Genomic DNA, 57,671 nt, shown 5'->3' on the forward strand with positions numbered 1-57,671 from the left:
GATGACGAGCCGGAGAGGTGGTCGCTGCCAGAAATGGAGTCGCCCCCTTGTTGCATCTCGCGCAAGCGGCGCGGGTAGTCACTCTTGAAGGACATCCCAGGAATATTCCGGACAGCAGTGAGCGAAAGCTGGGATCCAGTGACTGTAATCCCTTGAATGCAAAGACGCTGGATTCCAGCTTGACCGGCCCTTCGGCCGTTGAGAGCCGCTGGAATGGCAAGCCAGCAGCTGATGGTTCAGATCCTCACTTGGATACGTGGCGCGGGCACAAGAAATCCCGCCGCGCCCGCTACACTGCGCTGCATGCCGTTGCCGCCTCTGCGCCAATTTGACTGGCCGCCCGCCCGCGTGACGATCGAATCGCCGCGCGAGGCGGCGCTGCGGGCGATCGTCTACCGCAACCAGTTGCGCGAGAAGCCGCGCGAACGCGGGTTGCGCATCGCCGGTCTGATCGGCACGTTGCTGGTGCACCTGATCTTCCTGTTCGGTGCCATCCTCGGCCCGGCTTACCAACCCGATGCGTTGCCGTCCGAACCGCTGGGTGTGCTGCATGTGCACCTGATCGACAACAAACCCGAACCGCCGCCCCCGCCGCCGGTGCGTGGTACGCCGCCGAAGCGGCACGGGCCGGTCCATCACGGACACGTGGCGCAGGCGACGCCCGTGCACCGGGCCACGACCGTGCGCCGACAGAGTGCGATGACGGCGCCGTCGGCCCAGCCACTGCCCGCGGTGCCGGCGCCGCCGATCGACCGCCCGGTGATTGCCGTGAAACCGGTGCCGAGTGCGCCGGCGCCGAAAATCGTCGCCGCGCCCTTGCCGCCGGTAAGCGTGCCCAAGCCCGCGCCAGCCCCGGCGCCGCAGTTGCAGCCCATCGCGGTCAGTCCGCCGCCACCCGCTGTTACTTTGCAGGCACCGCCGGCGATCAAGCCGATCCCGCCGCGCTTCCAGCCCGAGCCGGTGCGCAAGGCGCAAGCCGAGGGCACGCGGGCGATGCCGCCACCGCCATCGCTGGCCATGCCTGCGCTGCCGGCACAATCGGCTCCGACCATCCAGGCGCCTGCCATCGCCATGGACAAGGTTGTGCCGACTATCGCCACGCCGCCGGCCGTGACGGCGGTGACCCACGCCGACGTATCCGCTGCGCCGCCGGCGCCGGAGATGGAAGCCGTGCCGTTGTCCGCGCCAGCCGCGCCCACGGTGAATCTGCAATCGACGCTGCAGGCGCCGAGTCCGGTCGTCGCACGCGAGCAGCCGCAGATCCAGTCGCCGACCATCCACGTGGCGCCGGCCCAGCTTGCCGCCGTGCCACTGCCGCCGACCGAAGCGGCCCCGGCTACGCCGCGCGTGCAGGCGCCTTCGGTCACCTTCCTGCCGTCGGTGGTGCCGCCGGCCCAGTTGGCGATCCAGCCGCCGGTGGCGAAGGTCGACATCACGCCGGCCAAGCTGCCGACGCCCGCAGCCGAGCTGGCGCCCGCGTCGAAGGCCGCCACCGAAGCTCCGTCCAAGTCGGCGCCGACACCTGCGACGACACCCGAGACGGCTGCTGCGCCAACCGCGCAGAAGACCTCGGAATCCTCATCGCCGGCTCCGGCGGGACAGGATGTCAGCAGCGCGCCCGATGCCACGCCGCAAGGCAGCGACACCGCCACGCCGGGTCAACCGCAGGGCACGACGCGGACGGTGCCGCCGTCCGCCACCACGCGGGCCGGCGATCTCGCCTCGACCACGGCGGGGCAGGGCCACGTGACCGGTTCGCAGGGCCACGGCATGCAAGGCAGTCCCGACGGCACCTACATCCAGTTGTTGCCGCATGGCGACACCAAGATCATGCATCACCGCACTACCGGCATCCATTACCAGGCCACCCGCTTCGACAAGTACTGGACGCCCGAAGGCGAGAGCTCGATCGACACTGCCTTGCGCCACGCGGTGGAGAAGACCACCGTCAGCCACACCTTCCACCTGCCGCGCGGTGTGCGCGTCAAATGCGTGGCGATGCCGCTATTGCCGGTGCTGATGCTCGGCTGCGGCAATCCCGATCCACCGGCGGCGCCGCTGAATTCGAAAATCTACAAGAAGCTCAACCAGCCCACGCTCAACAGTTCGATTCCGAAGATCGCGCCGCCCGCCAGCACCGTCGCGCCACCCGCACCGGTGCAGTTGAACAATCGCGTGCAGTGCGCCGAAGCGCGTGTCGCTGGTGGTCCGCTCCCGCCCGGCTGCGATACCGAGCTGACGCCGAAGCGGCCGGTGAGCCTGCCGGCAAGCTCCGGCAGTTCATGGGTGCCGGCCAGCGACCAGTTTCATTAGAGCCTGTTCGACATCTTTCCGTGGTGAGCGCATGCCCTTGCGTCGGAACGATTCCGATCACGATGCTTTGCGGGCTATTCGAATGCCGTGCTCAGGGCATCGCCTGCGAGCAGGCTATGCGCGAATGGCGGTTTCGAGGTCGTGCACCAACGCCGATTCTTTCGCACTTGGGGCGGCGCTGTGATCACATGGATTTATTCCGGACAGCGGTGGGTTTATGCCGGAATGAGTTGCCGCAGCCATGACCGCGCGAATTACAGCAAGCGCAGCAACTCCTTCATCAGCGGCAGCCGCCGTACGCGCACGGCGCTGACGCGGAATACCGCGTTGGCGAGGGCAGGGGCGGCGCTGGGCATGGCCAGGAAGCTGGCGCCGGTGGGTGGACGGTCGTTGCCGGGGACGGTGATGACTTCCACGTCGTCGGGCAGCTGCGCCATGCTGGCCAGCGGGTAGTCTTTCCAGTCGTGCTGCTGGGGCTGGCCGTTCTTGAAGGTGATGGCCAGGTTGAGCGCGGTGCCGAGTGCGTCGAGCGTGGCGCCGGCGACCTGGCCTTCCAGGCCCTTGGGATTGATGACGCGGCCCACGTCCACCGCGCACACGGCGCGTTCGATGCCCAGCGTGTTGCCCTTGAGCGAGACTTCGACCGCGTGCGCCACGTAGGCGCCGCCGATGTGCCAGCAGGCGATGCCGAGGCCGTTGACGCTGCGCAGCCAGTTCTGCTTCCAGTCGATGCGATCGGCGACCAGCGACAACACGTTGCGCAGCCGGCCGATGTCCAGCGTGCCGCCGCCTTGCAGCGGAACCTGCCGCGCTTCACCAAGCAGGCGCAGCTTGGTGTCCAGCGGGTTTTCGCGCAGCAGGTGGGCCAGTTCGTCGGTGAAGCTTTCCACCGCGAAGGCGTTGGTGAGTTGGGGCATGCCGCGGTGCGGGCCGCGCGGCAGCGCGCTGGCCAGGTTGTACCAGTCGCTGCGGTAGTTGGGGACGAGGCCGGCGGGAATCTGGTCGGCTTCCAGTTCGCTCGTCCACAGCCGGTCGTCCGGTACGCCGCGACCGGCGAGCGCGGAGGCGCTGGCGAGCTTCTGGTCCCAGGCGATGACGTGGCGATGGTGGTCGATGACGGCACTGATGCGGTGTGTGCTGGCCGGGCGATACCAGTCGTGCGACATGTCCTCGTCGCGCGTCCACAACAGGCGCACCGGCTTGTTGACGGACTTGGCCACGATCACCGCTTCGGCCACGTAGTCGTGGTCGAGCCGGCGGCCGTAACCACCGCCGACGCGCGGCACGTTGATCTCGATCTGGTCGGGTGTGAGGCCGGTGAGTGATTGCACCACGGCCCACGCGCGCTGCGGTGCCTGGGTGGGCACGATCAGGTGGGCGTGGTCCTTGTCGATGCGCGCCATGCAGCACATCGTCTCGGCGGTGGCGTGGGCCAGCCACGGCTGGTGATAGGTGGCTTCCAGCCGGCGCGCGGCATGCTTGCCGGCCTTGTCCACGTCGCCGTCGTCGCGTACGCGGGTAGTCGGCGGTGTCTTGTCGGCAGAGGCCTTGCTGTCGAGCAGGGCAGCGGCTTGTTGCTCCAGCGCGGCGCTGCTTTCGCTGCCGCTGGGGCCGGGCTGCCATTCGATCTTGAGTTGGCGGCGGCCTTGCAGCGCGGCCCAGGTGCTGTCGGCAACCACGGCCACGGCCGGGGCGATCGGCGTCTGGCCCGGTGGGCGTTTCGGATCGGGCTTGAGCTGCACCACCTTCTGCACGCCTTTCACGGCCAAGGTGGCGGTGGTGTCGATGCTCTTGAGTTGGCCGTCGCGCCAGGGGCAGTGCGCGAGCACCGCGACCACCGCATCGCCGAAGTGGTGGTCGAGCGTATACGGGGTCTGTCCGGCAACGATGCGGTGTGCGTCGACGTCGCCGGCGGGTTGGCCGATCAGGGTGTAGCGGTCGGGCGTCTTCGGTGCCGGCGGGTTTTTCGGTGGGCTGATCTGTGCAGCGGCGGTGGCCAGCGCGCCATAACCGACGCGGCGACCGTCCGGTGCGATCACCATGCCTTTCTCGCAGCGCAGCCGATCGGCGGACACGCCGAGCGTCTGGGCACCGGCTTGCAGCAGCAGCCAGCGCGCGAGCGCGCCGGCCTGGCGCAGGTCGTTCCAGGCGGCGGGAATCGAGCTGCCGGTACCGCCGAGTTGGTGGCCATAGGTCCAGCTCGGTGCGCCGTTGTTGTTGGTCACGCCGAGGCCGAGCGACACCACGCTGACGCGGCTCCAGTCGGCATCGAGTTCGTCGGCGATGATGCGCGGCAGCGAGGTGGCCACGCCGGTGCCGGTGTCGGGATCGCGTGCGCCGATCACCACGTTGCCATCGGTGTCGATGCGCACATAGGTGCCCATGCCGTACAGCGTGTCGCCCAGGAACCCCGGGGGAATCGGTGCGTCGGCCATGGCAGCGAACGGTACGCCCACCACCAGCGCGCCGGCAGCGCCGGCCAGCACCTTGAGGAAGCCGCGGCGCGAAAGTGCGATCTGCTCGCTCATGCCTTGGCTCCCTTCATCGCCGCGGCCGCACGCTTGATCGCACGGCGCACGCGCGTCTGGCAGCCGCAGCGGCACAGGTTGGGCAAGGTGTCGATATCGCTGTCGCTGGGGTCGCGATGGCGGTGCAGCAAGTCCATCGAGGCGATCAGCCAGCCGGAGGTGCAATAGCCGCAGCCGATCGCGTCCTCGTCGACAAAGGCTTGCTGCAGCGGATGCAGCGAACCATCGGCCTGGGCCAGGCCTTCCACCGTGGTGATCGGGTGGCCGGTTAGCTTGTGCATGGGCAGGGTGATGGCCGAGCGTGCCTTGCCGTTGACCAGCACCAGGTCGGCGCCACCTTCGCCATGCTCGCCGCCGTAGCGGGTGCCATCCAGTTTCAGCACGTCGCGCAGGTACCACAGCAGCGGCATGTCCGGGTCGCCGGTGTGGTGGAAATGCTCGCCGTTGATCTGCACGTCGATGCCCGCGCGTGCCGGCTCGGGCGTGACGTTGCCGGGGTCAGCGTGCGGCGGAACATGGGCTTGCAGCATCGGATCACGTCTCCTTGGACCTATCTGCGCATTGTGGCATCGCAGCGCCCGTTTAGGGCTGGTCGCGGCTGAACAGACGACGCCAGACGAAGTACACCGGTGCGCCGGCGGCGATGATCAGCAGGCCGATGCCGGTGTTGCGCGGGCTGTCGTGCAGGCTTTGCGCCACCACCAGGGCCACCGTGGCGATGAACAGCAGCGGCAGCCACGGATAGCCCGGCACGCGGAAACTCACCGTGTCGTCGCGGTGCCGGCGGTACCAGAACAGCGTGGCCACGCCGACCGCGCAGGCCAGCCAGTCGCCGAAGGTGGCGTAATCCAGCAACTGTCCGTAGCTGCCCGACACCGCCAGCAGGATGGCCCAGCCCGAAAGCAGCAGCAGCGCCACGTTCGGCGTGCGGTAACGCGGATGCAGGCGGCCGACCGAGCGGAAGAACAGCCCGTCCTCGCCCATCACCTGCAGCACGCGCGCGCCGGCCACCAGGGTGATGTTGCAGAAACCCAGCGTGGAAATGGCGATGCCCAGCGCGATCAGTCGCGCGCCGATCGGGCCGAACACCCGCTGCATCACCTCGGCCGCAGGCGTGGTGCTGGCGGCCAGCCCGGCATGGCCGAGCACCGCCAGATAGGCCACGTTGACCAGTGCATAGGCGACGATCACGCCAAGCATGCCCAGCACCAATGCACGGGGCAGCGTGCGTTGCGGTTCGCGCACTTCGCCGGCCAGGTTGTTGAGGTAGGTGAAGCCGGAATAGGCGAACAGCACCGGCAAGGCCGCGCCCATGAAGCCTACGTGCGCGCGGGCCGGATCGGGCGCCAGCACATGGCCGCCACCAGCTCCGGCCAGGAACAGCCCGCACGCCACCAGTACCGCCACCGCCAGCAATTTCAGCACGGTGAACAGGTTCTGCACCTGCACGCCCAGGCGCAGGCCGAACAGGTTGATGCCGGCCACGAACACCAGCGCGGCTACGGTCAGCGGCAATGTGGCCGACGCCGGCAGGCCGAACACCGCCGCCGCATAGCTGGCAAAGATTGTCGCCACCGCCGCGCTGGAACCGGAGTAGATCACCAGCAGCATGGTCCAGCCGAACAGGAAGCCGGCCAGTGGCCCTAACGCCTCGCGCAGGTATACATAGCTGCCGCCGGCCTGCGGCCGGCGCGCGCCCAGTTCCGCGTAGCACAGCGCGCCGATCAGGGTCAGTACGCCCGCGCCCACCCACATCAGCAGCAGCGTGGCGCTGGAACCGGTGCGCTGCGCGACGATGTACGGGTTGAGGAAGATGCCGCCGCCAATGATGCCGCCGATCACGATCAGCGCGGCATCCCACAGGCGCAAGCGGCGGACGTAGCCGGGGTTGGGATCGGACATGGGGCCATGCATTGGCAAAGGATGCGGAAGCATGGCGGCAGGGCGCCTCGCCGGCAAGCGTCGGCGAGGCGCTGTTTTGCACATCCCGGCGCGAGGCGTCGGGATGTGCGTGCGTCGATCAGAATCCGCCCTTCAGGAACAGTGCGAGGTTGGCCACGTCCAGCGTGCCGATGCCGGCGCCGGGCGTGTAGTGCGGTTTGCCCTCGTAGAACCAGTTGTCGCCGGCACGCACGGCGTGGAACGGCGACCATGCGCCGTAGCCGAACACGTTCTGCAACAGGTACACCTGCGGATTCCAGAAGCCCACGCGATGCCCGGAACTCTGCGTCAGCAGGGCGCTGATGCCGTTGAGCTGCGGCGCCACGAAGCTGGTACCGCCTTCGGAAATGATGCCGCCGTCGGAGCTGGAGACCACGATGTAGCCGGTCTGCGGATCGGCATTGAGCGAGATGTCGGGTACGTTGCGGCCGCGAAAATGCGCCGGCAGCTTCAGATACGTATACGGACCGCTGGCGGGGTCGTTGTAGACCAGCGTCTGCTTCGGCTGGCTGCGCCGGATGCCCCGGGTGAATGCCTGGTAGAACGGCGTGTGCCAGTACACGCTGACACCGCCACCGCCACCTACCGAGTACAGGTACTGGTGCCAGCCGCCGTCAGTCGGTTCGTTGGCATCGAGGTAGGTTTCCAGGTAATCCCAGCCCCACACGCTTTCCTTGCTGATCGAGGCCGAAGGTGCGCCGGTGACGCTGAAGGTGTAAGGCACGGTAGTGCCGCCGGCAGCGGTGATGTACGGATCCGAGGCCGGCGAATCCACCGTCAGCGGTGCGTTGAATTGGCCCGGGCCACCGCCGAAGCCGAGCCCGCGCACGGTGTCGTAGGCACCGGAGTCGCCGGAGGCGGCGAACACCGATTGCCCTTGCGCGGCGGCTTCCATCAGCACTTCGTCGAAGGCCACCAGGTCGCCGACGTCGGTAGTGTCGGTATCGCTGGCGCCGTTCACGTTGAGGGCGGCGAAGTTGTAGATCTCCGGGCCGCCCCAACTGGTGGAAATACTGTCGGCGGTGTTGTCCGAGACGGCTTGCGCGAAGGCGTCGATGAAGCCGTTGCCCGCGTTCGGCGCGTCGTAGACGACGATGTTCGCATCGGGCGCCAGGCCGCCGGCCTGTTCCACGTCCAGCGCGGTTTCGCCGCTGCCGCCGTCGATCGCGCCACCGCCATCCACATGCACCTGGGTGATGCGGTTCGGCTTGGTGGTCAGGCCGATGTCGTTCCAGTAGGCGGTGGCATCGGCCGGATCGAAGTTGGACAGGGTGACGATGGCCACCGTCGAGCCCTTGCCGGTGATGCCATGCTGGTACAGCGGGTTGATGTGGTAGAAATCGGCGACGTCGCCCACGGTGTAGCTGCCCGGGATGCCGGTGGCGGTGGGGTTGCCGGTCTTGGCGGTGCGCAGCATCGGCAGCACGGTGTGCTGGCCGGACAGCGGCAGGGTACGGATGCGGTGCGACTGGAACGTACGCTGCGTATCGAGCCCGGTGGTGGTGGCGATCAGGTTGGCGATGTCCGCCGGAAATGCCGGCTGCGCGACTGGGCGGCGGAATGACCGTCCGCCGCTGCGCGACGCGTAATCGTGGATGGACGTACGGAAGGCCGTTTCGAACTGGCGCAGCGTGCCGGTGGTGCGGATGGCCAGGTGGTTCGCCATCACCGTGCTGGCCAGGCCTTGCTGGCGCAGCCACGCCTGCACCCTGGCGATATCCGTGGCGCTGGCGCCGTATTGGCTGGCGAACTGGCGGGTGCTCAGGAATTGCTGGAAATGCGGATTGCCCGGGGTCACGGTGTCGCGAATGTACTGCGCCAGCGCATCGCGGTTGCGCAGTTTCAGGACCAGGGTGACGTGCGCCGACTGGCTGGCGTTCGCCGCGCCCATGTCGACGCTGGCCTGCATCTGCGGGGCGGCGGCCGCCGTGGCGGAAAAGCCTGCGAGTGCCAGCGCCATCGAGCAGGCGAGGCTGCGGGGGTGAAGACGGGTGGACATGATCGGGATTCCTTGAGTTGACGAGGTATCGCTGGCCATCCATGCGGCGCGTGCGTCGGCATGCCGACGACGGATCGTCGCGGCCAGTGTGTGTGAGTGCTCTTTCTCTTTCCCCGTCGGCGCGCAGGCCCCCCGAGCATCTGCATTGCCGACGCCTCGACGTTAGCCCGGGCCGCGAGACGCTACCGGTTCCCATGTCGCAGTTTTTCGCGCCGGGGCGGCCCTGCGGCGAGGGCTGGGCCCGTTCGCTACAATAGGCGATTGGTGTCGCGGCAAGCCGTGCGCGGCAACCTGCCTCTCCATACAAAAGCCATCGCCATGACAGCCATCAAGCAAGCCGACCTGATCCAGTCCGTCGCGGACGCCCTGCAGTACATCAGCTACTACCACCCGGTCGATTACATCAAGAGCCTCGCCGCTGCGTATGAGCGCGAGGAATCGCCGGCGGCGAAGGATGCGATGGCGCAGATCCTGATCAACTCGCGCATGGCCGCCGAAGGCCACCGGCCGCTGTGCCAGGACACCGGCATCGTCACCGTGTTTCTGAAGATCGGCATGAACGTGCGCTGGGACGACGCCACCATGGGCGTGGAGGAGATGGCCAACGAAGGCGTGCGCCGCGCCTACCTGGATCCCGACAACAAGCTGCGCGCCAGCGTGCTGGCCGACCCGGCCGGCAAGCGCGTCAACACGAAGGACAACACGCCGTCGGTGGTGAACGTGTCGGTAGTGCCGGGCGACACCGTGGAAGTGATCGTGGCGGCCAAGGGCGGTGGTTCGGAAGCGAAGTCGAAGTTCGTGATGCTCAACCCGTCCGATTCCATCGTGGACTGGGTGTTGAAGACCGTGCCGACCATGGGCGCCGGCTGGTGTCCGCCCGGCATGCTCGGCATCGGCATCGGCGGCACCGCCGAGAAGGCGATGCTGATGGCGAAGGAAGCGCTGATGGAGTCGATCGACATCCAGGAGCTGATTGCCCGTGGCCCGGCCAATCGTGCCGAGGAGCTGCGCATCGAGTTGTTCGAGAAGGTCAACGCGCTGGGCATTGGCGCGCAGGGGCTGGGCGGCCTCACCACCGTGCTCGACGTCAAGGTGAAGGATTACCCCACCCACGCGGCCAACCTGCCGGTGGCGATGATTCCGAACTGCGCCGCCACGCGCCACGCACACTTCGTGCTCGACGGTTCCGGCCCGGTGACGCTGGATCCGCCGTCGCTTGAAGACTGGCCCAAGCTCACCTACAACCCGCAGAACGCACGTCGCGTGAACCTGGACACCATCACCAAGGAAGAAGTCGCCAGCTTCAAGCCGGGCGAAGTGGTGCTGCTCAACGGCAAGCTGCTGACCGGCCGCGACGCCGCGCACAAGCGCATCGTCGGCATGCTCGACCGCGGCGAGCCGCTGCCGGTCGATTTCAAGGGCCACTTCATCTATTACGTCGGCCCGGTCGATCCGGTGCGCGAGGAAGTGGTCGGCCCGGCCGGCCCCACCACCGCGACGCGCATGGACAAGTTCACCGAACAGGTGCTGGCGCAAACCGGCCTGCTCGGCATGGTTGGCAAGGCCGAGCGTGGCCCGGCCGCGATCGAGGCGATCAGGAAGCACCAGTCGGTCTATCTGATGGCCGTAGGCGGCGCCGCCTACCTGGTGTCCAAGGCGATCAAGTCCTCGAAAGTGCTGGCTTTCGAGGACCTGGGCATGGAAGCGATCTACGAGTTCGAGGTGAAGGACATGCCGGTGACCGTGGCGGTGGACAGCGCCGGCACCTCGGTGCACCAGACCGGCCCGAAGGAATGGCGCACGAAGATCGGCAAGATTCCCCTCGCTGTTATCGAATAAAAGCCTGCGCATGGCGCACGCCTTCGCCTCCTCCCCTGCAGGCAGGGGAGGATTGAGGAGGGGTCAACCACCCTCGCGCAACGCGTGTATCCCGTCATCCCGGCGAAAGCCGGGATCCAGTGCCTTTGCGCTTGGAAATGGCCTGAAGTCACTGGATTCCAGCTTTCGCTGGAATGACGATAGGGACAGGGTCCTCGCAAGATTGGCCCCTCACCCCAGCCCTTTCCCCGGAGCGGAGAGGGAGTGCTCTAAAAGATGGACATCTAGACGTCCAAATGCCGAAAAGGCATATCCCGTTGCATTTCGGCTGCTGCGGCGCAACACTGGGGAATCCATTCCCAACCACTGACTCAAGCCCGTGACCTCGAATGCCCTTGCGCCGCTTTCCGCCGGCGCACCCTGGATCGTGATGAAGTTCGGCGGCACCAGTGTCGCCACCCTGCCGCGCTGGCAGAACATCATGGAGCTGGCTGCCTCCCGCCGTGCCGAAGGCGCGCGCGTGGTGATCGTCGTCTCCGCGCTGTCCGGCATCACCGATGCGCTCAAACAATTGTGCGCACAGGGCGACAAGGGCAAACGCATCGAATCCGCGCGGGCCATCGAGCAGCGCCATTACGAGTTGCTGGATCATATGGGGCTGGCCGTGCCTGCCACCCTGGAGGCTCGCCTCAAGGATTTGCTGGCGCTGGCCGAGACCGGTTCGGCGAAACTGGGCGAACTGGCCTGGCAGGCGCAGGTGCAGGCGCACGGCGAGCTGCTTTCCAGCACGCTGGGCGCGGCCTTCCTCACCCATAGCGGCTTGCCCACGCAGTGGGTGGACGCGCGCGACTGCCTGTCCGCCATCGCGCTGCCCAACCAGAACGAGCGCACCAAGCTGCTTTCGGCGATGGTCGAGACCAAGCCCGATCCGGCCTTGAGTGATCGCCTGGCCGCGCTGGGCGACGTGTTCATCACCCAGGGTTTCATCGCCCGCGAGAGCGAAGGGCGCACGGTGCTGCTCGGTCGCGGCGGCTCGGATACCTCGGCGTCCTACTTCGGCGCCTTGCTGCGGGCGTTGCGGGTGGAGATCTGGACCGACGTGGCCGGCATGTTCACCGCCAATCCGCGCCAGGTATCCGGTGCGCGCCTACTGCAGAAACTGGATTACGAGGAGGCCCAGGAAATCGCCTCCACCGGCGCCAAGGTGTTGCATCCGCGTTGCCTGTCGCCATTGCGCGAGTCGCGCGTGCCGCTGCTGGTGAAGGACACCAACCGGCCCGAACTGGAAGGTACGGTGATCGGCCCGCAGGTGCGCGAGCACGCGCCCAGCGTCAAGGCGGTCAGTGCGCGCAAGGGCATCACCCTGATCTCGATGGAATCGGTGGGCATGTGGCAGCAGGTCGGCTTCCTGGCCGACGTGTTCGCGCAGTTCAAGCAGCACGGCCTGTCGGTGGACCTGATCGGTTCGGCCGAAACCAACGTCACCGTGTCGCTCGATCCCACCGAAAACCTGCTCGATTCCGACGCCATCGCGGCTCTGGCCGGCGACCTGGCCAAGGTGTGCCGGGTCAAGGTGATCGCGCCGTGCGCGGCGATCACTCTGGTCGGACGTGGCATGCGTTCGATGCTGCATACCTTGTCCAGCGTGCTGGCCGAGTTCGACCAGTTGCGCGTGCACCTGATCTCGCAGTCGTCCAACAACCTCAACCTCACCTTCGTGGTGGACGAGGATGTGGTCGACACGCTGATCCCGCATCTGCACGAATTGCTGATTTCCGCCGGTGCACTGCGCACCGACGACAGCGCGCTGTTCGGGCCTAGCTGGCAGAGTCTGTACGGCAGCGGCGACGTGGTCCCGTCGACTGCGTGGTGGCGTGACGGTGCGCAGCGCCAGCGCCTGCTCGACATCGCCGCCGAAGCCACGCCGCGCTATGTCTACCATCTGCCGACGGTGCGCACGCAGGCGCGGGCACTGAAATCGCTGGGTGCGGTCGATCGCGTGCACTACGCGGTGAAGGCGAATACGCATCCGGCAATCCTGCGTGCACTGGTGGACGAGGGCTTTGCCTTCGAATGCGTGTCGCCGGGCGAGCTGGATGCGGTGTCGAAGGTGGTGCCGGACAGCGTGCCGCTGCTGTTCACGCCCAACTTCGCCTCGCGCGGGGATTTCGAGCGTGGGCTGGCCACGCGCGCCACCATCACGCTGGATGCGTTGCATCCGATCGAGCACTGGGGCGAACTGTTCCGTGGTCGCGAGATTTCCTTGCGGGTCGACCTCGGTCGCGGTCTGGGCCACCACGAAAAGGTGCGCACCGGCGGCAGCGGCAGCAAGTTCGGCCTGCCGATCGAGCAGCTTGACAGCTTTCTGCGCCACGCCGACGCGCATGGCGTGATCGTGCGTGGCCTGCACGCGCACCTGGGCTCGGGCGTGCTCGATGCCAACCATTGGGGCGAGGTCTATGGTCAGCTCGCCAGTCTGGCCGAGCGCATCGGCAGCATCGCCTTCCTCAATATCGGTGGTGGACTTGGCGTGCCATCGCACCCGGGCGAGTCCAGCCTGGACATCGGCGAACTGGACGCGGTGCTGCGCCAGGTCAAGGCGGCCTATCCGCACTACCAGCTGTGGATGGAGCCGGGCCGCTACCTGGTGGCCGATGCCGGCGTGCTGCTGACCCACGTCACCCAGACCAAGGGCAAGGGCAGTTGGCGTTATCTGGGTGTGGACACCGGCATGAATAGCCTGATCCGCCCCGCGCTGTACGACGCCTGGCACGAAATCGCCAATCTCACCCGCCTCGACGAGCCGGCCACCGCGCTGTTCCAGGTGGTGGGGCCGATCTGCGAAAGCGGCGACGTGCTGGGCAGCGACCGCCGCCTGCCGGAGCCGCAGGAAGGCGACGTGATCCTGGTCGCCCAGGCCGGTGCCTACGGCAAGGTGATGTCCTCGCCGTACAACCTGCGTGGTGATACCGAGGAGGTCGTGCTGGACGCCTGATGCTTTTCCCCTCTCCCCTTCGGGGAGAGGGCCGGGGTGAGGGGCGGGTGCTCGCGACAATGTAAACAACGAAGCGAGGTTTCAAGGATGAAACGCATGAACGTGGACAGGGCACGCCGCCTGCGGACGGGCCCAACCGACGCCGAACAAAAACTCTGGCACCGCCTGCGCAATCGCCACCTGCAAGGTTGGAAATTCCGCCGCCAGCACGAGATCGACCGCTACATCGCCGACTTCGCCTGTCCGGATGCGGGCCTGGTCGTGGAGCTGGACGGCAGCCAGCATGGCGAACAGGTGGCATATGACGAGATCCGTACCCGAAAGCTGGAAATCATGGGCTACCGCGTGCTGCGTTTCTGGGACAATGACGCATTGACGAATATCGAGGGCGTGCTTGAGGTGATTCTGGAGGCCCTGGCTAGCCCGGCCCCTCACCCCGACCCTCTCCCCGCAGGGGAGAGGGAGTACGTCTCGGAGACAGACGAGTGACGATGACCATCCAACCACGCCTGACCCAGGTGTTCCGCTTCCTCCACGCGCGTTATGCCGACGGCGTGGCCGAGCTGGCCTATGCCTTCGACGACGACGCGCCGATGGTGGAGCGCGTCCGCTTCCCGCACGCGCCTGCCGTGCCGCCGGCGCGCCAGGCCGCCTTCGACGCTGCGCTGAAGCTGCTGCACCTGGTCGCCGGCGTCAGCTACTACAAGGCCGGCGTGCCGCCGAAGATCGATGTCACCGATGGCCCGCTCGACGACGCCAGCGCCGACCTGCTCGACGCGCTTTACCTGCACGGCCTGGCCGAGTTCGCCTATCGCAATAGCCTCGACCTTCGCGGACGCATAAGTTTTCCGCGAAGCGCAGCATCTCCCTCTCCCCTACGGGGAGAGGGTCAGGGTGAGGGGCCAACCTTGCCCCGGGCTCCATCGCTCAACCTCCCCAGGCGCACCCTCGTCCCCATCGGCGGCGGCAAGGACTCCCTCGTCGCAGTGGAGGCGATCAAAGCCATCGGCGGCGAAGCCACGGCGGTATGGATCGGCAATTCGCCGCTGATCGCTGCCTGCGCCGAGCGCACCGGCCTGCCCATGCTGAACATCCAGCGCGAGCTGGCACCGGAATTGTTCGAGCTGAACCGGCTGGGCGCGTGGAACGGACATATCCCGGTGACGGCGGTGAATTCGGCGATTCTTGCCGTGGCCGCGATTCTGTACGGCTACGACTCCATCACCTTCGCCAACGAGCGCTCCGCTTCGGCCGCCACGCTGGAGTACGAAGGCCAGCAGGTGAATCACCAGTGGAGCAAGGGCTACGCGTTCGAGCAACTGCTGGGCGATTGGCTGCACTCGCACGTGGCCGCCGACCTCGATTACTGCTCGCTGCTGCGGCCGTACTCGGAGCTGGCGATCACCCGCGCGTTCGCCAGGTTGACGCCATACTTCGACGCGTTCTCCAGCTGCAACCGCAACTTCCGCATCCTCGGCCCGAAGCCTGCTGACCGCTGGTGCGGCCAATGCCCGAAATGCCACTTCGTGTTCCTGGCGCTGGCGCCGTTCCTGCCCAAGCCGCGGCTGTTGTCGATCTTCGGTCGCAACCTGCTGGATGACGAATCGCAGGCCGCCGGTTTCGACGCGTTGCTGGAATACCAGGACCACAAGCCGTTCGAATGCGTGGGCGAGGGTGCCGAGGCGCGTGCGGCCATGTACACGCTGAGCCAGCGGCCGGAATGGCAGGAAGACGCATTGGTCGCACGCTTCCGTGACGAGATCCTGCCGCAGCTCGATGCCGCGCAGCTGGCGCTGGAACCATGGCTGGAGCCGTCTGCCGAACATCGCGTGCCGGCACGGCTGCAGGCGGCGCTCAAGGCCATCGACGCATGAGCGTATCTGTCTGTACGAGCGCACCCTGTGCGCGATGCTCTTGCACGGTTATCGAGGCAAAAAGCCATCGCGCACAGGGTGCGCTCCTACGGGTGAGGCGGGTCGATGCGCATCACTGAACTGGCGGGTCGACGTATCGCTGTCTGGGGCTTCGGTCGTGAGGGGCGTGCAGCGATCCGCACGATTCACCAGCGGCTTCCGGAGCTGCCGCTGGCACTCTATTGTCGCGAAGACGAGGTCGCCGCTGCGCGCGACTTCGATCCCGCGCTCACGGTCTACGGCCACGAGCCGGAAGCGGTGGCGCTGTCGGCCTATGACGTGGTGGTGAAATCGCCGGGCATTTCCGCTTACAAACCCGCTATCGTTACCGCGCAGGCACAGGGCACTGCGTTCACTTCCGGCACCGCGCTGTGGTTCGCGGAAAACCCGGATGCACGCGTGATCGCGATCACCGGCACCAAGGGCAAAAGCACCACCACTGCCTTCGTTGCGCATCTGGCGCGCTCGCTTGGCGTGCGCACGGCGTTGGCCGGCAATATCGGCCTGCCGCTGCTGGAGTTGCAGGGCCAAAACGCGGAGTTGTGGGCGGTGGAATTGTCCAGTTTCCAGACCGGCGAAGCCGGTCCGCTGGAATTGGGCGTGGTCACCAGCCTGTACGAGGAACATCTCGATTGGCACGGCTCGCGCGAACGCTACGTGGCCGACAAGCTAAAGCTCGCCGACGTGTCTCGCACGCTGCTGGTCAACGGCCTGCAGCCGACGCTGCTCGCGCACACCGCGGCGCACTCGCATCGGCTGCTGTTCGGCACGCCTGAGGGCTGGCACGTGGCCGACGGTGCGATCCGTCGTGGCGAAGAGGTCGTCTTCGATCTTGCGTCGATGGCAGCGCCTGGCCTGCACAATGCCCTGAACGCCTGCGCCGCGCTGGCTGCGCTGGAAACCATGGGTTTCGACGCCGTGAAGGCTGCGCCTGCACTGGCGACCTTCCAGGCGTTGCCGCACCGCCTGCAGTCGCTGGGCGAGCGCGACGGGGTGAGCTGGATCAACGACTCGATCAGCACCACCCCGCAAGCCACGCTGGCCGCGCTGGACAGCTTGGGCGAACGCGAAGTCACGGTGATCGTGGGTGGCCATGATCGCGGGCTGGACTGGTCGGATTTCGTGCGGGCGACGAAGAATCGCGCGCACCTGCGCATCGTCGCCCAGGGCGCCAACGGCCCGCGCATCGCGCAGGCGTTGCGACAGGCGAAAACCGAATTGCCCCTGGGCGAAGCCGAGGATTTCACCGACGCGGTGGCGATGGCCCGCATCGTCACCCCGGAAGGCGGCGTGGTGCTGCTGTCACCCGGCGCGCCCAGCTTCGACCAGTTCAAGGACTACGCCGCGCGCGGCCGCCGTTTCGCCGAGCTGGCGGGGTTCGATCCGGCCGCTATCACCAGCATCGACGGCATGGGCATCGAAGGCGCTTCCCAACAGTAACCGTCGCCCCGATCCGCCTGGGATCGGCCGCGTTCGGACTGTTTTTCGGGTTGCGAGTACCCAAATCGGTCTCCGTTAATGGGTCGGTGAACGGGAAGTCGTCTTCCACGCTCGACCTGACTGGCTTTCACCGCGAGCACCCGCGTCATGGCAGCCACGGTCAATGCGTCGATCGCCGAGCGTCCGCAGCGCAGCCACATCGGTGCCATCGATGTGGTGGTTTACTCGATGGACGCCAAGAATGTGGTCACCATGGCCGGCTCCATGCCGTAGAGGAGACGCCGAAAGCACTGACCGTCGCGCAGATCAACGCGGCGATCCGCAAGCACCTGGACCCGAAGAAGCTGGTGATGGTGAAGGCGGGGACATTCGCGGACAAGTGATTCCGCTGCGCGTTGCCTGACGCAAAACCGAAGGCCGCTGTCCGGAAGGATGGCGGCCTTTCTCGTGCGCGATGATGTGGCGGGTCATGGTCGTGCAAGCCACGGCGGCGGTTGTCGTGCGGTTCATTCCGCAGCTCCCGGATGCGGGTTGTCCGTCCACCCGTTAACCGGGTGTGGAGTCGTCAGGTCGGCGCGGGGACCGCAGGTTCACGGCGGGGCCGCCACGCTGTCAGCACCCCCAACAGCACGGTCATCGATACACGCCGTGCGTTCCCACAAGGAGATGCCATGACTACCGCACCCCGTTTCCTTTCCGCGTCCACTCTTTCCGGCGATGCCATCAAGAATCCCCAGGGCGATTCGCTGGGTGACCTGAAGGACATCATGATCGACACCTCCACCGGCAAGGTGGCTTATGCGGTGTTGTCGTACGGCGGCATCCTGGGCATGGGCGACAAGCTGTTTGCCGTGCCGTGGGAATCGCTGGCGATCGATGGCGAAAACAAGTGCCTGATCCTCAACGTCAGCAAGGAACGCCTGAAGGATGCACCCGGTTTCGACAAGGACCGCTGGCCGAATTTCGCCGATCCGGCTTTCGCCGACCAGTTGCGCGGCTATTACCGTTGAAGTGACGCTGGCGCGGATCCGCGCCAGCTCTTCACGCGCCGATGAGGGCGGATCGACTGCAATGTGCGCACACCTCGGCGCGCCGATCTGGCGCGCCGACTTGCACAGGAGCCATCGATGTCTTCCTTCGCCATCTACCTGATCGGCATCATCATCGTGATCGGCGGCCTCGCCTACATCGCCGTATTGGCCCATGTACCCAACCAGTGGATCGTGGGTGGCGTGGTGGTGTTGCTCGGCCTGGGCATCCTGGGCGCGGTCACCAAGACCCGCCGCAAGGATCCGCCGGAGTGACTGGTGATCGCGTCGAATGACTGATCAACCCGTGGGGCCGCGCGGCCCCATGGGTTTTCCAACTTTCAGGCTTCAGCCCGTTTCCCGATCCGCCGCGCGCTCCACCTTGCTGTCGCGCCGCAGTGCGTTGAGCAGCAGGCTGCCGCCGAGAACCACGGCCACGGCCAGAAAAATCACCGCGAGGTAAGGCAGGCCGAACCAGCGGCCGCTGTCTGCCGTGCCCTTCACCAGTGCCGCGCCCACCACCAGCGCCGCGATGATGATGCCGCTGGCCACGCGGTTGGCGATCTTCTGCATGCTTTCCATCATGCGCGACTCTTCCAGCCCGTCGATGCGTACGCGCAGGCGGTTCTCCGCCAGCGTGCGCAGGATCGCCGCCATGTGCTGCGGCGTGTGTCGCGCCAGTTCCTGCATGTCCAGCCATTCGCTGGCCAGGTTGGCTGGTGACATCGAGCTGATGGCTTGCTGGCGCAAGACCTGCTGCAGGTGTTGCTCCACCAGCGCGCGCACATCGAGGTTCGGATCCAGCGCATCGGTGACCGCTTCCAGGTTGAGCAGAGTCTTGCCCAGAATGCTCATCTCCGGCGGTGGTCGCAGTCCGCAAGCCGCACCGATGCGGGCCAGTTCCAGCACCAGCCGTCCTTCGGAGAAGCCGCGTCTGGCGCCCTGGAATCCCACATAGCTGGATACCAGCTGGTCGAGTTGTCGCCGATAGGTGCCGTGCTGGAAATCCTCCAGCTGGGTGCCCATCGCCTCGCTGATCTCGCCGACCTGGTCGGCGTTGCCGCCGATCGCGCCCAGCAGCAGCTTGAGCAGGTTGCGGCGGGTGCGCGGGGTCAGCCGCGCGACCATGCCCAGATCGAACAGCGCCAATCGCCGGTCGTCCATCAACAGCACGTTGCCTGGGTGCGGGTCGGCATGCACCAGACCGTGCACGAACACCTGATCGAGGTAGGCGCGCATCAGCTCGGCCGCTTCGGCACCCATCGGCTGCTCGATCCGCCGCACCGCGGGTATGTGGGTCACCTTGACCCCGCGCACGCGATCCATGGTCAGCACGCGGGTGGTGGTGAAGCCCTCCACCGGCTGCGGCACGTACAGCCGCGGATAACATTCCAGATTGGCCGCGAAGCGTCGCAGGTTGTCCGCTTCCAGCTCGAAGTCGATCTCGTTGGCGAGGCTGTGGCGCAGCTCGCTGACCCAGTCGACGAAGCCGTAGCGACGACCCATCTCGGTCATCCGCTCGGCCGCACCGGCCAGCTTGTCCAGGATCGCCAGGTCCTCGCGCAGGGTCTGCGCGATGTGCGGCCGCTGCACCTTGACCACCACCGCACGGCCATCGCGCAGCGTCGCGGCATGCACCTGCGCCATCGAGCCGGCCGCCAGCGGTTCGTCATCGAAGCTGCTGAACAAGGTGGTGATGCGCGCGTCCAGTTCTTCCTCAATCACCGCGCGCACGGCCGCGACCGGCGCCGGCGTCACATCGTCCTGCATGCGCTCCAGCGCACTCATGTAGGCCGGCGGCACCATGTCCGGGCGGGTCGACAGCGCCTGGCCGATCTTGATGAAGGTGGGGCCGAGCGCCTCCAGATCGTTGACGAACTGTTCGGGCTGGCCTACGGGAACCTGGTCGGCCTGGTCCGCCAGGGTGCTTTCCTGCACATCAAGATCAAGCCCGTCGAACAATCCGGCCTTGCGATAGCGCAGCAGGAACGCGCCGATCTGCGCGTAGCGGGAAAGGCTGCCGTAGTCACTCATGCGTGGGATCCCCATCCGGTCGAGTCCGGTACGTTGGACGATCCTGGCGGTTGTTGCGGCAATGCCGCGTCAAGACCCGGGTCTTGACGCGGTGGGGCCATCATTCGCTGGCCGGCACCTTTGTGTTGAAGCCCGCCGCCTCCAGTTCACGGGCGGCCGCTTCCATGTCGTGACGCATGGTAGGGCTGGACAGGAAATCGCGCCCGAGTGCCTGGCCCAGCACGCGGCCGGCGAAGATGTCCTGCGGCGTGTGCACGCCACGCACGACCCGGCGCCAACCCACTTCCCGCGCGTAGCGGTCAAGCGCCGCCGCGCGCTGCGGGAGCAGGTGGCCGAGCAGCAGGGCGAATACGGTCGCCCGTGTGCTGTGTCCGCTGGGGTAGCCGTAATCGCGGTTCTTCCAGTCGGCGGCATCGCCTTCCGGGTCCCACTGGCACGAGTTGACCGGGCACGGCCGCTCGCGATGCCAGGTTTGCTTGGCTTCGTTCTTGGCGCGGTTGGTTTCCTTCTTCACTTCGGCAAACAGGGCGGCGGTGGCGGGCAGCCGCTGTGCGGTGAAATCCGGACCCAGCACGGCCGCGAACGAGAACACGCCGAATTTTTCTTCCTGCTTCGCACGCGCGGCCTGTGCGGCGGTCCGTGTGGTGTAGGCCTCGAAGGTGACGGTGCGGTCGGCGGCGTCTTCGGCGGTTCCCAATGCCGAGGGTGCCGGCAGTACCGCGACGGAGGCGTGCAACTGGGCGTCGCTGAGGTAGTGCCGGGGCGCGTGCGCGTGGCCGATGTTCAGCATCGCCAGACCAAGCACGGCAACACATGCGCGGGCGGAATTCAGGGTCATGCGGGTGCTCCGGTGCATGTCAGAGTGCCAGCGACACGGAGGCGAACCAGCTCCGTCCGGGCAGCACGAGGTAGTAGGTGTCGCCCTTCTTCACCGAGTCGGCAACCTGCTGCCTGGCGTCGAACAGGTTCTCCACCTGCAGCTTCAGCTTGTAGCTCTTGATGAACGAGCCGGTGAGGTTCTGGCCGTAGCCCAGGCTGAGCGCGGCACGCCAGAAGCCGCCGCTGTTGCTGGTGGCGGTGACCGAAGTCGCCTCGTCGGGGTTGAAGTCGCCGTTGTAGACCTTCTGTGCACCGATGTATTTGCCGGCCAGCGCGGCGAAGAAGCCGCCCTGCGCGTAGTTCACGCCCAGCGCCGCGGTGCTGCCGGGCACATTGGGAATGTCCAGGCTGGAGCGCTTGAAGCGCGCATCGAGCAGCGAGCCGTTGGCGAACACGCTCACCCCGCTGCCGACGTAGTAGGTGGCTTCTGCTTCAACGCCGTGCATGCGTGCACCTTTGGCGGTGGCGTAGATGTCGTCGTGGGTGACCGGGTCGACCGCGCTGAGCGGGTAGTTGTTGTAGTCGATGAAGAAGACGTCGGCGTCGGCGTTGAAGCGGTCGGTCTTGTATACCGTGCCGAACTGGTAGTTCATCGTCTGCTGGGGACGTGCGCGGTTGAGGCGCGGGTCGGGCACGTAGAACTGGTTGAGGTTCGGCGCGAGGAAACCCTGTGCCGCCTGTCCGTAGATGCTCCAGTCGTTGCCGAGGCGGTAGTTGGCGCTGAGGTAGCCCAGCGTCTTGCGCCAGGTCTGGTGGTACTTCAATGGCAGCTTGGTGCCCTGGTTGTACGGCGTGTCGATGTAACGGGTAAAGGCGACGTTCTTCACGCCGGGCGTGATGGTCAGCGCCTCGCTGGCCTGCCAGGCGTATTCGGCGTACAGCTGGGTGGTGCGCAAGCGATCATTCATCGTGTACTTGTAGGGCGCGTAGGGATTGCTTTCGCCGGGCATGATGTCGATCGCGCCACCACGGCCATAGTCCACCGCCACGCTGGAGCGGTCGTTGGAGGTGTATTCAAACCAGCCACCGACGCGGAGCTGGCCATGATCGTCGGTATGCGCCAGGTTGAACGTGTCGCCCCAGGCACGGTAGTTGTTGACCTTGTAATAGCCGCCCATCGCCGTCTTCGAACTCTTGGTGCCGACGTAGGCGCTTTCGTGGCTGCCATTGGTGTAGGCATAGGTGTACAGCTTGTTGTCGAGCTGCCAGGTTTCGGTGAGGTCGCTGCGAACGCCCAGGTATTCCATGTCGGTGTTCTTGTCCTGGTAGTTGTAGCAGTCGCAATCGGTGCTGGCCGGGTCGGTGTTCAGGCCGAAGTTGCGGCCCAGCGTGTCGATCTGCTGCTGGGTCAACTTGCCCTTGTCCGGCTTGTTGAAGTGGATCGTGTTGTAGTTGCTGAGGAAGGTGATTTCGGTGCGTTCGCCAACCGGCTGCACATACTTCAGGTAACCGGTGGTGCGCCGCATCGGCGATTGCGTGTTCGCGGTGTCGGTGTCGTTGTATTGCACGCTGGCGATCAGCTTGCCGCCGTTGAGGCTGTCGATGCGCCCGGTATCGAGCTCCAGGTGGGTCAGCGAAGTGCCATAGCTGCCAACGCTGTAGGTCGGGATGAACGAGAACGTATCGCGCGCATCCTTCGAGCGCAGCGCCACGGTGCCGCCGAACGTCGCTGCGCCCAACGTGCTGGCACTGCCGGGACCACGGTCGACGCTGATCTCGCCGATCATCTTGGCCGGGAAGTAGCTGCTGGTGTGGTGGCTGAAATCGTTGGTGTCGCCGAACGGAATGCCGTCATAGCTGACGTTGTACTGGTTGTCGCTGAAGCCGCGCAGGGTCATCTGCTTGGATTCGCCCAGCCCCGGTCCGGCCGGACTGATGTTGCTCACGGCCGGTGCAATGTTGGCGATGCTGGCGTAGTCGGCGGTGGGCGCCGAGTAGTTGTTGATGTAGTCCAGGCCGATCACCGACTGCGGTTGCGTCGCGTCCAGCTCACTTTGCACCGGGGCCTGGGTGATCGCGGAGGCGGTGATGGCGCGCACCTCCACTTCCTCCAGTTGCTTCGTGTTGGTGATGTTCGCCGAGCTGCTGCTCGGCATCGCCGTGCCTGGCTGGCCATTCGTGGTTGCGGCATTGGCCACGCCGGCAAACGACAGCGATGTGGCACACCAGAATGCCATGCGACGGGATTGTCGGATGGCCACGACCAGCGGGCGCCTGGAAAAACGCGCACGGCCAATGGCACGGCCTGTCAGCATGCATGACGTCATGATCATAGTGTCCCGGGGCGAAGCGAGGAGGAAAGCCGTCGAGAGTAGGGGGGCTTTTTGACTTTTTTGTTGCGCTGGGGATGCAGGGAAAAGTCATGCATCGATGGAAGTCCGCGCCATGGCGAGCGGGCTGCCAGCGGCGGGCCCGGGATGAGCGGTCGTGGCATGGGCGCTGGATCGGCCGGATGGCTTTCGCCGCACGCTCGATCTCGGTTTCGTCACGCAACAGGTCGCACGATGCTGCTGCTCTTTCCGGTGCACGGAGTTCGAGACATGTTTGATCCGAAGAGTTTTCGAATCGATGGTCAGGTGGCGGTGATCACCGGCGCCGGCGCGGGAATTGGTCGCGCCATTGCCGAAACTTTCGGCGCCGCGGGTGCCGTGGTGGTGGTCAGCGACCGCGACGTGGATGCGGCGAAGTCGGTGGCCGAGGCCATCGTGACGGCGGGTGGCAAGGCGGCAAGCATGCCTTGTGATGTAACGAAGGAAGAGGATCTGGCCGCGCTGGTCAGCGGTACGGTGACGAAGTTCGGCAAGCTCACCATCCTGGTCAGCAATGCCGGCGGCGGCGGCCCGAAACCGTTCGACATGCCGATGGCGGAGTTCCGCCGTGCGTTCGATCTCAACGTGTTTTCGCTGTTCCGCCTGGCGCAGCTGGTTGCGCCGGAGATGGCGAAGGCCGGCGGCGGGGCGATCCTGGCGATCACCTCGATGGCGGGCGAGAACAAGAACAAGCGCATGGCGTCGTACAGCGCATCGAAAGCGGCAACGAATCACCTGATTCACAACATCGCATTCGATCTGGGCCCGATGGGCATCCGCATCAACGGCATCGCGCCGGGCGCCACGCGTACGGCAGCGCTGGAGTCGGTGCTGAACGACGATATCGAGAAGGCGATGCTGATGCACACGCCGATCCATCGGCTTGGCGAGCCGCAGGACATGGCGAACGCGGCGCTGTTCCTGTGCTCACCCGCGGCGGGTTGGGTCAGCGGGCAGATCCTGACGGTGTCGGGTGGTGGCGTGCAGGAACTGGATTGAGTTGCCGGCTGTGCAGTGGCTGATCGACGTGGTCATTGGCCGGACTCGTCGTTCGGCCGGGGGAGAAATGACAGTCAGTCATGGCCGTCAGCGGCCATACGAGGCGGCGGCTTCATTCACGCGCTTGTCGTCGTCGAGACGGATATGCACGCGCAGCCAACTGGCGAACTCGGCCTCGGACAGGCCGCCTTCGGCGAGGGCGACGTAGTGTGGATACAAATCGAGATCGTCTGCATCCAGAACGGCATCGTTGAGCATGATGAAAGTTTCGCAGGTCACCGCGGCCGTGCGCTTGTTGCCATCGACGAAAGGGTGATTCCGGGCCAGGCCGAAGGCGAGGCTGGCAGCGAGATCGGCGAGGTCGGGCGGTCGATCGCCGTAGCTATGCAATTGTTGTGGGCGTGCCAGCGCCGAATCCAGCAGGCTTTCGTCGCGCACGCCGGTGCCGCCACCATGTTCGGCGAGTTGGCGCTCATGGATGGCGATGGCGAGCGGTCGTTCGATCCAGATGATCATGGTCATCACCTACTGCGCCAGTTTGTGCAGGAGCGTACGCCGCTTGCGCATGACCTCCTCGGCCACTTCCATCTGCTTGGCCAGGGTGGGGTCGTAGGTGGTGAGGCGGATGCCGTCGGGGGTTTCCAGTGCGAACAGTTCGTCGCCTTTTTCCAGGCGCAGGCGGGCCAGCAGCTCGCGCGGCAGGATGACTCCGGCGGAGTTGCCGATGGTGGTGATCTTGAGTTTCATGACGGCCTCCAAAGAATGGTTATAACGTATGTTATACGTAGATGCCGAGCCAAGTGCAATGCTCCCGGATGCCTTGGTGGGGTGGCGGGCCAGCTTCATGGGCGTTACCGGGCGAGCCCAAAAACAAGGGGCCGCATTCGCATGCGGCCCCTTGGTCTTTTCAGTGCGTGAATCGGCTTACCAGATCTTCACGCGCTGATCGGGCTTCAGATACAGCTTCTGGCCCGGCTTCACCTTGAACGCGGGGTACCACGCGTCGAGGTTGCGCACGGTCAGCGCGCGGAACTGCGCGGGCGCGTGCACGTCGGTGCTGAGGCGCTGGCGCAGCGCGGCATCGCGGATCTTCGAACGCCAGGCCTGGCCGAAGGCGAGGAAGAAGCGTTGGTCGCCGGTAAGGCCGTCGATCACCGGCGCCGGCTTGCCGTCCAGCGACTTGTGATAGGCGATGTAGGCGATGGTGAGGCCGGAAACGTCGGCGATGTCCTCGCCCAGGGTCAGCTCGCCGTTGACGTGCACGCCGGGCAGCGCTTCGTACTGGTCGAACTGCTTGGCCAACTGCTGGGTGGCCGCCTTGAAGTGGGCCAGGTCGGCCGGCGTCCACCAGTTCTCCATTTTGCCTTGCGCATCGAACTCGGAACCGGTGTTGTCGAAGCTGTGGCTGATCTCGTGGCCGATGATGGCGCCGATGGCACCGTAGTTGGCGGCGGCGTCGGACTTCGGATCGAAGAACGGCGGTTGCAGGATCGCGGCGGGGAAGTTCAGCGCGTTCTGCAGCGGCAGGTTCACCGCGTTGACCGTCTGCGGCGTCATCCACCATTCGCCACGATCCACCGGCTGGCCGAGCTTGGCCTTCTGGTGTTCGTATTCGAACTTCACTGCGCGCAGGTGGTTGCCGAGCGGATCATCGGGCTTGATCTCCAGCGAGGCGTAGTTGCGCCAGGTTTCCGGATAGCCCACGCCAACCTTCAGCGTGGTGAGCTTTTCCTTGGCCCTGGCGCGCGTGGCCGGAGTCATCCAGCTCAGCGTGTCGATGCGCTCGCCGAACGCGGCAATGAGATTCTGCACCAACTGCTGCACTTCGGCCTTGGACGAGGCAGGGAAGTACTTCTTCACGTACAGCTCGCCCACGGCATCGCCGAGGTCGGTGTTGGTGGCGCCCACGGCAAGTTTCCAGCGCGGCTGCTGTTGCGGCGTGCCCTGCAGGTTCTTACCGTAGAAGTCGAAGCTGAGGTCGGCAAAGGCCTTCGGCAGCAGCGGCGCCCCGGCGTTGATGGTGTGGAAGGTCAGCAGGTCCTTCCATGCGTCCAGCGGTTCGCTGGCCACCAGCGCGGACAGGCCGGTGATGGCGCTGGGCTGCCACACGTCGATCTGTTTCTGATCGCTGAGGCCGGCGGCGGCGAAGTAGGCGGTCCAGTTCAGGCCTGGCGCCTTCTTGGCGAAGTCGGCCATGTTCCACAGGTTGTTCGCCTTGTGCACGTTCTCGCTGTCGAGCAGGCTTTCCTGCGCCTTGGCGATCTTCGTCTCCAGGTCGAGGATGGTCTTGGCCTTGGCGTCCGCATCCTTGATGCCGGCCTGCTTCAGCAGCGCCACGACATAGGTCTGGTACTTGCCGCGGGCCTCGACCATGTGCGGGTCGGTGGACAGGTAATAGTCGCGGCTGGGCATGCCCAGGCCGCCTTGCAGCAGGTAGGCGACGTGCTGCGACGGATCTTCCAGGCCCTGCGTGACGAACAGGCCGAACAGGTGCTGGGTGTGGAAGTGGGTGGCGTTGATCGGATCGACGTCGGCGCGCAGACGGCTGCCCAGCACGCGGGCCAGATCGTTCTTCGAGTCGATGTCGTGGATGGCCGACAGCTCGTGCTTGAGCGGCTTCAGGCCCAGCTTCTCGATGTTCGCCTCGTTCATGTACGCGGCGTAGTAGTCGGCGATCTTGCGCTCGTTGCTGCCCGGGGCGGCGTGGTCACCGCGCGTGCTGCGGATCAGGTCGGCCGTGTGCTTCTCGGTCTGCTCGTAGATCTTGAGGAAGGTGCCGGTGCTGGAGCGATCATCGGGGATCTTCGCCGTCTTCAGCCAGTTACCGTTGGCGTAGTCGAAGAAATTGTCACCCGGCTTTACCGCGTGGTCGATGCCCGAAAGGTCGATGCCGATATTGCCCTGCTGCGCAGGCGTGGCCGCCCAAGCCGAGGAACCACAAAGCGCGGCGGCGACAGCCGCGGCCAGAATCCATCGTGTGCGTTGCATGTGAGTCACCTCGTGAACTTGGGAGGCCCGCGTCACATGGCAACGCGAGCGACAGGAAAAAGTCGCGCAAGCATGCCACCAGGACGCGCGAAGGGCACGCCGCGACGCGGAAAGCGTTTACGTTGCCGCGAGGGGGACTTCGCTCGTGTACCCGGCTCGGGCCGCTTTTCCAAGGCGGGTTGTCGGAAGCCAGGATGGCGTGCCGGCGGGGACGAGGCCGTCCGTGGCCCCGACGCCGGGATCAATGTCCGTGATCGTCTTTCCTGCCGTCTTTCCCGTGCGGCTCGACCTTGCGCTGTGGCTGTGGACGGGCGGAAGGGCGTGCGTTTTCGTGGCGGACCGGCGCGGCCTGCTCGCGCACGACGGGGCGCACGGGTTCCGGCCTCGGTTCGGCGCGGAACGACTTGGCCGCGGGGTGTGGACGCTCCATCACCGGGGCGGGCCGCTGCGGGGCGCGCGGCAGGGAGTGCGTCGCTTCCGGCATCGCCCGTGGCGCGGTATGACGGACTGGCGGCTCGCGCGGCGCGACTGGCACGGTGGTGTGGCTGTTCACCACCCGCGGCATGGGTTGCAGGTGTCCGCGGGTGGGCCCGGTCACCGGGCGCGCATGAGCGGTCGTCACGGCAGGGCGCATGTCGTAGCTGCCGCGTGTGGTCGGCAGCCTGGCGGCCTGCGGCCTTGGCGCGATCGCCCGCTGGCGCGCGGAGGATTCCGCTGGACGGATGGCGACGGCGTCGCTGCGCGGGCCTGGCACATGACTTCCACGCGCGCCAAAGTCGGGCATGCTCATCGGCTTGTGCGCAACTTGCGTCGGCGTGCGGGCGATGGCGGCGCGGGGCTCGCCCGGCTTCATCGCGAACGCTTGCGCGTTGGCTTCGCCGCGGTTGTCGATGCGTCGATTGTCGATGCGGCGGTTGTCGTTGTGCTGGTTGTTGTTGATCGTGGTGTTGCGCTGGTTGTTGCTGTTGACGTTGCTGTGGTTGTAGATGACGTTGCGGCTGTTGTTGATGTTGTTGGTGACGTAATGGTTCACCACGGTGGTGGAACGCGAGATGTAGGTGGTGTTGTTGTGGATCACCGCCGGGCGTTGCCAGTCACCGTAGTGGCCGCCGCGCTCGCCATCGCGTCCGCGTGCACCCCAGTTCATGCCCCAGCTTTGCCAACCGTAGTTCGAGCGGGCCTCGTCGTGATGGTGTTCGAGCAGCGCGCCTACCAGGATGCCCACGCCAAAGCTCACGGCGCCGACGGTCACCATCTGGCCCGTGCTGTATTCGCGCGGACGCTCATAGACGTAACCGGGGTAGCTGGGCAGCTCTTCGCCGTACACGGTTTGTGCGTCGTACTGTGGCACGTAGACGGTGTCGGGCTGGGCCGGCTGGATCTCGATGATCTGCTCGGGCGCGGGGACCACGGCCGGGCCGTTGTAGACGGGATAGCTGTTGTCGTCACTGACGTCGTCGACCGGTTGCACGGGCACAGTCTGGGTGACGACGCGCATCTGCGCCGAGCTGCGCAGGCTGCCGTGTTGCGTGGCGCGCCGGCGCATGACCTGGATCGCGTTCATCACGTCGGTCGGGTCGTTGACGTAGGCTTCGCCCAGCGCCGTCGTCCAGTCGATGTTCCTGGCCATCTGGTCGAGCACGGAGGGAAACGCGGTGAGGCCCTTCACGCTCGGGTCCCACGGTTGCTGGGCAATCGCGGTCTGCAGGTCGGCGCCTTTCAGGTTCGGATTCTGCACCAGCACGTTGTCGGCACGGGTAATCTGGTCGGGATAGGTCGAGCCGGCCAGTACCTGAGCGATCAACTTGTCCGGGAACAGCGCGATGGGCGCGACCATCTGATAGAGCTGGTCGGCACTGGGCGGTGTGTATGGCGTGGCAGCCGGTGCCGCGGTCGAGCTCGATGCGGCCGGTTGAGCGGGAGAGGATGGCTGGTTGCTGTTGCATCCGACCATTGCCACGACGCTGGCACAGAGCAGTGTGCCAGCGGTCTTGCGTATCCAGGGGTGGCGGTTCACGGGTGTCTCCCGCACTGCGATTGAGTGGTGCAGTCCGTGGTCGACAGAGTCGTGCAACGGCTGCCGCATGCCTGCTGACATGGGGTAGCAGGCGCGCTCAGTATCCGGCGACGAGTTGAACGGCGGCTGTCGAATTCAAGGGCGGCCACGGTGCCGCGCGCGGCGGCGTGGTGACCGTTCAGCAGCCTGGCAAAAAGGCGTTAAGGCAGGCTTGCGCGGTCCTGTCGGAAACCTATTTCTCGATGCGGTAATTGAAGCTGGCGCGGCTGAAATCGGTGGCGTTCTCGGCCTCGAAATTCCAGCGGTGGCTGAGGCGAAAGCGCAGCGTGATGACCTGGCCCGGGTCGAACAGGCCGACGCCGTAGCTGAGGTACAGCCGCGGCGACAGGTACTTGCCGACGGTGAAGGCGGCGCTGCCACCCAGCGCATCGCTGCTGGACACGCCCATGTCCAGGCCGGTCTTCGCACCGATGCTCTTGGCCAGCAGGTCGCCGGTGGCCGAGCCCAGTGCCTGCGCGGCGGCGCCAACCATGTTGCCTTCGCCGCCCTTCACCTGCGACAGCGGCTTGCCGGTGACCAGGTAGGACAGGGCATCGGACTGTTCCATCACCGGGTTGGAGAACACCGTAAGCACGGGACGCCGTGCGGTGCCGGTGATCAGCAGGCCGACTTCCTGGCCCTCGTCGATGGTGGCGTTCGGGTTGAGCTTGCGCACGGCCTTGATGTTGAGGCCGGGGTTGTCCACGGGCGTGCTGGCGAACAGCAACTGGCCGCGCTCGATGTGCAGGTTCTGGCCGTAGGCCTTGTAGGTGCCGCTCACGCTGACCTGGCCCTGGCCGGTGGTGGCCCGGCCCGGACGGTCGTTGACGGTGAGCACGCCGCCAAGGCGACCATTCAAGCCCAGTCCGACCACATGCGTGCGATGGCCAAGATCCACTTTCACCGAGGCGGTGATCGGCACCGGCGTGCTGGCCGTGGGTTGCTGCGGCTGGTCCACGATCACCACGTCGGGCGAGGCCTGGCTGGCACCGCCGCCGGGCAATTTCTCCACGTTCACGTCGGCACTGTCGATGCTGACGCCGCCGCCGACGTTGATGCCGGCGGCGTCCTGCTTCACCACCAGGTCGGGCGAGATCACCACCTTGGCGGCAGGGATGTCGGCGGCGGTGAAGCGACTGCCCTTGAGGGTGATCGACGTAGGTGCCGCGGCACCGATGCCGGCGGTGCCGGCGACGGTGAGCGTGCCTTCGCCGGACTGCACGCTGCCGTCGATACGGAACTGCTTCGCATCGGTGGTCTGCACCGTCATGTGGCCCTTGACAAGCTTGAGCCCGGCATCGGGCACTTCCGCCGCGAAGCCGTCGAGCGTGGCGTTGCCGGTGATCGCGGGTTGCGCCAGCGTGCCGCCAAGCTGGAAGCTGCCATCGAGCTTGCCTTTCACGTCGGCCACGGTATCGGTGAGCAGTTCGACGAAACCGAGCTGGTTGAGGTGAAGCTCGATCTGGCCCCCCAGTGCCTGCTGTTTCCCGGTGATGTTTATCTGGCCATCCAGACGGCCATCACCATCCAGCTTCGCATGTGCCTGGATTTGCTGCGAGGCAGGCGCCAGCGTGGCATTCACGGCGAGATCGTCGTAGCTCAACAACGGTTGGCTTGGATGATCGGTATAGGTGATGCTGCCGTGCGCGGAAGTGATGCTGGCGTTGCCGCTGAGTGCGCCGGCGGCATTGCGGTGCAGCTTGCCGTTGCCGTCCAGTTTGCCATCGGCGCGCATCGGCACATTGGCGATGCCGGCGGCATCCACGAGCAGCGCCAAAGGCAGTGCATGCAGGCGGTAGCTGGCGTCGAGATTGCCACCCTTGTCCTGTTTCGCGGCCACGCACAGCAGGGGATCGCCGGCGGTCAAACACAACTCGGACAGGCTTGCCGCGCCATTGTTCCAGGCCAGCTTCGCCGGTTGCTGCAGACGCCATTCGGGCATGCCCTGTGGGCGCAGGTTGAGCGTGGACAGTGTGCCGTTCCACGCCGAGCCTTTCAGGCCGCCGCGCAGGATCAGTTGTGCGGAAAGTTGCTGGCCTTGCGCGTCGAGCTTCAACTGATGCGTGGCCTGGCTGCCTTCAGCCAGCAGATTCACCTTCTGGAAGGCCAGGCCACCGGCCTGCACGCTGGTCGTATCCAGCTCCAGCTTGCCGGCGGGGTGGCTGATGTCGGGCACGCCGACCACCAGCAGCAACTGGTCGGCTTTCTGTTGTTGCCACACCAGCGACTTGCCGCGCACGTGGCCATTGACGCTCAGCGAAGGCCACAAGCCCTGCACGCGGAAACCGCCGTCGAGCTGGCCACCGGAAGCCGGCAACCAGTCGCCGAGCGAAGCGACCGAGAGCGTCAGCTGGATGTCGTTGCGGTTGCCCGGCTTCGCGTCGATCTGCACGTGGCTTTGGCCGGCATTCAAGGCCAGCTTGCCGTCGACCACCTTGCTCGGCGACAGGTGCAGCTTGCCGCTGCCCTCCACCTTGCGCTGGCGCAATTCGCCGACGAGCTTGTGCAGGTCGAGCGTGGCCTCGGGACCTTGCGGTGTCAGCGTGCCCTGGCTGTCCAGCGCCAGATCCAGCGCGCCGTTCCAGCCGGCGAACAACTGGCCGGGATCGAGCTTCTGCGCGCTGGCCTTGACGTTCCATGCCAGTGCCGGCTGCAGGGTCAGCGTGCCGCTGGCATCGAGGCCGCCTTGCGCCTGCTTGAGTTGCAGCGTGTGCAGGGTGACGAGTTTCGGCGTGCCGTCCAGGTTCAGCGCCAGCTTGGCGAGCTTGCCCGGCGGTCCGATGTCCACGTCGCCTTCGGCATGGTATTGCTCGGCGCTGCCATGCGCGGTGAGGCTGCCGTGGCTGGCCAGCGCCTGGCCGACCAGTTCCGCCGGCAATTGCAGGTTTTTCCATGTGATGGCGAGGTTGCCACTCACCGGCTTCGCGTCAAGCTGCAGTGTGCCACTGGCGTTGAGCGTGCCGGGAACCTGTGGCGAGGACAACTGCAGCTGCTGCAGCTGCAGGGTTTTGTAGTCGCTGTCGAAATGCGCGCTCAACGGTTGCAGGCGCACCGTGTAATGGTTGAGGTCGAGCTGGCCGTTCAACGTGCCGCCGAGCTTGTCGCCGCTGCCGCTGAGGTGTGCTGCCAGCGTCTGCAGCGAGCTGGCGCCGAGCAGTGGCTTGGGGTCGAAGGACGGCAGGTCCAGCTTGGCCGTCCACGGCCATTGGCTGGATTGGGTGAGGTCCAGCGTGAGCGCGGCGGTGGTGGGCTTGGTCAGGGCGATTTGTGCATGTGCTTGCTTGCCGTCGCTGGTGGCGGTCAGCGTACCGGCGTATTCGGTGTCACCCACGCGCCAGGCAAAGCCGGCCTTGCCGTCACCCTTGTAGCGCCGGCCAACGGCAAGCTGGCCCACCAGTTCGGCGTGGCCGTCGGGCGCCTGCAATCCGAGCTGTTTCACCGCAATGCCGGCGTTGGTCCAGCTCGCAGCAAGATCAAGTTGGTTGGCGGCAAACAGCGGTTGCCCGCCCTGACTGATTTTCGCGTTGGCGACGTGCACGCGATCCAGTACCAGCGCAATCGGCGGCTTCAGCGAAAAGCCGCTGGAACTGGGCGGTGTTTCTTCGCTCGCCTTGGGCAGCGCCACATCGACGCCATCCACGTCGAGATCGATCACGTGCAGCCGTTTGCCCAGCAGTGGCCAGAAGCGCCATTCGAGATGCGCTTTCGCCAGCGTCACCACCGTGCCCTTGCCGTCGTCGTAATGTACGCCGGACACATCCAGCGGGCCGAGCAGGCGGCCCTGCGCATGCTTTACCGTCAACGCACCATGCATCGCACCTTCTGCCCGCGCCAGCGCAAAACGCAACCCCGCGCCGGTGTCCAGCAACCACCACAGCAGCACCGTCACGAGCAACAGCAACGCGGCGAAGGCGATGGCGATGCGCTTGAGCCACTTCATGCGTGGGCTTCCATGGGAGGAGCGTGCTTCGCACGAGTATTCGACTGGATTCCGGCCTGCGCCGGAATGACGGTGAGGGGTGTGGTGCGTGAATCGAGATTGGAGCGGTTCGGCTGCACGGAGAAAAGCTGGGAGTGGCAGCTGACGGCAGCCCCTCTCTTGCCTCGGTTATCGGTGACGGCGCGGTGTGGCCGTCGGTGTAACAAGAGGAGCCGCGCCATTTCCAAAAAACCTTGACCGTCAAGGCTTGTAGGGTCGGCGGGTTCCATCAGGCCATTTCTCTGGGTTACTTCTCTTGACTCCGGGCATCCTGCCCTTCGCCCTTCGGGCCAGTTTCGCTGTTTGCTACCGCTCCAGGCGGTAGCGTGGGCCAGCAAAGAAAGGTGGCTCGCTGGCCGGCAGGGCAGCGAAAGCCCGCCGCAGGCGAGCAATCTAGCGTCCACGCCAAAGCCAGCAAAACAAGTCATAAATCCGGCCCGATCACGATATGCAACTCCACCCCATGCCGGTTCCTGTCATGGATCGGCGTGCCCAGGTCAACCCGGATCAACCCCACCGGCGAGCGCCAGCGCAAACCCAGACCAGTGCCGACCTTCGGCCGATAGTCGAAGCCGTCGAAGGCGTTGCCGGCATCGACGAAGGCGGCAATGCCCCAGTTGCGGGTGAAGTAGTGCTCCACCGTGGCGCTGGTCACCAGCAGGTTGTGGCCGCCGATCACGCGGCCGTAGCTGTTCTTCGGGCCGATGGTCTGGAAGCCGTAGCCGCGCACCGAGCGGTCGCCGCCGGCGAAGTAGCGCAGTTGCGGTGGCAGCGCCGCGAAGTCGCTGGTCCAGGTGGTGCCGATGGCGCCGCGCAGGATCAACCGGTCGCGCCGGGTAAAGGCCTGGATCCATTTTGCGTCGGCAGTCACCTGGCTGAAGCGGGCACTGGAGAGCAGGGTGCCGGCGGTGCTGCGCGCGTACAGGCTGAGTGACCAGCCATGGCGCACGAAATCCGGGTTGTCCGCGTGCTTGCGGGTGAGTGAGGCTTCGGCGAACACCAGCTTGCTGCGGCCATGCTCGACGCCGGGCGCGTTGTCCGGTTCGTTGCCTTGCTTGCCCACGGTGAAGGTGCCGATCAGCGCGTGCACGCCCAACGTGCGCACCCAGCCATGCCATTGCCGGGTTTCGTTGCCGACCAGTTCCAGCGTGCGTGATTGCGAGGTGTCGGTATTGGCGTCGCGGTAATTGGCACCGAAGTTGTAGCTGCGCTGGTTCGGCCCGGGCATGGGAATGGAGTAGAGCGTGGACAGCGTCTTCAGCCGCTGCGCCACCACGATCTCGTTCTTCCATTTGTGGCCGCGATTGTTGACCCAGCGCCGCTCGACGCCGCCACGCAGGCCGAAGCCGGTATCTGTGCCGAAGAATGGACCGCCGGTGTAGACGGTGCGCTTGGCCGGCGCCAGCTGCACGTTGACGTCCACGGTACCGTGCTTCGCCGTGTCCACATCCGGCAGCACGTTGACCACCGAGAAATAATCGGCACCGTTCAAGGCCTGCTGCAACGTGAGCAACTGGTTCTGCGAGAAATAGTCGCCGGACTTGAACGGCACGTAGCGTTGCAGGAAACCTTCGCGGAACTGCGAGCCCTCGAAGTGCACGCTGCCGTAGCGATAGCGCGTGCCTGCTTCCCATGCCAGCTTCACCACGGCGCTGCGCTCGGCACGATTCACTTCCACCCGGTGCACCTTCAGTTTGGCATCGAGGAAACCGTCGGCGGTAAGCGCGCCGCTGAGCGCATCGCGATCGGCATCGTAGGTGGCGTCGTCCAGACGCTGGCCTTTGAGGCGTTCGATCTTGTGTGCTGCGTGGCGGATCGAGGAAATCGCCAGCGTGGCCTTGTCGAGCTGGATGTCCACGGCGGTCACCTTGACCGGCTCGCCCGGCTTCACGTGCAAGGTGACCTGCCAGTCCTTGCCGACACGCTTCAGGTCGGCGGTGACGGTGGCGTCGTAATACCCATACGGTTGCAGCGCCTTGCTCGCCTGGTCCGGCGCGCGCTCGTAGAGTCGACGAGCCTGGGCGTCGCTGACCTCGCGCGTGGCGTATTGCGAGAGATCCACGCCGGCAACCACGGCGCCCTTTAGCGGATCCTCGACACCATCCACCACCAGCAACACGCCCGCGTGCGCGAACAGCGGAAGCAGCAGGAGCAGGGCAAGGCCCCAACGGGCGAGACCCGGGCGTCGGGAACGGCGGCGCATGTGAGGGGATCCGTCCTCATTCGGGGGTGTGGGCAGGCGTAGCTTACCCCAGCGTTCGTTGGGTTCTTATGAAAGCAAATGCGGCCGATGGCTCAGCCGGCCGCATCGCCCGAGCGATGTGCGATCCATGCACCGATCACCGCCGAGAAGTAGGGGATCGACTGCGCGGCCAGGATGAAGATCCACAGCTCGCCTTCGATGTAGCGCGTGCCGAAGCCCTTGATCATGCCGATGATGCACAACACCAGCGCGCAGGCCATCAGGCCTTCTTCGCGTACGGGGGCGAACGCGGCGAGGCTGCTCTCGCCGAGGCGACGGCTCTTCGCCGTCACCACGAACGAGGTCTTTTCGCGCGTCAGTCCGTGCAGGATGCCGCGCGCGATGGCGTGCGACAGGCCCATGCTGGCCAGCGAGGCCATCAGCGTGTCGTACCAGCCGCACGGCACGCGGGCGCGATACAGCACGATGCCGAAGATCGCCTTGGCGAAGAAGAAACCGATCACCGGAATCAGGAACAGCTGCATCGGCAGGCTGAACAGATTCGGGAACGCCACCATGCCGGCGGTCCAGAAGATTGCCATCAGGGTGAAGATCAGGTGCAGCGCATCGGCGAACCAGCTGAACCAGCCGGTGAGAAAGTGGAAACGCTGGCCGGCGGTGAGCGGGCCCTTTTGTGTCATCCAGTTCCAGCGGCCCTTGAGGATCTGCATCGCACCGAATGCCCAGCGATAGCGCTGGCTCTTGTACGCCTTGAAGTCGGCCGGGGTCAGGCCCTTGCCCATCAGCTCGTCGACGTAGACCAGCTCGTAGCCGGCATGCATCAGCCGCAGGCCCAGCTCGGCATCCTCGCAGATGGTCCATTCCGACCAGCCGCCGGTGCCTTCCAGCGCACTGCGCCGGACCATGGTCATGGTGCCGTGCTGGATGATCGCGTTGCGCTCGTTGCGGTGGTGCATGCCGATGCGGAAGAAACCGTCGAACTCCCACGCGGTCATGCGGCGGAAGCGGTTGTGCTCGAAATCGCGGTGCGCCTGCGGGCACTGCACCACGGCCACCTTGGGGTCGTGGAAGTGGCCGGTGAGGGCGGCCAGCCAGTCGGGGCGCACCACGTAGTCGGCATCGATCACCGCCACCACGTCGGCCTCGGGCGCGGTTTCCTTCAGGCCGAAGTTCAGCGCGCCGGCCTTGAAGCCTGGCCATGGTTCCAGGTGGAAGAAGCGGAAGCGCTTGCCCAGCTTCTCGCAGTACTCCTTCACCGGACCCCATACCGCCGGGTCCTTGGTGTTGTTGTCGATCACCAGCACTTCGTAGTTGGCGTAATCCAGCTCGGCCAGTGAATCCAGGGTGAGCTGGACCATCTCCGGCGGCTCGTTGTAGCAGGCCAGATGGATGGATACGAACGGCTGCTTCTCCGGCACATCCGGTCGCAACATGCCGGCGTGGCGAATCCACTCGCGCCGCCACAGCACCTCGGTGAACTCGAAGCCGTTGATCAGCAGGATGGCCAGGATCGCCAGCTGGGCCGGGAACAGCAGCACCAGCATGGTCCAGTCGATCCAGTCGAGGTAGAAGTTGAACGGCAGCGTGGCCGACCACACGATCAGCGTGCAGGCCAGCTGGATCAGTCCGCAGAAGAACAAGCGGCCGGTCAGCTTGAAGCGCGCGAAACGCCGCGCGAACCACAGCATCGGCAGCAGTGCCAGCAGGCTGGCGGCCAGCGCCTTCCACGGCCAGCCGGTGTCCTCGGTGACCGGCCCGGTGAACGGGAACTTCAGCTGGCGGTCGGCGGTGAACATGCCCCAGTACGCTTCGGTGCGGCCCGAGAGTTGCTCCTTCCACGGCTGGTCGAACGCCTCCATCACGTAGTAGTCGATGTGGTCGCGCTTGGCCACGTTGAACCACTGGCGCAGGAAGATCGCCTCGTTGGATACGGAGGGCTCGGCGTATTCGTGGCGGTCGCCGTTCGACGGCCAGCCGATCTCGCCCACCACGATCGGCTTGTAGGGATAAAGCTGGCGCAGGTGCTGGTAGCTGCCCAGCGCGGCGCCGATGGCGTCCTTGCGCGGGATGCCGTTCCAGTACGGGAACAGGTGCACGGTGATGAAGTCGACATGGCTGACCAGCTCCGGGTATTTCACCCAGATATAGTCCGGCTCGGCCACCGACACCGGCTGGCGGATCGCCGCGCGCACGCGGTCGACGTAGGCCATCAGCTGCGCCGGCGGGATGTCGTTGCGAAACAGCACCTCGTTGCCGACGATCACCCGGGTGATCGTTTTCGGATAGCGCCGCGCCATCGCGATCAGCGCCTCGATCTCCTTCTCGTTGTTCTCCAACCGCGTGTCGATCCAGGCCCCAGCCAGCACGTGCAGGCCTTCCTTGTGCGCCAGCCGCACCACCTGCGGGTTCTGCAGCATGGAGTAGGTGCGGATGTTGTCGCTGTACTTGTGCAGCAGGTGCAGGTCGCCGGCGATCTGCTTGTCGCTGGGAAAGTCGTTCTGCAGCGGGTTCTGGTAGCGCTGGAACAGCGACACCGCGAAGCCGTTGATGGGGCCGTGCCAGTCTTCCGGGCCGTGCGGCAGGTTGCTCCACCACCACAAACCGATATTCATGGCGGCCACCACCAATGCCAGCAGGATGGCCGTAAACAGCGAGGGTCGACGTGGCGGATTGGAGGGTGTGGCGCTCAAGGAAATTCCCGTGGGTGCCTCTCCCGAGGCAGGCGTAGCCCGGCGAGCTTAACCAATCGGTGGTTGTCCGCTCAATAAAACGTGGGAAATGCAGTCAGCGCTAGGTCAGGGGCTGGCAACCCGGGGAGGGCGAAGCCGTGCCGGCAGGCCCCTGTCCGGGCGACGCGCCCATGCGCCGGGACGGCGGCGAGGGCGCGTCGCAAACCGGCTGGTCAGCTCATTTCAGCAACGAACGCAGCATCCAGGCGGTCTTCTCGTGCTCCTTCAGGCGGCCGGTGACCATGTCGGCAGTGCCTTCATCGCCGGCCTTGTCGGCTGCCTTGATCGTGTCGCGCGCGGTGGCGGCGGCGATCTCGTGGCCTTCGACCAGCTGGTTCACCATTTCCTTCCATTCCGGCACGCCGGACTCTTCCTTGATCGAGGTGAGCTTGCCGAACTGGCTGTAGGAGCCGGGGGCGAACACGTCCAGCGTGCGGATGCGCTCGGCCACTTCGTCGGCGGCCAGCCACAGTTCGTTGTACTGGGTCTCGAACATGGCGTGCAGGCTGTTGAACTGCGGGCCGGTCACGTTCCAGTGGAAGCTGTGCGTCTTCAGGTACAGCGAGTAGGTGTCGGCCAGCAGCTTGGACAGGTGCTTGGCCACCACCTCGCGGTCTTTCTTGGCGATGCCGATGTTCAGGGCCATGGGTTGCTCCTTGTGGGTATCGATGGGAGAACGTTTCGTCGCCATGGACATTAGCGGCTCGCCCGGTGACGGGGAAATGAATCTTTGCGATGCCGCTGATAGTCACCGGCTATCATGTCGGGCTGCATGAATACGAAGCCCGACGCCAACGCCCGAACCGCCACCGATCCCCGCCTGCGCGAGATGCGTCGGGCGCTTGATGGCGTGTGCAGTCGCGACTTCGGACGCCTGCTGGGGCGGTGGCGCGGGCTGTCGAAGCGCCCCGACGACGCCAGGCTGGCGGCGCTGGGTATCGATATCGAGGCTTCCGCGGCCAAGCGCCGCGCGCGGGTCGAGGCGAAGCCGGCGATCCGGCTGGACGAATCGCTGCCGATCACTGCGCGTGCCGACGACATCGTCAAGCTGATCCGCGAGCACCAGGTCGTGGTGATCGCCGGCGAGACCGGTTCGGGCAAGACCACCCAATTGCCCAAGCTGTGCCTGGCCGCCGGTCGCGGCGAAGCCGGTCTGATCGGTTGCACCCAGCCACGCCGCTTGGCTGCACGTTCGGTGGCACGCCGGGTGGCCGAGGAGCTGGGCACCCAGTTGGGCGAGCAGGTGGGTTTCCAGGTGCGCTTCACCGATCAGGTGAGCGAGCGCACGCTGGTGAAGTTCATGACCGATGGCATCCTGCTGGCCGAGACGCAGGGTGATCCGTGGTTGTCGGCCTACGACACGATCATCATCGACGAAGCGCACGAGCGCAGCCTCAACATCGACTTCCTGCTCGGCTATCTGAAACGGCTGGCGTTGAAGCGGCCGGAGCTGAAGATCATTGTCACCTCGGCCACGATCGACACCGCGCGTTTCGCCGAGCATTTCGGCGACGCGCCGGTGGTATCGGTGGAAGGGCGGGCGTATCCGGTGGAGTTGCGCTGGCGACCGGTGGATGGGCCGGTGACGTCGGGAGGCGATGCGGTGTCCGCGCCCGCGAAGGGCGGTCGCGGGCAGGGCGCGTCATCGCGGCAGGGCATGCAGCAGGGCAGCGCCGAACACGTGGCTGCCGTGCTCGACGAGATCATTGCCGACCGCAGCCTGGGCCGTGGCCCGGGTGACGTGCTGGTGTTCCTGCCGGGCGAGCGCGAGATTCGCGACGCGCATCTGCTGCTGTCGCGCCGGCAATACCGCGAGACGGAAATCCTGCCGCTGTACGCGCGACTGTCCGCCAGCGAACAGGATCGCGTGTTCAAGCCCGGTCCGAAGCGGCGCGTGGTGCTGGCCACCAACGTCGCCGAGACCTCGCTCACCGTGCCGCGCATCCGTTACGTGGTCGACACCGGCAGCGCGCGCGTCAAGCGTTACAGCCAGCGCAGCCAGATCGAGCGGCTGCACGTGGAATCGGTGTCGCAAGCCGCGGCGGATCAGCGCAAGGGCCGCTGCGGTCGCATCGGCCCGGGCATCTGCTATCGCTTGTACGACGAGGCCGACTTCGACGCGAGGCCCGAATTTTCCGATCCCGAGCTGCTGCGTTCCTCGCTGGCCAACGTGATCCTGCGCATGCTGGCGCTGAAGCTGGGCGAGGTCGACGGCTTTCCGTTCCTCGACGCGCCCGATCCGCGCGTGGTGGCGGATGGCTACCGGCGCCTGGCAGAAATCATGGCGATCGACGAGCAGCGCGTGCTCACGCCGATCGGGCGCATGCTGGCGCGGTTGCCGATCGACGTGCAGCTTGCGCGCATGCTGGTGGAAGCGGAAAAGCTGGGAGCGCTGCGCGAACTGCTGGTAGTGGTGGCTTTCCTCAGCATCCAGGACCCGCGCGAGCGCCCGGCCGACGCACGCCAGCAGGCCGATGCCGCGCATGCCGCTTTCGCCGATCCGAAGTCCGATTTCGCGGGTGTGCTGAACCTGTGGCGCGATTATCACGCCGCGCACGAGGAGTTCACCCAGTCGAAGCTGCGCGACTGGTGCTCGCGCCACTTTCTCAGCTTCATGCGCATGCGCGAATGGCGCGAGCTGCATCGGCAACTGTTGCTGGTGGTGAAGGAGTTGGGGTGGTCGAGCTCTGCTCCCTCTTCATCGCGGGGCGGTGATGCTGTTTCTCCCTCTCCCCTGCGGGGAGAGGGCCGGGGTGAGGGGCCACGCTCGCGAAGCGCTGGCAGGAACAAGCGTGCTTCGCATGAGCGCTCCGGCAAGCACCCGCCCCTCACCTCAATCCTCTCCCCAACGGGGAGAGGAGGCGAAGGCGAAGAGCGCGTTGTTGATCAACAGGCTGCGGCGGACCACCTCTTCGAGACGATCCACCGCTCACTCTTGGCCGGCCTGCCGACCCAGGTCGGCCGCAAGGACGAGCGCGGCGTCTACCAGGGCACGCGCGAGCGCAAGTTCCAGGTGTTCCCCGGTTCGGCCTTGTCGAAAGTGCCGCCGAACTGGATCTTCTCCGCACAGATCCTCGACGTGGGCGGCAAGGTCTGGGGCATGGCGAATGCACGCGTCGAGCCGGTGTGGATCGAGCAACAGGCGGCGCACCTGCTGCGCATGTCGTGCCGCGATGCGCACTGGTCGAAAAAGCGCGGCTGCGTGGTGGCCTACGAGCAGGTCAGCCTGTTCGGTTTGACCCTGGTCGAACGCCGGCCGGTGACATTCCAGAAACAGGACCCCGCGCTGGCGCATGGCATCTTCCTGCGCGAAGCGCTGGCGCGTGGCGATATCGATTCAAAGGCCGATTTCGTGCGCGCCAACCAGCGCGTGCTGGAGGATGCCCGCGGCATCGAGGCGAAGCAGCGTCGCGAGGGTTTGATCCGCCACGAGGACGAACTGGTCGATTTCTTCCGCGGCAAGTTGCCGGAGGACATTGCCAGCAGTCGCGGGCTGGATGCGTGGTATCGCAGCGCACGCCCTGCCGAGCAAGCCGCGCTGCGCTGGTCGCTGGACGACGTGATGGTGGGCGGCGCCGGGCTCGATCCGAAGGCTTTCCCGGCGATGCTGGACATCCAGCCGGCCGGCAACAAGGTGACGGCGCAGCGCTATCGCCTCGAATACCGTTTCGTGCCTGGCGACGAGGCCGATGGCGTCACCTTGCACCTGCCGCTGGCGATGCTCAATGCGCTGCCGGCGCCGCGTTGCGAATGGCTGGTGCCGGGCCTGCTGGCCGACAAGGTGGCCGAGCTGATCCGCGGTCTGCCCAAGGCGCTGCGCCGCAACTTCGTGCCCGCGCCGGATTTCGCGCGGGCTTTCGCCGAGGCAGAGGCGCCGCGCGACGAGCCGCTGACCAGGGCGCTGGCCACGTTCCTGAAGCGTGCCACTGGCGTGGATATCGAGGCGGGCGAATTTGTCGCCGTCGAGCTGGCGCCGTATTTCCGCATGCGTTTTCGCCTGCATGACGACAATGGCCGCACGCTGGCGGCGGCTCGCGATCTGGCCGCCTTGCGTGCGCAATGGGAAGGCCAGGCGCGCGAGGCGTTCTCGCGCAAGACCGACGTGGAGCTGACGCGCGAAGATGTGGCCAGCTGGGATTTCGAGGAGATTCCGCGCGAGGTGCGCTCGTCCGGTGGCCTGCTGGCTTTCCCCGCGCTGGTCGATCTCGGCGAGACGGTGGCGCTGCGCGTGTTCGAGCGCTGCGACGAGGCGGCCGAGGCGCATGTTGCCGGCGTGCTGCGCCTGTTGCGCAATGCGCTGGCCAGCGACCTGAAGCAGGCGCGCCGACGCTTGCCGATCGGCAACCCGCTGGCGCTGAAGTACGCGCCGCTGGGTGGTGTGGATGGCCTGCGCGAAGACCTGGTCGAAGGCGGCGTTGCCGACATGGTGGCGCGGCTCGATCTCGATGTGCGCACGGCTGGCGCGTTCGAAGCCTTGCATGCGCAGGCCTCGCGCGAACTGTTCGGCGCTGCGGTGGAGCGGCTGAAACTGGCCGAGCCGATCATCGAAGCGCAAGCCGAATTGAAGCCATGGCTGGAACCTCCGCTGATCGGCTTTGCCCGCGCCAGCTATGACGACTTGCGCGAACAGCTCGACGTATTGCTCGCGCCGGGCCTGCTGCGCGAATTGCCGCCGGCGCGGCTGGCGCACCTGCCGCGCTACCTCAAGGCCATGCGCTTGCGTGCCGAGCGCCTGCGCCAGGATCCGGCGAAAGACCAGCAGCGCATGCTGCAGGTCATGCCGTACTGGCGTGAGTATCTGCAGCACCGCGCCGCCGGTGACGAAGGCCTGGATGAACTGCGCTGGCTGATCGAGGAATGGCGCGTGTCGCTGTTCGCGCAGGAACTGAAGACCGCCGAGCCGGTGTCCGCGAAGCGTCTGGCAAAAGCCAGCGCTTCAATAAAACCAGCCTAGCCGAAGCCTCTCCATCCGTTGTCCAGCTACCAGTCAGATTACGAACCCGCTGGGCACGTTTGCTCCTTCTCCCCGCTGGGGAGAAGGTTGGGATGAGGGGTGGGTGCTCGCGAAAAAGCTCATGCGAAGCGTGCTCGCTTCTTCCATCACTTCGCGAGGTTGGCCCCTCACCCCAGCCCTCTCCCCGGAGGGGAGAGGGAGTAAACCTCGCCACTCAATTCGCCGGCTGCACCCGCGCACTGGTGTTGTAGCCCTTCACCTTCAGCAGCCAGCCACCGAGCAGGCCGGGCTTGATGGTGACTGCCGGTGCATCGAGCGTCCTTCCGGTGTTGAGCGAACTGTCGTCCGCCACGCGCCAGCGCTGGCCGTTGGCCAGCACCAGTACGGCGCCGGGTTGCCAGCCGTTGAAATGGCCGGCGATGTGGCTTTCCACCGTGGCGTGCGCGGGGGCGGCATGCGTGGCTGCGGTGGCAGTGGGAGCGGCCGACGCCGGCACTGCGGCGGCGAGTTCGCTGGCGTGCGTGGACAGCCAGGTGGCGAGATAGTCCCGTTCGCCGGCGTTGAGCTTGTCCAGCCCGGCGCGCTGGTAGGCCGTCGCTCCCATTTGCTGGCGCAGCGTGTTGGTCTGCTGTGCATGCAGCGGCAGGCTTGCGGCAAGCAGCAGGGACAGGGCGAGGGCAGGGCGATACGTCATGGTGGCAACTCGTGGAGGGGGGCGTGCCGATTTTCCGCGCAAGCAGCCCTTCAGTCCAAATCCGTAGAATGGGGGCATTACTGAAGGACGAGTCCTGGGCATGGCGCAAGCTCCCTCCATCGCGAAGCCGGACCTGTTGTCGTGGCATGCCCGCGCCGGGGCCGTGCCGGCCGTGTTGGCGGAGGCGCTGGAGCTGTGCCAGGCAAGCGCGGTGAACCAGTCCGAGTGCGTGGACGTGCTGGACCTGCTGGCGATGCTCGGCTGCGATGCGCAGACCCAGGCGGCGGCGCTGTGGTTCGCGCTGGCGCAGGTCGAGCCGGCGCGCTGGGATGCTGTCGCATCGGCGTTGCCAGAGGACCTGCGCCGCCTGGTGGAGGGCCAGCGGGCGGCGGAGAAGGTCTGGGCACTGCATGCGCAACGCAGTGCCGATGGCGGTTCGGAAGGCCTGCGCCGCCTGTTGCTGGCGATCATTCGCGACTTGCGCGTGGTGTTCGTGCTGCTGGCGCGCCAGTTGGCGAAGATGCGGGCCGCCGCCGCGTTGCCCGAGGACGAACGACAGGCGCTGGCGCGACTGACACGCGATATCCACGCGCCGCTGGCCAATCGTCTCGGCATCTGGCAGTTGAAGTGGGAGCTGGAAGACCTGGCGTTCCGCTTCCTGCAGCCGGATGTCTATCGTCGCATCGCGAAGCTGCTGGATGAACGCCGCACCGACCGCGAAACCTTCATCCGCGAGTCGCTGGACGAACTGGGCAAGGCGCTGGCGGACGCCGGTATTCGCGCCGAGCTGGCCGGTCGTCCCAAGCACATCTATTCCATCTGGAAGAAGATGCAGAAAAAGGGGCTGGAGTTCAGCGAGCTCTACGACATCCGCGCAGTACGCGTGCTGGTCGACAACGTGGCCGACTGCTACGCCGCGCTGGGCGTGGTGCACACGCTGTGGCCACACCTGCCGCGCGAGTTCGACGATTACCTGGCACGTCCCAAGGGCAACGGTTACCGCTCGCTGCACACTGCGGTGATCGGCCCGCGCGGCAAGACGCTGGAAGTGCAGATTCGCACCCACGAGATGCATCGCGCCAACGAGCTGGGCGTGGCCGCGCACTGGCGCTACAAGGAAGGCGGCAACGGCGACGCCGAGTTCGAGGCCAAGATCGCCTGGATGCGCAAGCTGCTGGACGCGCGCGCCGAGGATGAGAGTGGTGCGCTGGCGGCCGATCTGAAGACCGAGCTGCTGGAAGATCGCGTCTACCTGCTCACGCCCAAGGGCGAGGTGTTCGACCTGCCGCACGGCGCCACCGTGCTGGACTTCGCCTACCACGTGCACACCGAGGTGGGTCATCGCTGCCGCGGGGCGAAGGTCAATGGCCGCATCGTGCCGCTGACCTTCCAGCCGGTCAGTGGCGATCGCGTGGAAATCCTTACCGCCAAGCTGGCCGAGCCCAGCCGCGACTGGCTCTCGCCGCATCACGGCTACCTCAACACGAATCGCGCGCGGGAAAAGGCGCGCGTATGGTTCCGGCGCAGCGCACAGGACGCCAACCTCGCCGCCGGCCGTGCCTTGTTCGAGCGCGAACTGAAGCGCCTGGCGCTGCCCGAGGCGGACATCACGCGGCTGCCGGCGCAGTTCCATCTGAAGACGCACGACGAACTGCTGGTGGCGCTGGCGCTGGGCGAGATCACCGCCGGCCAGATCGCACGCGTCCTGCTGGAGGCCACCCAGCCGGCACCGGAAATCACCCAGTCAGCGGCGCCGGTCACTTCGCGACACCATGTGCTCGACCACACCGCGCTCAGCATCGAAGGCGTCGGCAACCTGCTCACCACGCTGGCGCGTTGCTGCCAGCCGTTGCCCGGCGATGAAGTGCGCGGCTACATCACCAAGGGGCGCGGTGTGTCGGTGCATCGCGCCGATTGCGCCAGCCTGGCGCGGCTGGCCCGGCGCGAACCGGACCGGGTGATCGAGGTGAGCTGGGGCCGTGCCGCAGTGCAGGCATACGAGGTGGACATCGAATTGCGTGGCTACGAACGCAAGGGCCTGCAGAAAGACGTGGCCAGCGTCATCAGCAACGCCAGCGTGGGCATCATCGCCTCGTCCAGCCGGCTGTTCACCCGCAGCGGCGAAGTGGAGATGCGCTTCACCCTGCGCGTGCGCGACTACGAGCAACTCTCCACCTTGCTGGACCGGCTGGTGGCCTTGCCCAATATCGTGGATGCACGGCGCATCGGTGCCCGTTGAGCCACCGGCGGGGCGTCGCGGCGGAACCGATGCCCGCGGTGGCGGTCACAACGCGTGCAAGCTTCAAGGCTGGCCGGCAGTTGAACGCAGCAACCTTCGGCGCGGGCGCGCCGGCGGGGCGATGTTAAGCTCCCGTGCTTGAACCAGACGGCTTTTCAAGTGAATCCATGAGCGGACATCGCGACCCGCACGCACCCGGCCCGCAAGGCCGTACCGAACCGAAGCTGGGTGATCTCGATCATCTGGACGGCCCGCCGCCGCCCGCGCACGACGGTTTGCCGCCGTTGTCGGTGGAGCCGGAGCATCGCCGCGCCGCCGCGCCGGCGAAAAAAATGCCGCGCGAGCGTCGCCGCGGCTGGCTGGTTCCTCTGTTCGCGCTGGTGCTGCTGGCGCTGATCGTGGTGCTCTGGCTCAACCAGGGCAACCTGCGCGCACTGATTCCGCGCACCGATTTCGATGGCGTGCTGCATCGCGCCGATGTCGCCCTGCAGGAAGGGCATCTGGATGGCACCGATGGCACCAGTGCCCGTGAATTGTTCGAGGCGGCGCGTGCGCTGGAGCCGGACAATGACCGCGCACTCAACGGCCTGCACGAAGTCGGCGAGGCCGAAGTGGCGCGCGCCGATGCCGCGCTGCAGGCCGGCAAGCTCGACGAGGCCGACCAGGCCCTTACCGCCGCGCGCGAATTGCTCGGCGGCGGCAGTGACGTGGATCGGCTGACCCAGGCACTGGCCAAGGCGCGTGGCGCCAACGGGCAGGGCGATGCGCTGATCGAACAGGCGCAGCAGGCCTTCGCCGCCGGCAAGCTGGATGGTCCGGATGGCGCGGGCCCGTTGTACCAGCGCGCGCTGGCCAGCGGTTCCAACCATGCGGTGGCCAAGCATGGCCTCGACCAGGTCGGTGGCGCCTTGGCCGCGCAGGCGCGCAAGGCGCTGGCCGCGGGCAACCAGGCGGCGGCCAACGATCTGATCGGCCGGCTGGCTGCGCTGCTGCCGAACTATGGCGAGCTTCCGTCGTTGCGCGCGGCGCAAACGCAGCTGCGCCAGCAGTCCGATGCCGCGCTGGCCGCCGACCTGCAGCAAGGCCAGGATGCCTTGCGTGCCGGCAACATCACCGGTACCGGCGACGACACTGCGCTGGCGCACTTCAAGGCGGCGTTGGCGATCGATCCGGACAATGCACAGGCCAAGGCCGGCCTGGGCCAGGTGGCCGCCGCGCTGGTGGTGCAGGCCAATGCCGCCATCGACGGTGGCGACAACGCGCAGGCGAAGCAATTGCTTGACCAGGCCGCCGTATTGGCGCCGAAATCGGCCGACCTGCTGGCTGCGCGCTCGCGGCTTGGCGCGGCTCCCACGTCCGCACCGGCGTCGGCCGACGGTGCCGCCGATGCCGGCATGACACCCGCGCAACTCAGCCCGCAGCAGAATGCCAAGGTGGCCGAGCTGGTAAGGCGTGCGAAAGCCGCCGCGGCACAGGGCGAGATCATGGCGCCGCCGGGCGACTGCGCCTACGACCTGTACCGCAGCGCGCTGGCCATCAACGGCAATGACGCGGCGGCACGTGCTGGCCTGCAGGCCCTGCCGGCACTGGTCTCGAACCAGTTCGGGCAGGCCATGGCCGGCGGCAACCTGGGCCGTGCCGGCAACCTGCTTGCCACGCTGGACAATCTTTCGCCGGGCGATGCCAGCCTGTCGCCGTTGCGCCAGCGGCTCGCCGGCGCGTGGCTGGACCAAGCCCAGCGCCAGCTCGACAGCGGCGACCGCAGCGGTGCCGCGCAATCGCTGGAACAGGCGCGCAAGCTGGCGCCGAACCATCCGCGGGTGCAGGAGCTGACCGAACGCATGCAGGGCGGTACATGACCGTCCTGGTTTTCGGGGGCAGCAGCCAGATTGGCCATTTCCTGTTGCCGGCGTTGTGCGAACGCGGCGAACCGGTGCTGGCGTTGAGCCGCCATCCGCGTGACGCACAAGCCGGGCTGGCCTGGATCGAAGGGCGGCTGCCCGATGCCGTGCCGGCGGTGAAGGATGTTTCCGCCATCATCAGTTTCGGCCCGCTGCAGCCGTTCGCCGACTGGCTGGCGCAGGCCTCGCTGCCACTGGCTCCGCGCGTGATTGCCACCAGCTCGATGAGCGCGGAGACCAAGCGCGCTTCCCCGGTGCCGGCCGAACGTGCCATCTCGCAGCAACTGCGCGACGGCGAAACCGCGCTGGCCGCGGCCTGCGCGCGCCATGGCTGCGCCTGGACGGTGCTGCGGCCCACGCTGATCTACGGCGCCGGACTGGACAAGAGCCTGACCCCGATCGCGCGCCGGGCCTCGCGCACGCGGCTGTTCCCGTTGCCGGCCGGGCACGGCTTGCGCCAGCCGGTGCATGCCGCGGATATCGCGCTGGCCGTGCTGGCGGCGCTGGACGCGACATCATCGGCCGGTCGCGTGCTGTCGCTGGGCGGTGGCGAACGGTTGCCGGCGGCCGACATGTTTGCCCGCGTGCGTCGAAGCCTGCCGGTGGCGACCGTACCGCTGCCGCTGCCGGCGTGGCTGCTGCGCGGCGCCCGGCGCGTGCTGCCCCGGCTGGCCGGTCCGATGGGGCGACTGGAATCGGACCTGGTGGCGGACAACACCGAGCTGACCCGCCTGCTTGGCGTGACGCCGCGGCCGTTCCGTCCCGATGCCGACTGCTGGCAATCGCCGCCTTCGGTTCGATCCTGAGTGATCGGCGCGACGGGGACATCGGCGTCATGCAGCCACGATTGCCACGATTTCCGCCCCGCTTCGCCCGGGTCTTGCCCGCGTCGCACGGGTGGCATTCATCCGCGCGCCGGGTAGGTGGTCCTATGATCGAGTTGTTGTCTCACCGGATATCCCCACGTTGGCCTTTCTGACCCGAACCCGAGCCGCCGTCCGCGCCAGCTGGCCGTGGCTGCGCGTTCCCTTCTGGATTGCCCTCGGCCTGTTCTTCGGCTTCCTGTTGCCGTACACGCTGGTACTCAACAAGCGCGTGCAGGATCGCTTCGAGGACCTGGTGTTCGCCGTGCCCACGCGCGTCTTCGCGCGGCCACTGCCGCTGGCGGCGGGCGAGCCGATGACATCGGCGGCGCTGAAGCTGGAGCTGACTTTCGCCGGTTACAGCGATGACGGCCACGGCGAGGTGCCAGGCAGCTGGACCAGCAAGGGCTCGACCTACGTGATTTCCTCACGCGGCTACGTCGATCCCGATGGTGGCGAGTTGCCCAAGCGCATTCGCGTGACGCTGGGCAAGGGCGATATCGCTTCGGTGCGCGACGCGGCCAGCAACAAGCCGATCAAGCTGACCCATCTCGATCCGGCACGCATCGCGACGGTGTACGGCGCCAAGCAGGTGGATCGCCGCATCGTGCATCTGGCCGACGTGCCGCCGTTGCTGGTCAGCGGCCTGCAGGCGGTGGAAGACCGCAGCTTCAAGAACAACATCGGCATCGATTTCACGGCGATCCTGCGTGCGGCCTTCGCCGATCTGCGCGCGGGGCATTCGGTGCAGGGTGCCTCGACGCTGACCCAGCAACTGGTGCGCAACCTGTTCCTGAGCCGGCGCCAGACCTTCACGCGCAAGTTCAACGAAGCGCTGATGTCGATCCTGCTGGATCTTCACTACAGCAAGGGCCGCATCCTCGAGGCTTACGTCAACGAGGTGTTCCTTGGCCAGCAGGGCAACCAGGCAGTGCACGGCTTCGCGGCGGCCTCGGAGTTCTACTTCGGTCGCCGGCTGCAGGATTTGCGTCCGCAGGAAATCGCCATGCTGGTCGGCATGGTGAAGGGGCCGAGCTACTACGATCCGCGTCGCTATCCGAAGCGTGCGCTGGCGCGTCGCAACCTGGTGCTGCAGGTGTTCGCCACCACCGGGTTGCTGACCCCGGCGCAGTCCCAGGCCGCGCAGGCGACGCCGCTGGATCTGGTAAGCAACGGCCAGTTGCCGCACAACCGCTTCCCGGCCTTCATGCAGCTGGTACGCGCGCAGATCACCAACGATTTCGACGGGGACACCTTGCGCAAGGGCGGCCTGTCCATTTACACCACGCTCGATCCGGCTGCGCAGCTGTATTCGGAGCAGGCCATCGATCAGACGATGAAGAGCCTGGGCAAGCGCGCCAACGGCGTGCAGGCGGCCGGCGTGGTCACCGACTCGCAAACCGGCAGCGTGCTGGCCGTGGTCGGCAGTCGCACGCCGGGCGACCAGGGTTTCAACCGTGCGCTGGATGCGCGGCGGCCGATCGGCTCCACCATCAAGCCGTTCGTCTACCTGGTGGCGCTGACCAATCCCTCGCGCTGGAACCTGGCGACGGCGCTGGACGACAGCCCGATCAACCTGCGCCAGCCCGACGGCACGATGTGGACGCCGCACAACGACGACAACCAGAGCCACGGCATGGTGCCGATGGTCGATGCGTTGGCGCATTCGTGGAACCTGGCCAGCATCCGCCTCGGCATGACCGTGGGCTTGTCGCGCATCCAGGCGTTCCTGAAATCGTTCGGGCTGGATGATGTCAGTCCCGGCCCGTCGCTGCTGATCGGTGCCATCGACCTGGCCCCGATCCAGGTGGCGCAGATGTACGAATACCTCGCCTCCGACGGTCACGCCCTGCCGCTGCTGGCGGTGCGTGGCGTAGTCGATGGCCATGGCCAGACCATCAAGCGTTATGAAGTGCGCAGCGGCAAGGGCGAATACCAGGAAGCGGTGCGCCTGATCACCTGGGCAATGCAGCAGGTGGCGGTGTACGGAACGGCGCATTCCATCGGCGACTCGGGCCTGGCGTGGTTGCACGCTGCGGGCAAGACCGGCACCAGCAACCAGATGCGCGACAGCTGGTTTGCCGGCTTCACCGGCGACCGCCTGGCGGTGTTCTGGATGGGCCGCGACGACAACAAGCCGACCACGCTGTTCGGTGCCAGTGGCGCGCTGCGCGCCTGGCGTGACCTGTTCGCCAAATTGCCCACCGAGCCGCTGTCGCCCGCACCCGGTCAGGGCCTGCAGATGGCCTGGATCAATCCTGCCGACGGCAAGCCCACCGAGCCGCAGTGCGAAGGCGCCAAGCAGGTGCCGGTGGTCGCCGGATCGCTGCCTGCCGATACCGAAGGCTGCTTCTGGCAGCGCATCGGCAACATGTTCGGTGGCGGGTCGAATACACCGGCTCCCGCCACACCCCCCGCTTCCGGAAACCCGTGATCATGTCGAGTCGTACGCTGCGTCGATCTCTTGCATTCTTGATGGTTGCGAGCGGCACTTGCCTGCTGGCTGCGTGCGTGACACCGAGCACGCCACGTCGCGAGGCATCGGTGCCGGTGCCATCGAATGTGCAAATGGTGCAGGCGATCCGTGCGGCGGGCGCGCGCGAGCAGTCGGTGATCAATGTCGATCCGCTGCGCAGTCCCGGGGTGATGTCACTGCGCGATGCCGCGCGCAGCGATGAAGCGAGCGGCCACTATGCCGATGCCGCCAGCAAGCTCGACCAGGCGTTGAAACTCAGCGTCAATGCACCCGACCTGTTGCAGGATCGCGCCGAGGCGGCGGTCTATCTCGGCGATTACGCCACCGCCGAGCGGCTGGCGCGGCAGTCGTGGTCGCTCGGCCCCAAGCTCGGGCCGTTGTGCGCACGCAACTGGCAGACCGTGGTGGAACTGCGCCTGCACGCCGGCGACGCGGCCGGGGCTGCGACCGCGCGCCAACAGCTTGCGACCTGCCACAAGCCCGACGTGTCGCGTTTCTGAGAGCCTGTTCAACATCCTGTTCACCCCTCAATCTTTGCGAAGCAGGCGCGGATTTGTAGGAGCCCGCCCGCGGGCGATGCGTTTGTGGCATGACGTCCGCAAGCCTGAAAAGCATCGCGGCTGAAACTGCTCCTGCCGGTGGGACGTACGCTTGTTGATGAGAGGTCCTGGATGGGGCGCGTGGCTCGGGTGGCGGGCCTGGTTTCACGTAGCGACGCCACTCGGCGATACTTGCCGGATGATCGATCATGATGATTCGGCCGACGATGCGGCAGCGTTGCTCGGCCCCGATGGCCCGTTTGCGCGCGAACTGCCCAACTTCGCACCGCGCGCCGAGCAGCAGGCGATGGCGCAGGCGGTGCAGCATGCCATCACCGAGTGCGAAACGCTGATCGCCGAAGCGGGTACCGGCACCGGCAAGACTTACGCCTATCTCGTGCCCGCCTTGCTGTCGAACCAGCGGGTGATCGTTTCCACCGGTACCAAGGCCTTGCAGGATCAGCTGTATTTCCGCGACCTGCCGCGAGTGAAGGCGGTGCTCGGCACGCGCCAGAAAACTGCACTGCTGAAAGGCCGCGCCAACTATCTGTGCCTGTACAGGCTGGACCAGACCGTGCGTGAAGGTGCGAATTTCGACAAGCCGCAGGCGGCGCAATTGGCGGCGATCCGCGCGTGGTCGGCGCGCACGCGCCACGGCGACCGCATGGAGCTGGCCGAGGTGCCGGAAGAGTCGCCATTGTGGCCGCGCGTCACCTCCACGCCGGAGAATTGCCTGGGCGTGGAGTGTCCGTTCTATGACGATTGCCACGTGGTGAAGGCGCGTCGCGAGGCGCTGGAAGCGGATCTGGTGGTGGTCAATCACCATCTGTTGTTTGCCGATCTGGCGCTGAAGCAGGAAGGTTTCGGCGAGATCCTGCCTGGTGCGCAGGCCTTCATCCTCGATGAGGCACATCAGGTGCCTGAACTGGCCGGGCAGTTCTTCTCGCAAAGTGTCAGCGCGCGCCAGCTCACCGACCTGGCGCAGGATGCACTGCGCGAATGCAGTGGTGTCACCGGCGCCATCGGTCTGCTGCTGGAGCCGGTGGAGGCCTTGCAGGATGCACTGCGTCAGCTGCGCCTGGCGATGGAGCCGCTGCCCGTGCGCGGTCCGTTCCAACTGATGGATGCGCGTGCCGACGTCCACGAAGGCCTGCACGACCTGTGCGAACTGCTGGCGGCGTTGACCGATCTGCTCGCGTCGCAGGCCGAACGCTCACGCGGCTTTGCCAATGTGCACGAGCGCGCCGCCGTGCTGGGCGAGCGGCTGGAGCGCATCACCGAAAGCGCAGGCGAGCAGGACGTGCGCTGGTACGAACGTTTTCCGCGCGGCTTCGTGTTGTATGCCACGCCACTGGACCTGGCCGCGCCGCTGCGCGCGATGCGCGAGCGCACACAAGCCGCCTGGATCCACACCTCGGCCACCTTGTCGGTGGCCGGCAGTTTCGAGCACTTCGCGCGCCAGTTGGGACTGGACGATCCACAGACCCTGCGCCTGGACAGCCCGTTCGACTATGCGCGGCAAGCCCTGTGCTATCTGCCTGCCGGGCTGCCCGATCCGAACGCGCGCGACTACACCGAGCGCGTGCTCGATGCCGTGTTGCCGGTGCTCGAAGCCTCGCATGGCCGCGCCTTCCTGCTGTTCACCTCGCACCGCGCGTTGCGTCGCGCCGCCGAGCTGCTGGCCGAGCGCGTGTCGTGGCCGCTGTTCGTGCAAGGCACCGCACCGCGGCATCAACTGCTGGAAGAGTTCCGCCATTCGGGCCACGGCGTGCTGCTCGGCGCCGCCAGTTTCTGGGAAGGCGTGGACGTGGCCGGCGAGGCGCTCAGCGTGGTGGTGATCGACAAGCTGCCGTTCGCCGCGCCAGATGATCCCGTGTTGCAAGCACGCCTCGAAGCGCTGGAAAGTCAGGGCATCAACCCCTTCATGGGCTGGCAGGTACCCACCGCCGCGATCGCGTTGAAGCAGGGCGCCGGCCGCTTGATCCGCGACGTGCACGATCGCGGCGTGCTGGTGTTATGTGACCCGCGACTATCCAGCAAAGGCTACGGCAAGTTGTTCCTCGCCAGCCTGCCGCCGATGCCGCGCACGCGGGCGTTGGGGGATGTAACGGCTTTCTTTGGCGATACCCCGGCAGGTGGCCAGGCATAGCCGTTCGTTGATGGCTTGAAGGGTGGTGCGCTGGCTTTGATGCAGGCGCGTGCGCTTGTCGCTATGCGTGGCAGCTTCTGCCTGTCTCAGGCAATGGCGGCGACAGGCAAGGGTGGCAACGCGGGTGTTTGCTGGCTCCAGGCGGCTTCCTGCATGTTCCACAGGCTTCCCACGATATGCACGAACAACAGGGTGGCTATCAAAAACAACACCATGCCCGTGATTTCCACGTTGCTCGCGGCAAGTACTGCGTTGGCGCCGTGGGCCTCACGAAGCATGACCGATTTGACTTGGCCGGCGATGCCGGCGAACAAGTGGGTCAACCACCACAGCAACAGGCAGGGGCCGGTTCGCACGGTGCTCCATTGTGCGGGCGCACGGCTCGCTTGCCAGACTTCTCGCATCGCGCGGTACGGCATCACCAGGTTGGCGACGGGCACGAAGAACCAGCCTACCGTCCAGCCTGGCGAGGATTCGAGCCCTTTTGCACCGAGCGCTTCCGTGTTGCTGGCGGCACGATGCAGCCAGATAAAGAACAGTACGATGTTGAGTAGCAGCAGTGCGCCGTAACCGACGTCGAGCACCATTTGCAGCCGGTTCGCGCCATGCATGCCCATCAGCAGCAGCGAAGGGTTTTCCACGGCGCCATCGCGGATCAGGCGCAACAGATGGTTGACGTAAAGATCGATGCCGATGTTGCAGACCACGATGAGACCTGTCACGCAGGCAATCCCGCGCACCCAGTTGGTCAGCACGCCGAGCTGACGAAAGCTGTTGTTCATCCCCGAGTTCCCCTGTTTCTCCCGGGCGGCAGCATAGCAATTTGCCGAGCCCCGGGAGGGTGGAAAACCGGATCGGGGTGGCTTCAGTGTTCCCGCAACGTGCGCCCGTAGGCGTGCACTTCATCCACCAGCACCTTCATGTGCTCCGGATCGACTTCGGGCGTGATGCCGTGGCCGAGGTTGAAGATGTGACCGGGATGGTTGCCGTAGCTGTCGAGCACGGCGCGGGCTTCACGGCGGATCACGTCGGGCGAGGCGCGCAGCACGGTGGGGTCGAGGTTGCCTTGCAGCGCCACCTTGCCGGCGACGGCGCGGCGGGCGTCGGCGAGGTTGACGGTCCAGTCGACACCGAGTGCAGCACAGCCGCTGTCAGCCATCTCGGCCAAGTGCTGGCCGGCGCCCTTGGAGAACAGGATCACGGGCAGGTCGCGTGCGTGCGCGTCGGCCTGCAGTGCCGCGACTACCTGCTGCATGTAGCGCAGCGAGAATTCGCGGAAGGCGGCGGGGCCGAGCATGCCGCCCCAGGTGTCGAAGACCATCAGTGCCTGCGCGCCGGCTTCGGCTTGCGCGGCGAGGTAGCTGGCGACACTTCGCGCCAGCACGTCGAGCAGGCGGTGGGCGAGGGCGGGATCATTCCAGCTCAATGCCTTGAGCAGGGCGAAGTCGCGCGAGCCGTGACCTTCCACCATGTAGCAGGCCAGCGTCCACGGGCTGCCGGCGAAGCCGATCAGCGGCACGCGGCCGTCGAGCTCGCGGCGGATCAGCCGCACCGCATCCGTGACGTAACGCAGTTCGCCATCCATGTCGGGCACGGCGAGTCTGGCGATGTCGGCGGCAGTGCGCACGGGATGCGCGAACTGCGGACCTTCACCCTGCGCGAACGACAGGCCCAGGCCCATCGCGTCGGGAATGGTGAGAATGTCGGAGAACAGGATGGCGGCGTCGAGGTCGAAGCGCTGCAGCGGTTGCAACGTCACTTCGCAGGCGAATTCGGGGTTTTGCGCCAGGCCCATGAAGCTGCCGGCGCGTTCGCGCGTGGCGCGGTACTCGGGCAGGTAGCGACCGGCCTGGCGCATCACCCAGATCGGGGTGGTGTCGACGGGTTCGCGACGCAGCGCGCGCAGGAAACGATCGTTCTTCAGGGGTGCATGCATGTCGGTCAACGTCCGTGGGGACCGTCGAGGCCCTGGCTGAACATCAGCCGGTAACCGCGCTTGAGTTGGCTGTCACGGGCTTTTTCGAAGGCGGCCATGGCAGCGTCACGCTCCAGAAACTGCTCGCGCCGCAGCGTGGCCTTGCCGCCTTGCGTGCCGGTCTCGCGGTACAACGTCCAGCCGCCGAGCAGATCCTGCTCCAGCACGATCTGGACGTAGCGCGGCGCATCGGCCGACGTGGGCTGGGTTTGCAGGTAAAGGCGCATGAAGGGCCAGTGGGCAGTGCCTGGGATCAGACAGTGTAAAGGGCTGCAAGGCGGCGGGCGAGGGGCGTCCTGCCGCGGATGCTCCCCGTAGGAGCGCACCCTGTCCACAAGGGACTTCCTGCGGTCGTGCGCGAAGGCTCTTGGTCGGGTATCGCGAAAAGCCTTTCGCGCACAGGGTGCGCTCCTACAGGGCGGCTTCGAGTACGGTCAGCACCTCGGCTTCGTTCACGCCGGCCACGATCTCGGCGCGACCGATGCCGCGCCACAGGATCAACCGCAGCATGCCGGCGGTGTTCTTTTTGTCCAGCCGCATCAGCGCGAGCAGTTGTTGGGCATCGAAACCGGCCGGCACGGCCACGGGCAGGCCGACGGTTTCCAGCAGCCGCTGCAGACGTTCGGTATCGGCGGCTTCGCTCATCCGCAACCGCTCGGACAAACGCGCGGCCAGCAGCATGCCCACCGCCACGCCTTCGCCGTGCAGCAGGGTGGTGTAGTGGCCGGCGGTTTCCAGCGCGTGGCCGAAGGTGTGGCCGAGGTTGAGCAGGGCGCGTTCGCCCTGTTCGGTTTCGTCGCGTGCCACCACGCCGGCCTTGTAGCGCACCTTGCGCGCGATCGCTTCGATCAGGGTGGCGTCGTCGCGCGCGGCGAGCGCATCGGCGTGAGTTTCCAGCCAGGCGAAGAACGGTTCGTCGCCGATCGCCGCACCCTTGATCACTTCGGCCAGCCCGGCACGGTATTCGCGGTCGGGCAGGGTGGCCAGCGTGTCGATGTCGGCGACTACCGCACGTGGCTGGTGGAAGGCGCCGACCAGGTTCTTGCCGGCGGGCAGGTTGACGCCAGTCTTGCCGCCGACCGAGGAGTCGACCATCGCCAGCAGCGTGGTAGGCATCTGGATGAAGTCGATACCGCGCATCCAGCACGCCGCGGTGAAGCCGGCCAGATCGCCGACCACGCCGCCACCCAGTGCGATCACGCAGGCATCGCGGGTGGCGCCGAGCTGGCCCAATGCCTCCAGCGCGCGGCCGACGTTGGCAAAACTCTTGTGCGCCTCGCCATCGTCGAGCAGGAACGATGACCAGTGGATGCCTTCCAGTCCCTGCGCAACGCGATCGAGATACAACGGCGCCACCGTGGTGTTGCTGAGCACCAGCACGTGACGCCCACGCAGTGCGGTGTGCCAGCGCGCGGCATCACCGAGCAGGCCGCGGCCGATCCATACCGGGTAGCTGCGCTGGCCAAGGGCGACGTCGATGGTGGTGAAACTGTTCGTTGAAGTCATGCCGCGTGTTGCCGTTGCCAGGAGGAGTCGATGAGGGCGATGCAGTGTTCGCTGGAGGCGGTCACGCCTTCGTGCACGGCCGGGATGGCGAGATCGGCGATTTCGCGGTACAGCGGTTCGCGCACCTCGGCCATGGCTTGCAGGCGCGCCTGGCGGTCGTCGCCGGCCAGCAACGGGCGCTGGGTGTCGTGGCGCAGGCGTTTCAGCTGCAATTCGGGCGTGGT

General features: G+C 66.4%; 38 protein-coding genes (1 of these 38 running past the window's edge). 17 read left to right on the top strand and 21 right to left on the bottom strand.

From position 1 onward, the window contains the following. Window positions 1–348 precede the first annotated feature (348 nt). A complete protein-coding gene (locus tag AB7849_RS14155) occupies window positions 349–2,313 on the top strand; it encodes a hypothetical protein (protein ID WP_369501194.1) in 1,965 nt (654 codons plus the stop codon). 254 nt (window positions 2,314–2,567) lie between these two features. Here AB7849_RS14155 and AB7849_RS14160 read toward each other — a convergent pair whose 3' ends face one another. The 4 genes from AB7849_RS14160 to AB7849_RS14175 all read right to left on the bottom strand — a co-directional run bounded on the left by AB7849_RS14160 (window position 2,568) and on the right by AB7849_RS14175 (window position 8,781). After that, entirely contained in the window at window positions 2,568–4,841 is a 2,274-nt protein-coding gene (locus AB7849_RS14160) for a xanthine dehydrogenase family protein molybdopterin-binding subunit (RefSeq protein WP_369501196.1), read from the bottom strand. Then, a complete protein-coding gene (locus AB7849_RS14165) occupies window positions 4,838–5,371 on the bottom strand; it encodes a (2Fe-2S)-binding protein (protein WP_008210437.1) in 534 nt (177 codons plus the stop codon). Before AB7849_RS14165 ends, AB7849_RS14160 begins: the two co-directional genes overlap by 4 nt. A 52-nt stretch (window positions 5,372–5,423) precedes the next feature. Beyond that, on the bottom strand, window positions 5,424–6,743 hold the full coding sequence (locus tag AB7849_RS14170; RefSeq protein WP_037099358.1) for an APC family permease: 1,320 nt from the start codon (window positions 6,741–6,743) through the stop codon (window positions 5,424–5,426). Window positions 6,744–6,861: 118 nt separating this feature from the next. Beyond that, on the bottom strand, window positions 6,862–8,781 hold the full coding sequence (locus tag AB7849_RS14175; protein WP_037099361.1) for a S53 family peptidase: 1,920 nt from the start codon (window positions 8,779–8,781) through the stop codon (window positions 6,862–6,864). Between the two features lie 318 nt (window positions 8,782–9,099). Here AB7849_RS14175 and AB7849_RS14180 point away from each other — a divergent pair, with 318 nt between their 5' ends. From AB7849_RS14180 to AB7849_RS14215, 8 genes are all read left to right on the top strand, one after another. Beyond that, window positions 9,100–10,620 (top strand): fumarate hydratase, encoded by a 1,521-nt coding sequence (locus tag AB7849_RS14180; protein ID WP_008210443.1) that lies wholly within the window; start codon window positions 9,100–9,102, stop codon window positions 10,618–10,620. A 358-nt stretch (window positions 10,621–10,978) separates the two neighbouring features. Further along, window positions 10,979–13,594 carry a bifunctional aspartate kinase/diaminopimelate decarboxylase gene (locus AB7849_RS14185; RefSeq protein ID WP_008210446.1) on the top strand — a complete coding sequence of 872 codons (2,616 nt, stop codon included), beginning with the start codon at window positions 10,979–10,981 and terminating at the stop codon, window positions 13,592–13,594. Window positions 13,595–13,681: 87 nt separating this feature from the next. Then, the gene (locus AB7849_RS14190) at window positions 13,682–14,083 is read left to right on the top strand and encodes an endonuclease domain-containing protein (protein WP_369501197.1); all 402 of its coding nucleotides are present in this window, start codon (window positions 13,682–13,684) and stop codon (window positions 14,081–14,083) included. Next, entirely contained in the window at window positions 14,080–15,468 is a 1,389-nt protein-coding gene (gene murL, locus AB7849_RS14195; protein WP_369501198.1) for a UDP-N-acetyl-alpha-D-muramoyl-L-alanyl-L-glutamate epimerase, read from the top strand. The genes AB7849_RS14190 and murL overlap by 4 nt, the downstream gene beginning before the upstream one ends. 105 nt (window positions 15,469–15,573) lie before the next feature. Beyond that, window positions 15,574–16,947, top strand: a complete 1,374-nt coding sequence (murD, locus tag AB7849_RS14200; protein WP_008210456.1) for a UDP-N-acetylmuramoyl-L-alanine--D-glutamate ligase — start codon at window positions 15,574–15,576, stop codon at window positions 16,945–16,947. 147 nt (window positions 16,948–17,094) lie between these two features. Further along, window positions 17,095–17,220 (top strand): hypothetical protein, encoded by a 126-nt coding sequence (locus AB7849_RS14205; RefSeq protein ID WP_256364896.1) that lies wholly within the window; start codon window positions 17,095–17,097, stop codon window positions 17,218–17,220. Between the two features lie 398 nt (window positions 17,221–17,618). Then, the gene (locus tag AB7849_RS14210) at window positions 17,619–17,957 is read left to right on the top strand and encodes a PRC-barrel domain-containing protein (protein WP_008210458.1); all 339 of its coding nucleotides are present in this window, start codon (window positions 17,619–17,621) and stop codon (window positions 17,955–17,957) included. A 117-nt stretch (window positions 17,958–18,074) separates the two neighbouring features. Further along, a complete protein-coding gene (locus AB7849_RS14215) occupies window positions 18,075–18,251 on the top strand; it encodes a hypothetical protein (protein ID WP_008210460.1) in 177 nt (58 codons plus the stop codon). Between the two features lie 72 nt (window positions 18,252–18,323). On the opposite strand, the gene AB7849_RS14220 is transcribed toward AB7849_RS14215, so the two are convergent. The 3 genes from AB7849_RS14220 to AB7849_RS14230 form a co-directional block, all read right to left on the bottom strand. Then, window positions 18,324–20,009 carry an ABC1 kinase family protein gene (locus AB7849_RS14220; RefSeq protein ID WP_008210462.1) on the bottom strand — a complete coding sequence of 562 codons (1,686 nt, stop codon included), beginning with the start codon at window positions 20,007–20,009 and terminating at the stop codon, window positions 18,324–18,326. 100 nt (window positions 20,010–20,109) lie between these two features. Next, window positions 20,110–20,847: a phosphatase PAP2 family protein gene (locus AB7849_RS14225; RefSeq protein ID WP_008210464.1), complete on the bottom strand. Its 738-nt coding sequence runs from the start codon at window positions 20,845–20,847 to the stop codon at window positions 20,110–20,112. A gap of 19 nt (window positions 20,848–20,866) precedes the next feature. Then, window positions 20,867–23,065, bottom strand: coding sequence for a TonB-dependent receptor (locus AB7849_RS14230; RefSeq protein WP_237711796.1), 2,199 nt, complete (start codon window positions 23,063–23,065; stop codon window positions 20,867–20,869). 363 nt (window positions 23,066–23,428) lie between these two features. On the opposite strand from AB7849_RS14230, the gene hdhA reads away from it, so the two are divergent. Then, entirely contained in the window at window positions 23,429–24,196 is a 768-nt protein-coding gene (gene hdhA / locus AB7849_RS14235; RefSeq protein WP_008210467.1) for a 7-alpha-hydroxysteroid dehydrogenase, read from the top strand. A gap of 87 nt (window positions 24,197–24,283) precedes the next feature. Here the strand turns inward: hdhA and AB7849_RS14240 are convergent, their stop codons facing one another. The 8 genes from AB7849_RS14240 to AB7849_RS14275 all read right to left on the bottom strand — a co-directional run bounded on the left by AB7849_RS14240 (window position 24,284) and on the right by AB7849_RS14275 (window position 38,797). Beyond that, window positions 24,284–24,712: a type II toxin-antitoxin system death-on-curing family toxin gene (locus tag AB7849_RS14240; RefSeq protein WP_037099368.1), complete on the bottom strand. Its 429-nt coding sequence runs from the start codon at window positions 24,710–24,712 to the stop codon at window positions 24,284–24,286. Between the two features lie 9 nt (window positions 24,713–24,721). Further along, window positions 24,722–24,943, bottom strand: a complete 222-nt coding sequence (locus AB7849_RS14245; protein WP_008210470.1) for an AbrB/MazE/SpoVT family DNA-binding domain-containing protein — start codon at window positions 24,941–24,943, stop codon at window positions 24,722–24,724. Window positions 24,944–25,120: 177 nt separating this feature from the next. Next, entirely contained in the window at window positions 25,121–27,184 is a 2,064-nt protein-coding gene (locus tag AB7849_RS14250) for a M13 family metallopeptidase (RefSeq protein ID WP_008210471.1), read from the bottom strand. 241 nt (window positions 27,185–27,425) lie between these two features. Further along, window positions 27,426–29,201, bottom strand: a complete 1,776-nt coding sequence (locus tag AB7849_RS14255) for a DUF3300 domain-containing protein (RefSeq protein ID WP_202799632.1) — start codon at window positions 29,199–29,201, stop codon at window positions 27,426–27,428. 232 nt (window positions 29,202–29,433) lie between these two features. Beyond that, window positions 29,434–33,180: a translocation/assembly module TamB domain-containing protein gene (locus AB7849_RS14260; RefSeq protein ID WP_008210473.1), complete on the bottom strand. Its 3,747-nt coding sequence runs from the start codon at window positions 33,178–33,180 to the stop codon at window positions 29,434–29,436. Between the two features lie 463 nt (window positions 33,181–33,643). Next, window positions 33,644–35,422: an autotransporter assembly complex protein TamA gene (locus AB7849_RS14265; RefSeq protein ID WP_369501199.1), complete on the bottom strand. Its 1,779-nt coding sequence runs from the start codon at window positions 35,420–35,422 to the stop codon at window positions 33,644–33,646. 92 nt (window positions 35,423–35,514) lie between these two features. Next, window positions 35,515–38,034: a glycosyltransferase family 2 protein gene (locus tag AB7849_RS14270; protein ID WP_439822720.1), complete on the bottom strand. Its 2,520-nt coding sequence runs from the start codon at window positions 38,032–38,034 to the stop codon at window positions 35,515–35,517. Window positions 38,035–38,329: 295 nt separating this feature from the next. Further along, window positions 38,330–38,797 (bottom strand): Dps family protein, encoded by a 468-nt coding sequence (locus AB7849_RS14275; RefSeq protein ID WP_008210481.1) that lies wholly within the window; start codon window positions 38,795–38,797, stop codon window positions 38,330–38,332. 126 nt (window positions 38,798–38,923) lie between these two features. Between AB7849_RS14275 and hrpA the strand changes: the two genes are divergently transcribed. After that, window positions 38,924–43,105: an ATP-dependent RNA helicase HrpA gene (gene hrpA, locus AB7849_RS14280; RefSeq protein WP_369501201.1), complete on the top strand. Its 4,182-nt coding sequence runs from the start codon at window positions 38,924–38,926 to the stop codon at window positions 43,103–43,105. 214 nt (window positions 43,106–43,319) lie between these two features. Here hrpA and AB7849_RS14285 read toward each other — a convergent pair whose 3' ends face one another. Then, window positions 43,320–43,799, bottom strand: coding sequence for a hypothetical protein (locus tag AB7849_RS14285; RefSeq protein ID WP_008210488.1), 480 nt, complete (start codon window positions 43,797–43,799; stop codon window positions 43,320–43,322). Window positions 43,800–43,899: 100 nt separating this feature from the next. Between AB7849_RS14285 and AB7849_RS14290 the strand changes: the two genes are divergently transcribed. From AB7849_RS14290 to AB7849_RS14315, 6 genes are all read left to right on the top strand, one after another. After that, entirely contained in the window at window positions 43,900–46,038 is a 2,139-nt protein-coding gene (locus AB7849_RS14290; protein WP_008210490.1) for a RelA/SpoT family protein, read from the top strand. Window positions 46,039–46,205: 167 nt separating this feature from the next. Next, window positions 46,206–47,897 carry a hypothetical protein gene (locus AB7849_RS14295; RefSeq protein ID WP_369501202.1) on the top strand — a complete coding sequence of 564 codons (1,692 nt, stop codon included), beginning with the start codon at window positions 46,206–46,208 and terminating at the stop codon, window positions 47,895–47,897. After that, window positions 47,894–48,745, top strand: a complete 852-nt coding sequence (locus AB7849_RS14300; protein ID WP_369501203.1) for an SDR family oxidoreductase — start codon at window positions 47,894–47,896, stop codon at window positions 48,743–48,745. Before AB7849_RS14295 ends, AB7849_RS14300 begins: the two co-directional genes overlap by 4 nt. Before the next feature lie 160 nt (window positions 48,746–48,905). Continuing rightward, window positions 48,906–51,236: a penicillin-binding protein 1B gene (mrcB, locus tag AB7849_RS14305; protein WP_008210823.1), complete on the top strand. Its 2,331-nt coding sequence runs from the start codon at window positions 48,906–48,908 to the stop codon at window positions 51,234–51,236. A 41-nt stretch (window positions 51,237–51,277) separates the two neighbouring features. Further along, window positions 51,278–51,778 carry a hypothetical protein gene (locus AB7849_RS14310; RefSeq protein WP_008210824.1) on the top strand — a complete coding sequence of 167 codons (501 nt, stop codon included), beginning with the start codon at window positions 51,278–51,280 and terminating at the stop codon, window positions 51,776–51,778. A 238-nt stretch (window positions 51,779–52,016) separates the two neighbouring features. Then, window positions 52,017–53,966 (top strand): ATP-dependent DNA helicase, encoded by a 1,950-nt coding sequence (locus tag AB7849_RS14315; protein ID WP_008210825.1) that lies wholly within the window; start codon window positions 52,017–52,019, stop codon window positions 53,964–53,966. A gap of 86 nt (window positions 53,967–54,052) precedes the next feature. Here the strand turns inward: AB7849_RS14315 and AB7849_RS14320 are convergent, their stop codons facing one another. From AB7849_RS14320 to AB7849_RS14340, 5 genes are all read right to left on the bottom strand, one after another. Then, window positions 54,053–54,748 carry a DUF4328 domain-containing protein gene (locus AB7849_RS14320; protein WP_008210826.1) on the bottom strand — a complete coding sequence of 232 codons (696 nt, stop codon included), beginning with the start codon at window positions 54,746–54,748 and terminating at the stop codon, window positions 54,053–54,055. An 83-nt stretch (window positions 54,749–54,831) separates the two neighbouring features. Next, the gene (hemE, locus tag AB7849_RS14325) at window positions 54,832–55,902 is read right to left on the bottom strand and encodes a uroporphyrinogen decarboxylase (RefSeq protein WP_008210827.1); all 1,071 of its coding nucleotides are present in this window, start codon (window positions 55,900–55,902) and stop codon (window positions 54,832–54,834) included. A 5-nt stretch (window positions 55,903–55,907) separates the two neighbouring features. Then, entirely contained in the window at window positions 55,908–56,168 is a 261-nt protein-coding gene (locus AB7849_RS14330) for a WGR domain-containing protein (RefSeq protein ID WP_008210828.1), read from the bottom strand. 184 nt (window positions 56,169–56,352) lie between these two features. Continuing rightward, entirely contained in the window at window positions 56,353–57,447 is a 1,095-nt protein-coding gene (gene aroB, locus AB7849_RS14335) for a 3-dehydroquinate synthase (protein ID WP_008210829.1), read from the bottom strand. Further along, on the bottom strand, window positions 57,444–57,671 hold the 3' end of the coding sequence (locus AB7849_RS14340) for a shikimate kinase (RefSeq protein WP_369501204.1). The gene runs 312 nt beyond the window's last position; 228 of the gene's 540 nt are visible here — the last part of the coding sequence; the start codon falls outside the window, past its right edge — the gene reads right to left on this strand; the stop codon is at window positions 57,444–57,446. The genes aroB and AB7849_RS14340 overlap by 4 nt, the downstream gene beginning before the upstream one ends.

Origin of the sequence: Rhodanobacter sp. FW021-MT20 (assembly GCF_041107475.1) — a bacterium.
Taxonomy (GTDB): Bacteria; Pseudomonadota; Gammaproteobacteria; order Xanthomonadales; family Rhodanobacteraceae; genus Rhodanobacter_A; species Rhodanobacter_A glycinis.

What these genes read in the sequence shown, in the direction of transcription:
- AB7849_RS14320 (WP_008210826.1), bottom strand. Translation starts at nt 54,748, where the DNA reads ATGAACAACAGCTTTCGTCAGCTCGGCGTGCTGACCAACTGGGTGCGC.
- AB7849_RS14295 (WP_369501202.1), top strand. Translation starts at nt 46,206, where the DNA reads ATGAGCGGACATCGCGACCCGCACGCACCCGGCCCGCAAGGCCGTACC.
- aroB (WP_008210829.1), bottom strand. Translation starts at nt 57,447, where the DNA reads ATGACTTCAACGAACAGTTTCACCACCATCGACGTCGCCCTTGGCCAG.
- AB7849_RS14230 (WP_237711796.1), bottom strand. Translation starts at nt 23,065, where the DNA reads ATGGCATTCTGGTGTGCCACATCGCTGTCGTTTGCCGGCGTGGCCAAT.
- AB7849_RS14190 (WP_369501197.1), top strand. Translation starts at nt 13,682, where the DNA reads ATGAAACGCATGAACGTGGACAGGGCACGCCGCCTGCGGACGGGCCCA.
- hrpA (WP_369501201.1), top strand. Translation starts at nt 38,924, where the DNA reads ATGAATACGAAGCCCGACGCCAACGCCCGAACCGCCACCGATCCCCGC.
- AB7849_RS14260 (WP_008210473.1), bottom strand. Translation starts at nt 33,180, where the DNA reads ATGAAGTGGCTCAAGCGCATCGCCATCGCCTTCGCCGCGTTGCTGTTG.
- AB7849_RS14245 (WP_008210470.1), bottom strand. Translation starts at nt 24,943, where the DNA reads ATGAAACTCAAGATCACCACCATCGGCAACTCCGCCGGAGTCATCCTG.
- AB7849_RS14250 (WP_008210471.1), bottom strand. Translation starts at nt 27,184, where the DNA reads ATGCAACGCACACGATGGATTCTGGCCGCGGCTGTCGCCGCCGCGCTT.
- AB7849_RS14205 (WP_256364896.1), top strand. Translation starts at nt 17,095, where the DNA reads ATGGCAGCCACGGTCAATGCGTCGATCGCCGAGCGTCCGCAGCGCAGC.
- AB7849_RS14170 (WP_037099358.1), bottom strand. Translation starts at nt 6,743, where the DNA reads ATGTCCGATCCCAACCCCGGCTACGTCCGCCGCTTGCGCCTGTGGGAT.
- AB7849_RS14215 (WP_008210460.1), top strand. Translation starts at nt 18,075, where the DNA reads ATGTCTTCCTTCGCCATCTACCTGATCGGCATCATCATCGTGATCGGC.
- AB7849_RS14175 (WP_037099361.1), bottom strand. Translation starts at nt 8,781, where the DNA reads ATGTCCACCCGTCTTCACCCCCGCAGCCTCGCCTGCTCGATGGCGCTG.
- AB7849_RS14270 (WP_439822720.1), bottom strand. Translation starts at nt 38,034, where the DNA reads ATGAATATCGGTTTGTGGTGGTGGAGCAACCTGCCGCACGGCCCGGAA.
- AB7849_RS14300 (WP_369501203.1), top strand. Translation starts at nt 47,894, where the DNA reads ATGACCGTCCTGGTTTTCGGGGGCAGCAGCCAGATTGGCCATTTCCTG.
- murD (WP_008210456.1), top strand. Translation starts at nt 15,574, where the DNA reads ATGCGCATCACTGAACTGGCGGGTCGACGTATCGCTGTCTGGGGCTTC.
- AB7849_RS14330 (WP_008210828.1), bottom strand. Translation starts at nt 56,168, where the DNA reads ATGCGCCTTTACCTGCAAACCCAGCCCACGTCGGCCGATGCGCCGCGC.
- AB7849_RS14285 (WP_008210488.1), bottom strand. Translation starts at nt 43,799, where the DNA reads ATGACGTATCGCCCTGCCCTCGCCCTGTCCCTGCTGCTTGCCGCAAGC.
- AB7849_RS14180 (WP_008210443.1), top strand. Translation starts at nt 9,100, where the DNA reads ATGACAGCCATCAAGCAAGCCGACCTGATCCAGTCCGTCGCGGACGCC.
- hdhA (WP_008210467.1), top strand. Translation starts at nt 23,429, where the DNA reads ATGTTTGATCCGAAGAGTTTTCGAATCGATGGTCAGGTGGCGGTGATC.
- AB7849_RS14225 (WP_008210464.1), bottom strand. Translation starts at nt 20,847, where the DNA reads ATGACCCTGAATTCCGCCCGCGCATGTGTTGCCGTGCTTGGTCTGGCG.
- AB7849_RS14240 (WP_037099368.1), bottom strand. Translation starts at nt 24,712, where the DNA reads ATGATCATCTGGATCGAACGACCGCTCGCCATCGCCATCCATGAGCGC.
- AB7849_RS14160 (WP_369501196.1), bottom strand. Translation starts at nt 4,841, where the DNA reads ATGAGCGAGCAGATCGCACTTTCGCGCCGCGGCTTCCTCAAGGTGCTG.
- AB7849_RS14315 (WP_008210825.1), top strand. Translation starts at nt 52,017, where the DNA reads ATGATCGATCATGATGATTCGGCCGACGATGCGGCAGCGTTGCTCGGC.
- AB7849_RS14275 (WP_008210481.1), bottom strand. Translation starts at nt 38,797, where the DNA reads ATGGCCCTGAACATCGGCATCGCCAAGAAAGACCGCGAGGTGGTGGCC.
- hemE (WP_008210827.1), bottom strand. Translation starts at nt 55,902, where the DNA reads ATGCATGCACCCCTGAAGAACGATCGTTTCCTGCGCGCGCTGCGTCGC.
- AB7849_RS14310 (WP_008210824.1), top strand. Translation starts at nt 51,278, where the DNA reads ATGGTTGCGAGCGGCACTTGCCTGCTGGCTGCGTGCGTGACACCGAGC.
- AB7849_RS14165 (WP_008210437.1), bottom strand. Translation starts at nt 5,371, where the DNA reads ATGCTGCAAGCCCATGTTCCGCCGCACGCTGACCCCGGCAACGTCACG.
- AB7849_RS14265 (WP_369501199.1), bottom strand. Translation starts at nt 35,422, where the DNA reads ATGCGCCGCCGTTCCCGACGCCCGGGTCTCGCCCGTTGGGGCCTTGCC.
- AB7849_RS14220 (WP_008210462.1), bottom strand. Translation starts at nt 20,009, where the DNA reads ATGAGTGACTACGGCAGCCTTTCCCGCTACGCGCAGATCGGCGCGTTC.
- AB7849_RS14290 (WP_008210490.1), top strand. Translation starts at nt 43,900, where the DNA reads ATGGCGCAAGCTCCCTCCATCGCGAAGCCGGACCTGTTGTCGTGGCAT.
- AB7849_RS14210 (WP_008210458.1), top strand. Translation starts at nt 17,619, where the DNA reads ATGACTACCGCACCCCGTTTCCTTTCCGCGTCCACTCTTTCCGGCGAT.